General features: G+C 66.6%; 55 protein-coding genes and 1 tRNA gene (1 of these 56 running past the window's edge). 26 read left to right on the top strand and 30 right to left on the bottom strand.

The genetic code is table 11. The annotated features are described in order from the left end of the window. From aqpZ to WBB14_RS27855, 5 genes are all read right to left on the bottom strand, one after another. Positions 1-659: the 5' portion of an aquaporin Z gene (gene aqpZ / locus WBB14_RS27875; RefSeq protein WP_173147179.1), read on the bottom strand. It extends 55 nt beyond the left edge of the window; 659 of the gene's 714 nt are visible here — the first part of the coding sequence; the start codon lies at positions 657-659; its stop codon lies off the left edge, out of view. Positions 660-914: 255 nt separating this feature from the next. Further along, a complete protein-coding gene (locus WBB14_RS27870; protein WP_424242626.1) occupies positions 915-1307 on the bottom strand; it encodes a VOC family protein in 393 nt (130 codons plus the stop codon). A gap of 140 nt (positions 1308-1447) precedes the next feature. Then, the gene (locus WBB14_RS27865; protein WP_424242625.1) at positions 1448-1777 is read right to left on the bottom strand and encodes a hypothetical protein; all 330 of its coding nucleotides are present in this window, start codon (positions 1775-1777) and stop codon (positions 1448-1450) included. 42 nt (positions 1778-1819) lie between these two features. Beyond that, positions 1820-2152 (bottom strand): cupin domain-containing protein, encoded by a 333-nt coding sequence (locus tag WBB14_RS27860; RefSeq protein ID WP_424242624.1) that lies wholly within the window; start codon positions 2150-2152, stop codon positions 1820-1822. A 257-nt stretch (positions 2153-2409) separates the two neighbouring features. After that, positions 2410-2496 (bottom strand) — tRNA-Leu (locus tag WBB14_RS27855). Positions 2497-2543: 47 nt separating this feature from the next. On the opposite strand from WBB14_RS27855, the gene dapC reads away from it, so the two are divergent. The 9 genes from dapC (at position 2544) to WBB14_RS27810 (ending at position 14021) form a co-directional block, all read left to right on the top strand. Continuing rightward, entirely contained in the window at positions 2544-3740 is a 1197-nt protein-coding gene (gene dapC / locus WBB14_RS27850) for a succinyldiaminopimelate transaminase (protein ID WP_424242623.1), read from the top strand. Positions 3741-3764: 24 nt separating this feature from the next. After that, on the top strand, positions 3765-4586 hold the full coding sequence (gene dapD / locus WBB14_RS27845; RefSeq protein WP_332016195.1) for a 2,3,4,5-tetrahydropyridine-2,6-dicarboxylate N-succinyltransferase: 822 nt from the start codon (positions 3765-3767) through the stop codon (positions 4584-4586). Then, positions 4587-5726, top strand: coding sequence for a succinyl-diaminopimelate desuccinylase (dapE, locus tag WBB14_RS27840; RefSeq protein ID WP_424242622.1), 1140 nt, complete (start codon positions 4587-4589; stop codon positions 5724-5726). A 9-nt stretch (positions 5727-5735) separates the two neighbouring features. After that, entirely contained in the window at positions 5736-6632 is an 897-nt protein-coding gene (prmB, locus tag WBB14_RS27835; RefSeq protein WP_424242621.1) for a 50S ribosomal protein L3 N(5)-glutamine methyltransferase, read from the top strand. Continuing rightward, positions 6629-8563, top strand: a complete 1935-nt coding sequence (locus WBB14_RS27830; protein ID WP_424242620.1) for an ABC-F family ATP-binding cassette domain-containing protein — start codon at positions 6629-6631, stop codon at positions 8561-8563. The genes prmB and WBB14_RS27830 overlap by 4 nt, the downstream gene beginning before the upstream one ends. 123 nt (positions 8564-8686) lie before the next feature. Next, positions 8687-9175 carry an RNA polymerase sigma factor gene (locus WBB14_RS27825; RefSeq protein ID WP_424242619.1) on the top strand — a complete coding sequence of 163 codons (489 nt, stop codon included), beginning with the start codon at positions 8687-8689 and terminating at the stop codon, positions 9173-9175. 2 nt (positions 9176-9177) lie between these two features. After that, positions 9178-10101, top strand: a complete 924-nt coding sequence (locus WBB14_RS27820) for a FecR family protein (protein WP_424242618.1) — start codon at positions 9178-9180, stop codon at positions 10099-10101. Positions 10102-10218: 117 nt separating this feature from the next. Continuing rightward, positions 10219-12855 carry a TonB-dependent receptor plug domain-containing protein gene (locus WBB14_RS27815; protein ID WP_424242617.1) on the top strand — a complete coding sequence of 879 codons (2637 nt, stop codon included), beginning with the start codon at positions 10219-10221 and terminating at the stop codon, positions 12853-12855. Next, on the top strand, positions 12828-14021 hold the full coding sequence (locus WBB14_RS27810) for a cytochrome-c peroxidase (protein WP_424242616.1): 1194 nt from the start codon (positions 12828-12830) through the stop codon (positions 14019-14021). The genes WBB14_RS27815 and WBB14_RS27810 overlap by 28 nt, the downstream gene beginning before the upstream one ends. A gap of 65 nt (positions 14022-14086) precedes the next feature. Here the strand turns inward: WBB14_RS27810 and WBB14_RS27805 are convergent, their stop codons facing one another. Genes WBB14_RS27805 through WBB14_RS27795 form a run of 3 tightly spaced genes read right to left on the bottom strand, consistent with a single transcriptional unit; the run spans position 14087 to position 17897 of the window. Continuing rightward, positions 14087-14392 (bottom strand): chorismate mutase, encoded by a 306-nt coding sequence (locus WBB14_RS27805; protein WP_424242615.1) that lies wholly within the window; start codon positions 14390-14392, stop codon positions 14087-14089. A 5-nt stretch (positions 14393-14397) separates the two neighbouring features. Next, complete coding sequence (locus WBB14_RS27800; protein ID WP_424242614.1) at positions 14398-16692, bottom strand: UvrD-helicase domain-containing protein; 2295 nt, start codon at positions 16690-16692, stop codon at positions 14398-14400. Continuing rightward, a complete protein-coding gene (locus WBB14_RS27795; RefSeq protein WP_424242613.1) occupies positions 16689-17897 on the bottom strand; it encodes a DesA family fatty acid desaturase in 1209 nt (402 codons plus the stop codon). The genes WBB14_RS27800 and WBB14_RS27795 overlap by 4 nt, the downstream gene beginning before the upstream one ends. 441 nt (positions 17898-18338) lie before the next feature. On the opposite strand from WBB14_RS27795, the gene WBB14_RS27790 reads away from it, so the two are divergent. Next, positions 18339-18647: a hypothetical protein gene (locus WBB14_RS27790; RefSeq protein WP_424242612.1), complete on the top strand. Its 309-nt coding sequence runs from the start codon at positions 18339-18341 to the stop codon at positions 18645-18647. Positions 18648-18661: 14 nt separating this feature from the next. Here the strand turns inward: WBB14_RS27790 and WBB14_RS27785 are convergent, their stop codons facing one another. Then, positions 18662-20023: an RsmB/NOP family class I SAM-dependent RNA methyltransferase gene (locus WBB14_RS27785; protein ID WP_424242664.1), complete on the bottom strand. Its 1362-nt coding sequence runs from the start codon at positions 20021-20023 to the stop codon at positions 18662-18664. 1081 nt (positions 20024-21104) lie between these two features. Next, entirely contained in the window at positions 21105-21761 is a 657-nt protein-coding gene (purN, locus tag WBB14_RS27780; protein ID WP_424242663.1) for a phosphoribosylglycinamide formyltransferase, read from the bottom strand. Positions 21762-21895: 134 nt separating this feature from the next. Here purN and WBB14_RS27775 point away from each other — a divergent pair, with 134 nt between their 5' ends. The 4 genes from WBB14_RS27775 (at position 21896) to coaBC (ending at position 27618) form a co-directional block, all read left to right on the top strand. Then, complete coding sequence (locus WBB14_RS27775) at positions 21896-22861, top strand: bifunctional riboflavin kinase/FAD synthetase (RefSeq protein WP_424242611.1); 966 nt, start codon at positions 21896-21898, stop codon at positions 22859-22861. Next, entirely contained in the window at positions 22851-25712 is a 2862-nt protein-coding gene (ileS, locus tag WBB14_RS27770; RefSeq protein WP_424242610.1) for an isoleucine--tRNA ligase, read from the top strand. The genes WBB14_RS27775 and ileS overlap by 11 nt, the downstream gene beginning before the upstream one ends. A 2-nt stretch (positions 25713-25714) precedes the next feature. Next, positions 25715-26254 (top strand): signal peptidase II, encoded by a 540-nt coding sequence (lspA, locus tag WBB14_RS27765; RefSeq protein WP_424242609.1) that lies wholly within the window; start codon positions 25715-25717, stop codon positions 26252-26254. 167 nt (positions 26255-26421) lie between these two features. Next, a complete protein-coding gene (coaBC, locus tag WBB14_RS27760) occupies positions 26422-27618 on the top strand; it encodes a bifunctional phosphopantothenoylcysteine decarboxylase/phosphopantothenate--cysteine ligase CoaBC (protein ID WP_332016208.1) in 1197 nt (398 codons plus the stop codon). Between the two features lie 88 nt (positions 27619-27706). Here coaBC and WBB14_RS27755 read toward each other — a convergent pair whose 3' ends face one another. From WBB14_RS27755 to WBB14_RS27710, 10 genes are all read right to left on the bottom strand, one after another. Next, entirely contained in the window at positions 27707-28600 is an 894-nt protein-coding gene (locus tag WBB14_RS27755) for a cation diffusion facilitator family transporter (protein WP_424242608.1), read from the bottom strand. Positions 28601-28721: 121 nt separating this feature from the next. Further along, complete coding sequence (locus WBB14_RS27750) at positions 28722-29711, bottom strand: Bug family tripartite tricarboxylate transporter substrate binding protein (protein WP_424242607.1); 990 nt, start codon at positions 29709-29711, stop codon at positions 28722-28724. 119 nt (positions 29712-29830) lie between these two features. Beyond that, the gene (locus WBB14_RS27745) at positions 29831-30517 is read right to left on the bottom strand and encodes an AroM family protein (protein WP_424242606.1); all 687 of its coding nucleotides are present in this window, start codon (positions 30515-30517) and stop codon (positions 29831-29833) included. Beyond that, entirely contained in the window at positions 30514-31443 is a 930-nt protein-coding gene (locus WBB14_RS27740) for a DUF1177 domain-containing protein (RefSeq protein WP_424242605.1), read from the bottom strand. Before WBB14_RS27740 ends, WBB14_RS27745 begins: the two co-directional genes overlap by 4 nt. Further along, positions 31440-32144: a dipeptidase PepE gene (gene pepE / locus WBB14_RS27735; RefSeq protein ID WP_424242604.1), complete on the bottom strand. Its 705-nt coding sequence runs from the start codon at positions 32142-32144 to the stop codon at positions 31440-31442. Before pepE ends, WBB14_RS27740 begins: the two co-directional genes overlap by 4 nt. A 73-nt stretch (positions 32145-32217) precedes the next feature. Continuing rightward, on the bottom strand, positions 32218-32985 hold the full coding sequence (locus WBB14_RS27730; protein WP_424242603.1) for an IclR family transcriptional regulator: 768 nt from the start codon (positions 32983-32985) through the stop codon (positions 32218-32220). Positions 32986-33154: 169 nt separating this feature from the next. Further along, the gene (locus WBB14_RS27725) at positions 33155-33871 is read right to left on the bottom strand and encodes a cysteine hydrolase (RefSeq protein WP_424242602.1); all 717 of its coding nucleotides are present in this window, start codon (positions 33869-33871) and stop codon (positions 33155-33157) included. 200 nt (positions 33872-34071) lie between these two features. After that, positions 34072-34476 carry a MerR family transcriptional regulator gene (locus WBB14_RS27720; RefSeq protein WP_424242601.1) on the bottom strand — a complete coding sequence of 135 codons (405 nt, stop codon included), beginning with the start codon at positions 34474-34476 and terminating at the stop codon, positions 34072-34074. Positions 34477-34564: 88 nt separating this feature from the next. Then, the gene (locus tag WBB14_RS27715; RefSeq protein ID WP_424242600.1) at positions 34565-35812 is read right to left on the bottom strand and encodes a serine hydrolase domain-containing protein; all 1248 of its coding nucleotides are present in this window, start codon (positions 35810-35812) and stop codon (positions 34565-34567) included. A gap of 46 nt (positions 35813-35858) precedes the next feature. Then, on the bottom strand, positions 35859-36569 hold the full coding sequence (locus WBB14_RS27710; protein ID WP_424242599.1) for a GntR family transcriptional regulator: 711 nt from the start codon (positions 36567-36569) through the stop codon (positions 35859-35861). A 162-nt stretch (positions 36570-36731) separates the two neighbouring features. Here WBB14_RS27710 and WBB14_RS27705 point away from each other — a divergent pair, with 162 nt between their 5' ends. Further along, positions 36732-37727 (top strand): Bug family tripartite tricarboxylate transporter substrate binding protein, encoded by a 996-nt coding sequence (locus tag WBB14_RS27705; RefSeq protein ID WP_424242598.1) that lies wholly within the window; start codon positions 36732-36734, stop codon positions 37725-37727. A gap of 22 nt (positions 37728-37749) precedes the next feature. On the opposite strand, the gene WBB14_RS27700 is transcribed toward WBB14_RS27705, so the two are convergent. Beyond that, positions 37750-38790, bottom strand: a complete 1041-nt coding sequence (locus WBB14_RS27700; protein WP_424242597.1) for a metal-dependent hydrolase — start codon at positions 38788-38790, stop codon at positions 37750-37752. Between the two features lie 106 nt (positions 38791-38896). Between WBB14_RS27700 and WBB14_RS27695 the strand changes: the two genes are divergently transcribed. From WBB14_RS27695 to WBB14_RS27670, 6 genes are all read left to right on the top strand, one after another. Continuing rightward, the gene (locus WBB14_RS27695; protein WP_207464546.1) at positions 38897-39535 is read left to right on the top strand and encodes a DedA family protein; all 639 of its coding nucleotides are present in this window, start codon (positions 38897-38899) and stop codon (positions 39533-39535) included. A gap of 16 nt (positions 39536-39551) precedes the next feature. Next, complete coding sequence (locus WBB14_RS27690; RefSeq protein ID WP_424242596.1) at positions 39552-40076, top strand: hypothetical protein; 525 nt, start codon at positions 39552-39554, stop codon at positions 40074-40076. A gap of 46 nt (positions 40077-40122) precedes the next feature. After that, the gene (locus tag WBB14_RS27685; protein WP_424242595.1) at positions 40123-40809 is read left to right on the top strand and encodes a dUTP diphosphatase; all 687 of its coding nucleotides are present in this window, start codon (positions 40123-40125) and stop codon (positions 40807-40809) included. Positions 40810-40982: 173 nt separating this feature from the next. Next, complete coding sequence (locus WBB14_RS27680) at positions 40983-41678, top strand: 2OG-Fe(II) oxygenase (protein ID WP_424242594.1); 696 nt, start codon at positions 40983-40985, stop codon at positions 41676-41678. Between the two features lie 44 nt (positions 41679-41722). Continuing rightward, positions 41723-42433 carry a 2OG-Fe(II) oxygenase gene (locus WBB14_RS27675; protein ID WP_424242593.1) on the top strand — a complete coding sequence of 237 codons (711 nt, stop codon included), beginning with the start codon at positions 41723-41725 and terminating at the stop codon, positions 42431-42433. Positions 42434-42447: 14 nt separating this feature from the next. Next, positions 42448-43179: a 2OG-Fe(II) oxygenase gene (locus WBB14_RS27670; RefSeq protein WP_424242592.1), complete on the top strand. Its 732-nt coding sequence runs from the start codon at positions 42448-42450 to the stop codon at positions 43177-43179. A 64-nt stretch (positions 43180-43243) separates the two neighbouring features. On the opposite strand, the gene WBB14_RS27665 is transcribed toward WBB14_RS27670, so the two are convergent. Further along, positions 43244-44179, bottom strand: coding sequence for a LysR family transcriptional regulator (locus WBB14_RS27665; protein ID WP_424242591.1), 936 nt, complete (start codon positions 44177-44179; stop codon positions 43244-43246). 146 nt (positions 44180-44325) lie between these two features. Between WBB14_RS27665 and WBB14_RS27660 the strand changes: the two genes are divergently transcribed. Next, positions 44326-45315: a tripartite tricarboxylate transporter substrate binding protein gene (locus WBB14_RS27660; protein ID WP_424242590.1), complete on the top strand. Its 990-nt coding sequence runs from the start codon at positions 44326-44328 to the stop codon at positions 45313-45315. Next, entirely contained in the window at positions 45312-46406 is a 1095-nt protein-coding gene (locus WBB14_RS27655; protein ID WP_424242589.1) for a maleylacetate reductase, read from the top strand. The genes WBB14_RS27660 and WBB14_RS27655 overlap by 4 nt, the downstream gene beginning before the upstream one ends. A gap of 42 nt (positions 46407-46448) precedes the next feature. Here WBB14_RS27655 and WBB14_RS27650 read toward each other — a convergent pair whose 3' ends face one another. The 6 genes from WBB14_RS27650 to WBB14_RS27625 form a co-directional block, all read right to left on the bottom strand. Continuing rightward, the gene (locus WBB14_RS27650; RefSeq protein WP_424242588.1) at positions 46449-47561 is read right to left on the bottom strand and encodes an NADH:flavin oxidoreductase/NADH oxidase; all 1113 of its coding nucleotides are present in this window, start codon (positions 47559-47561) and stop codon (positions 46449-46451) included. A gap of 106 nt (positions 47562-47667) precedes the next feature. Beyond that, positions 47668-48438 carry an ectoine/hydroxyectoine ABC transporter ATP-binding protein EhuA gene (gene ehuA, locus WBB14_RS27645; RefSeq protein WP_424242587.1) on the bottom strand — a complete coding sequence of 257 codons (771 nt, stop codon included), beginning with the start codon at positions 48436-48438 and terminating at the stop codon, positions 47668-47670. Beyond that, entirely contained in the window at positions 48435-49106 is a 672-nt protein-coding gene (gene ehuD, locus WBB14_RS27640; protein WP_424242586.1) for an ectoine/hydroxyectoine ABC transporter permease subunit EhuD, read from the bottom strand. Before ehuD ends, ehuA begins: the two co-directional genes overlap by 4 nt. Beyond that, positions 49103-49756 (bottom strand): ectoine/hydroxyectoine ABC transporter permease subunit EhuC, encoded by a 654-nt coding sequence (gene ehuC, locus WBB14_RS27635; protein WP_332015216.1) that lies wholly within the window; start codon positions 49754-49756, stop codon positions 49103-49105. The genes ehuD and ehuC overlap by 4 nt, the downstream gene beginning before the upstream one ends. Before the next feature lie 9 nt (positions 49757-49765). Next, positions 49766-50674, bottom strand: coding sequence for an ectoine/hydroxyectoine ABC transporter substrate-binding protein EhuB (gene ehuB, locus WBB14_RS27630; protein ID WP_424242585.1), 909 nt, complete (start codon positions 50672-50674; stop codon positions 49766-49768). 176 nt (positions 50675-50850) lie between these two features. Continuing rightward, on the bottom strand, positions 50851-52005 hold the full coding sequence (locus WBB14_RS27625; RefSeq protein ID WP_424242584.1) for an ABC transporter substrate-binding protein: 1155 nt from the start codon (positions 52003-52005) through the stop codon (positions 50851-50853). 272 nt (positions 52006-52277) lie between these two features. Here WBB14_RS27625 and WBB14_RS27620 point away from each other — a divergent pair, with 272 nt between their 5' ends. After that, positions 52278-52703 (top strand): OsmC family protein, encoded by a 426-nt coding sequence (locus tag WBB14_RS27620; RefSeq protein ID WP_424242583.1) that lies wholly within the window; start codon positions 52278-52280, stop codon positions 52701-52703. 130 nt (positions 52704-52833) lie between these two features. Next, the gene (locus WBB14_RS27615; RefSeq protein ID WP_424242582.1) at positions 52834-54123 is read left to right on the top strand and encodes an Nramp family divalent metal transporter; all 1290 of its coding nucleotides are present in this window, start codon (positions 52834-52836) and stop codon (positions 54121-54123) included. A gap of 83 nt (positions 54124-54206) precedes the next feature. Here WBB14_RS27615 and WBB14_RS27610 read toward each other — a convergent pair whose 3' ends face one another. Both WBB14_RS27610 and WBB14_RS27605 read right to left on the bottom strand, forming a co-directional pair. Continuing rightward, entirely contained in the window at positions 54207-54428 is a 222-nt protein-coding gene (locus WBB14_RS27610) for an XRE family transcriptional regulator (RefSeq protein ID WP_424242581.1), read from the bottom strand. Between the two features lie 207 nt (positions 54429-54635). Next, the gene (locus tag WBB14_RS27605) at positions 54636-55238 is read right to left on the bottom strand and encodes a TetR/AcrR family transcriptional regulator (protein ID WP_424242580.1); all 603 of its coding nucleotides are present in this window, start codon (positions 55236-55238) and stop codon (positions 54636-54638) included. Positions 55239-55342: 104 nt separating this feature from the next. Between WBB14_RS27605 and WBB14_RS27600 the strand changes: the two genes are divergently transcribed. After that, positions 55343-55961: MFS transporter (locus WBB14_RS27600; protein WP_424242579.1), on the top strand; the 619-nt coding region annotated here is incomplete at its 3' end.

The following is a 55961-nucleotide window of genomic DNA, read 5'->3' as shown; positions in this document are numbered from 1 at the left end:
ATCGCCCCGACTATCGGCGCGACCCAGAACAGCCACAGCTGCTCCAGCGCCCAGCCGCCCACGAACAACGCGGGGCCGGTGGAACGGGCAGGATTGACCGAGGTGTTGGTCACCGGAATGCTGATCAGGTGGATGAGCGTCAGCGCCAGTCCGATCGGGATCGCCGCAAAACCGGCGGGCGCACGCTTGCTGGTGGCGCCCAGGATTACGAAGATGAAGCCCGCGGTCAGCACGACTTCCGTCACCAGGGCGGACACCATCGAGTACTTGCCCGGCGAATAGGCGCCGTAGCCGTTGGCTGCGAAATGGCTGCCCTTGAGATCGAAGCCCAACTTGCCGCTCGCGATGCAGGCCAGCACCGCCGCGGCCACGATCGCCCCCAGAACCTGGGCGATGACGTACGGCAGGATTTCCTTGGCGGGAAAACGTCCGCCCGCTACCAGGCCGACAGTGACGGCCGGGTTGAAATGCCCGCCGGAAATATGGCCCACCGCGAACGCCATGGTCAGCACGGTCAGGCCGAAGGCCAGCGCCACACCCGCGAAACCGATGCCCAGCTCGGGGAAACCGGCCGCCAGCACCGCCGCGCCGCAACCTCCCAATACCAGCCAGAACGTGCCAAAGAACTCCGCGCCGCAACGCTTAGAAAGCGAATACATTTCGACTCCCCGAAAAACGAAAATGCAACGGTATCGCGGGGCGGGAACGGCGACTTTAAAGCAATGTAAATCTTGACAATTCTTGAGCGCAGCCGGACGCAGACACCCCTGCCGCAATCACGGTAACGTCGCCACGCGAGCTAGGGGATCGCCTGAACCGGCTAGACGGAAAGGTGCAGGCGGGAAAGGCTCGGAAGATCCCGGCTGCGCCGGACGGCATCCGGCGCATGGCCTGCACTGCGGCAACGAATGCGCCTAGCCGTGCACGGGCGTGCAAAGCTCCACCAGCGTGCCGTCCGGACAACGCACATACGACACCACCTGCCCCCAGGGCTTGGGCACGGGCGCGCTCATTTCCGTTGCGCCGGCCGCAAGCGCGCGGGCGTGCGCGGCAGCAACGTCGTCCGTCACGAAAGCCACTTCCATGCCCAGAGGCTCGGCCGAAGCGGAAGCCGCCACATGGCCGCCATGGAAATTCGCCTCACCCAGTTCGTGCGCGGCGAACGACAGCGTGGTCTCGCCGGTTTCCAGTTCGCCGTAGGTCTGGGATTCATGCAGAAAACGCCTCGCGAATCCGAACGCCTGTTCAAAAAAGGACAGCGATGCGGCGACGTCGGGCACGTAGATGATGGTGTATCCGAATTTCATGGTTCGTCCTGGTCTTGGAAATGGGCGGCGTGACCTGGGCAGGCGTATCAAGCCTGGTCCGGGCCAATGGTCAGATTGAACCAGATTGCTGTATTTTTATCCAGTATTTTGATGAATCGCCCAGTCCCTCGCGTGCCAGCCTAGGCCGCAATTTCTTCCAGCCCGCCGCTGGACCACCGGTCGACGTCGCGGATCAGGCAGAGCAGGAATTGGGTGTAAGCCGTGTCCAGCGCCAGCAGCCACGCCGAGCTGTCGTGGCGGGCGCACGATGCGCGGATGGCGCATTCCAGCGTTTCTGCCAAACGGCTGACCGTGGCGCCAGACATACGGAAACAGATCGGCGCCTGGCAGGAATGCCGGTGGGCATGCCGCAGCGCATTGTCGCGCGCCTGCGCCGTGGCCTTCGCATTGGCAACGTCCCGCAACAGGCGGTTCAGGATTTCGCACCAGTCGGCCAGCAACTCATGCACGGCTCACCTCGCAGGGAACGCGTATGGGCAGGATCGGAGAGCTTATTCGGCGGCGTGCAGCACCGTCACCAGCACGGTGGCGTCGCGCACACCCAGCAAAGCGTGCGGCTCGTGGGCGGCCAGCGCCATGAGCTGGTCTTCGCGCAATTGGCGGATGCCATCGCGCGATGTCACGCTCACCTCGCCGGTGATGCACTGGATGGTGATTTCGCCCGCCACGGCGTGTTGCGGGAGGCCCTTGCCCGCAGGCAGCACCAATTGCAGCAATTGCATGTGCGCGGTCTTCATCAGGCTGACGCTGACGGCCTCCCCGTGCTCGCGATGCGGGGTGCGCAGATCGATGACATCCAGAAATGCAGCGTGCTTGAGCGCCATGGGAGGCTCTCCTTATCGTGCTGTTTTGGGTGCTGTGTTTGATGCGGCCGAGGCGCCGTACGAGAGGCCGTCCGCCGCGCCGCCTGCCGGCAAGCTTTCACCGAAGAGCGCGAAGATATATCAAAAATGCGCTTTCGGCACGGGAGGTTATCCCTAAGCGAGAGACCCGTGCCGGCAAAAAAAAGCCCCCCGGCACGGATGCCGAGGGGCTTTCAGGACACTGTTGGCGTTATGCCAGGTCAATACCCAAATAGGGTTGGTGCGAAGGAGGGGACTCGAACCCCTACACCTGTTACGGCGTCAGGACCTAAACCTGGTGCGTCTACCAATTTCGCCACCTTCGCTTTAAGCCAAGCCCGCTATTGTAGCTTGCTTGTTAAAATCTTGCGTCATGAATCCGCGCCTCGATGCCCTACACCCCTATCCGTTCGAAAAACTGCGCGCTTTGCTGGCTTCGGCCAGCCAGCAGCCGGACGGTCTGACGCCCATCAATCTGTCGATCGGCGAGCCCAAACACGCCGCGCCCGAACGCGTCGGACAGGCCATCCGCGACAGTCTCGCGGGGCTGTCCGTGTACCCGTCCACCAAGGGCGACCCGGCGCTGCGCCGGGCGATCTCGGAGTGGCTGGCGCGGCGCTACAGCATCCCTGCCCCCGATCCAGAAACGCAGGTACTGCCGGCGCTGGGCTCGCGCGAGGCGCTGTTCGCGTTCACGCAGACCGTCATCGACCCGTCGGCCGCCTCGGTGGTGATCTGCCCCAACCCCTTCTATCAGATCTATGAAGGCGCGGCCCTGCTGGCGGGCGCCACGCCCTACTTCGTCAACGCCGATCCGGTGCGCAATTTCGCCAGCGACTGGAACCAGGTGCCGGACGACGTCTGGAAGAAGACGCGCATGGTGTTCGTCTGCTCGCCGGGCAATCCGGCCGGCAACGTCATGTCGCTGGACGAATGGGAAACGTTGTTCGAACTGTCCGACCGCCACGGCTTCGTGATCGTCTCGGACGAGTGCTATTCCGAAATCTACCTGGACGAGGGCAACCCGCCGCTGGGCAGCCTGCAGGCGGCGCGCCGCCTGGGCCGGGACTCCTACCGCAACCTGGTGGCATTCTCCAGCCTGTCCAAGCGTTCCAACGTGCCGGGCCTGCGCTCGGGCTTTGTCGCGGGCGACGCCGCGCTGATTGGCCGCTTCCTGCTGTATCGCACGTATCATGGCAGTGCCATGAGCCCTATCGTGTCCGCGGCCAGCATCGCGGCCTGGACTGACGAGGCGCACGTGAAGGACAACCGGCGCCTGTACCGCGAGAAGTTCGACGCCGTCGTGCCCATCCTGCAGAAGGTGCTCGACGTGTCCCGCCCGCAGGCCTCGTTCTATTTGTGGGCAGCCACGCCCGGCTCGGATACGGCCTTCGTGCGCGACCTTTTTGGCCGTACTGGTGTTACCGTGCTGCCGGGCAGCTTCCTGGCGCGCGAGGCGCACGGCGTGAACCCCGGCCAGGGCCGCATCCGCATTGCTTTGGTGGCGCCTTTGGCTGACTGCGTGCAGGCAGCCGAGCGCATCGCCCATTTTGTGCATACTTCCGTTTGATCAACCTTTAAAAGCTGAGCCGCTATGACTCTCGACCTGCAGACCACCATCGAAAAAGCCTGGGACGACCGGGCCAACCTGTCGCCCGCCGACGCCAGCGCCGAAGTGCGCGAAGCGGTCGAGCGCACCATCGACGGCCTGGATCTGGGCCGCTTGCGCGTGGCCGAGAAAATCAATGACGACTGGGTCGTGCACCAGTGGATCAAGAAGGCTGTGCTGCTGTCGTTCCGCCTGAACGACAACGCCATCATGGGCCAGGCTCCGCTGCAGTTCTACGACAAGGTGCCGCTCAAGTTCTCGGAATACGGCGACAACGCCTTCAAGCAAGGCGGCTACCGCGTGGTGCCGCCGGCCGTCGCCCGCCGCGGCGCCTATCTGGCCCGCAACGTGGTGCTGATGCCCTCCTACGTGAACATCGGCGCCTACGTCGACGAAGGCACCATGGTCGACACCTGGGCCACCGTCGGCTCCTGCGCCCAGATCGGCAAGAACGTGCACCTTTCCGGCGGCGTGGGCATCGGCGGCGTGCTGGAACCCCTGCAAGCCAACCCGACCATCATCGAAGACAATTGCTTCATCGGCGCCCGCTCGGAAGTCGTGGAAGGCGTGATCGTCGAAGAGAACTCGGTGCTGGCCATGGGCGTGTTCCTGTCGCAAAGCACCAAGATCTATGACCGCGCCACCGGCAAGATCACCTATGGCCGCGTGCCCTCGGGTTCGGTCGTGGTCCCGGGCTCGCTGCCGTCGGCCGACGGCTCGCACAGCCTGGCCTGCGCGGTCATCGTCAAGCGCGTCGACGCGCAGACCCGCGCCAAGACCAGCATCAATGATCTGCTGAGGGCGTAAATGAGCACTGCCGTACTGGATCTGGTCAAGGACCTGATTGCCCGCCCTTCGGTCACGCCGGCCGATGAAGACTGCCAGGCGACGCTCGCTGCACGCCTGGAGCGCATCGGCTTTACCTGCGAAACCATCGCCCAGGGCGGAGTCACCAATCTGTGGGCGCGCCGCGGCAACGCGGCGCCGCTGACCGTGTTTGCCGGTCACACGGACGTGGTGCCTCCGGGTCCGCGCGAAAAGTGGGACAGCGACCCGTTCGTGCCCACCGAGCGCGATGGCTACCTGTACGGCCGCGGTGCGGCCGACATGAAGAGCTCGATCGCCGCCTTCGTGGTGGCGGCCGAGGAATTCGTGGCGGCCCACCCGCAGCATGGCGGCTCGATCGCCCTGCTGATCACCTCCGACGAGGAAGGCCCGTCCATCGACGGCACCGCCATCGTCTGCGACGCGCTGAAGGCGCGCGGCGAACAGATGGACTATTGCATCGTCGGCGAGCCCACCTCGGGCGACGTGCTGGGCGACACCTGCAAGAACGGCCGCCGCGGCTCGCTGTCGGGCAAGCTCACGGTCAAGGGCATCCAGGGCCACGTGGCCTACCCGCACCTGGCGCGCAACCCCGTGCACCAGTTGGCACCGGCCCTGGCCGACATCGTCAACATCGAATGGGACCAGGGCAACGAGTACTTCCCGCCCACCACGTTCCAGGTGTCCAACCTGAACTCGGGCACTGGCGCCACCAACGTGGTGCCGGGCGAGGCGGTGGCGCTGTTCAACTTCCGCTTCTCGACCGCCAGCACGCCGGAAAGCCTGCAGGCGCGGGTACACGAAGTGTTGGACCGCCATGGCCTGGAATACGCGCTGGACTGGGACCTGGGCGGCGAGCCCTTCCTGACCCCGCGCGGTTCGCTGACGGATGCGCTGGTCTCGGCCATCCGCGACGAAACCGGCGTAACGGCCGAGCTGTCCACCACGGGCGGCACGTCCGACGGCCGCTTCATCGCCAAGATCTGCCCGCAAGTCATCGAGTTCGGTCCTTGCAACGCCACGATCCACAAGGTCAACGAACGCGTCGAAGTCGCGTCGCTGGATCCGTTGAAAAACATTTATCGGCGCACGCTGGAAAACCTCCTGCTACAGCCTAAGTAAAAGCCTCACATGTATCAATCCGCCCGCCAAGAACTGCTGACCCTGCGCGACCTCATCCGTTATGGCGTGTCGCGCCTGAACGGCGCCCAGGTGGCGCTGGGGCACGGCAGCGACAACGCCTGGGACGAGGCGGTCTACCTGACGCTGCACGCCTTGCACCTGCCGCTGGACACGCTGGAGCCCTTTCTGGACGCCCGCGTGCTCAGCGAAGAGCGCAACCGCGTGCTCGAACTGATCGACCGCCGCGTGACCGAGCGCCTGCCCGCCGCCTACCTCACCAACGAGGCCTGGCTGCGCGGCCACCGCTTCTACGTGGACCAGCGCGTCATCGTGCCGCGCTCGCCCATCGCGGAACTGCTGGACCAGGGCCTCGCGCCCTGGGTGCAGGATGCGCTGGCGGTTGAAAACGTGCTGGACATGTGCACGGGCTCCGGCTGCCTGGCGATCCTGTCGGCGCTGGCCTTCCCGTACGCCCACGTGGACGCGGTCGACGTGTCGGCGGACGCGCTGGAAGTGGCGCGCCGCAACGTCGACGACTACGGCCTGGCGGACCGCCTGGACCTGCACGCAAGCAATCTGTTCGACGACCTGCCCGAACGTCAGTACGACGTGATCATCTGCAATCCGCCTTACGTCAACAGCGGCTCGATGGACGCGCTGCCCCAGGAATACCGCCACGAACCGCAGTTGGCCCTGGCCGGCGGCGACGACGGCATGGACCTGGTGCGCCGCATCCTGGAAGCGGCGCCGCGGTTCCTGACCCCGGAAGGCGTGCTGGTGCTGGAGATCGGCCACGAGCGCGACTTCTTCGAAGCCGCGTTCCCGCAATTGTCGCCCGTGTGGCTGGATACCGAAGAAGCCTCCGACCAGCTTCTGCTGCTTACCCGCGAGCAACTGAGCCTGTGATACGCGCTACTGGATTGACCCTGCGCCGCGGCACCAAGGTGCTGCTGGACGGCGCCGAATTCGTTGTGCATCCCGGTGAACGCGTGGGCATCGTGGGCAAGAACGGCGCGGGCAAGTCCTCGCTGTTCGCGCTCTTGACCGGCGCGCTGGACCTGGACGCCGGCACGCTGGCCGTGCCCGCCGGCTGGCGCATCGCCAGCGTCAAGCAGGAACTGGAAGCGGACGAACGCCCGGCGCGCGAATTCGTCATCGACGGCGACACCCACCTGCGCGAACTGCAGGCGCGCCGCGCCGAACTGACGGATGAGCAAGGCACCCAGATCGCCGAAGTGGAAGCGGCGCTGGTGGAAGCCGGCGCCTGGAGCGCGGCCTCGCGCGCCGAGCAACTGCTGGCCGGCCTGGGTTTCAAGCCGGCCGAATGGATGCAGCCGGTAGAGAGCTTTTCCGGCGGCTGGCGCATGCGTCTGGCCCTGGCCCGCGCGCTGATGGCCCCGTCCGAATTGCTGCTGCTGGACGAGCCCACCAACCACCTGGATCTGGACGCCATGCTGTGGCTGGAGAAATGGCTGGCCGCCTACCCCGGCACCGTCATGCTGATCTCCCACGACACCGAGTTCCTGGACGCGGTGGCCAAGTCCATTTTGCATTTCGACCACGCCAAGCTGGTGCGCTACCGCGGCGGCTATGGCGACTTCCTGACGCAGCGCGCCGAGCGCTTGCGCCAGACCAATATCGCCTACGAACGCCAGACCCGCGAGGCGGCCCGGCTGCAAGGCTTCATCGACCGCTTCAAGGCCAAGGCGTCCAAGGCCAAGCAGGCGCAAAGCCGCGTCAAGGCGCTGGCCCGCATGCAGGTGCTGGCGCCCTTGCACGCCGAAGCGGGCATTGACATCCGCATCCCCTCGCCCGATCAGGTGCCGGATCCGCTCCTGACCCTGGAACACCTGTCGGCTGGCTATACGGATGCCGACGGCAACGCCGTGCCGATCCTGCGCGACGTGACGCTGATGGTGCGCGCCGGCAGCCGCGTCGGCGTGCTGGGCGCCAACGGCGCCGGCAAGAGCACGCTGATCAAGACCCTGGCCGAGGAACTGCCGGTGCAGGCGGGCGAACGACGCGCGTCGCGCGGCTTGGCGATCGGCTATTTCCATCAGCACCAGCTGGACATGCTGGACGTGGACAGCACGCCCATCGCCCATCTGGCGCGCCTGGCCCCCGACGCCCGCGAACAGGAGCTGCGCAACTACCTGGGCGGCTTCGGCTTTTCGGGCGATACGGTAACCAGCAAGGTCGGCCCCATGTCCGGCGGCGAGAAAGCGCGCCTGGCGCTGTCCCTGATCGTTTGGCAAAAGCCCAACCTGCTGCTGCTGGACGAACCCAGCAACCACCTGGACGTGGAAACGCGCGAGGCCCTGGCCGCCGCGCTGGCGGACTTCGGCGGCAGCATGCTGCTGGTCTCGCACGACCGCCATCTGCTGCGCACCACCGTGGACAGCTTCTGGATCGTGGCCGATGGCGCGGTGTGCGAGTTCGACGGCGACCTGGAAGACTACCGGGACTGGCTCGCCGCCCGCAACGCCGGCGAACGCGCGGAAGCCGCGCGCGAAAACGCCGAAGGCAATGAACCGGTGGTGGACCGCAAGGCCCAGCGCCGCGCCGAGGCCGAGCAACGCCAACGCCTGTCCGCCCTGCGCAAACCGCTGGAATCCAAGCTCGCCAAAGTCGAGGCCGAAATGGAGAAGCTGCGCGCCAAGCTGCACGCGCTGGACGCCATCATCGCCGACCCGGACCTGTACTCGGACGCGCGCCGCGCCGAGCGCCAGAAGGTCATGGCCGAACACGGCGAACACGGCAAGCGCATGGACGAGCTGGAAGAGCAGTGGCTGGAAATCCAGGGTTCCCTGGAAGAAATCGAACAGTCCGAGGCCTGACGGCCCGCGGCGGGCGCCCTGCCCGCCGCCGCTTCCTTCGACCTGGATCGTCTGGTAATAGCAATCGTTATCATTTATACTCTGCCGCGAATTTGACTCTATCTGGCGCCCGGCGCCGGCGACATGTCTTCGCTCACGGATGTATTTCTCCGCCATTACCGAGAGGTGCTGGGTTTCCTCTCTTTGCGCACCGGCTCGCGCGACGTCGCGCAGGACTGCGCGCAGGACACCTGGATCAAGCTGGCGGAATTCAAGGACAGGACGCGCCCTGACAACGACCGCGCCTACGTATTCCGCGTGGCCGCCAATATCGCCACCGACTGGCACCGACGCCGCAGCCGCGAACTGGCGGCCACCGCCGATTACGCGGCCTCGCGGCCTCCCCAGCACGAACCCGACACCCTGGATGTCGCCGTCGCGCGGCAGATGCTGCGCCGGCTGGAAGCCGCCCTGCTTGCCCAACCCCCCCGCAGCCTGGACGTGTTCGTACTGCACCGACACGAAGGCCTGAGCTATCGCGCCATCGCCGAACGTTTCGCGATCTCGGTCAGCGCCGTGGAGAAGCACATGATGCGCATCCTGCTGGCCTGCGACCAGGCGCTGGCGTCCTGACCATGGCTTCCCCCCGTCCCCGAAGCGCCCAGGAAGAAGCGTCGCGCTGGGTCGTGCGCCACAGCGGCCAGGGCATGGACGCCCAGGCCCAGGCCGAGTTCGAAGCCTGGTACCGCGCGGACGCCAGCCATGCCGACGCCTATGAGCGGCTGGCGCGCCTGTGGCGGCGGATGGGCGAAATCGAACGCGGCAAGCTGGCGCCGCGGCGCACACGCAAGCGTGCCGCGGTAGCGGCGTTGGCGCTGCTGGCAACAGCCGGGCCGGCCTGGCTACTGCTGCGCACGGTCCATCCCGGCGCTGATTACACGACCAGCGCCGAAGTGCGCCGCGTGGTCCTGCCCGACGGCTCCAGCGCCACGCTGGATGCGGATTCGGCCATCGCCATCGATTTCGCGCCGGGCAAGCGCGAGGTCCGGCTCCTGGCCGGACGGGCGTTGTTCACGGCCGCAGCGCGCGCTCCCGACGGCGCGGATTTCACGGTAGTGACGCCAGACGCCTCCGCCGCCGCGCTGGGTACCCGCTATTCCGTCGCGCGCGAAGCCGATGGCACGCACGTGAAGGTCTACGAACATCGCGTGGCGGTCCAGTGCCTGACCTGCCAGGATGGGCAGAGCCTGGCGCTGGACGCGGGCCAGGGAGCTGCGGTGTCGGCAACAGGCATCCTCCGCCTCGCCGCCGCTCCACCAGAACCGGCGCCGGATTGGAGCCAGGGGCTGCTGGCATTCAACAACGTCGCCTTGCCCGAAGCCGCGGCTCGGCTCTCCCGCTATGGCGGCAAGCACATCCTGGTGCTAGGCGAGGCAGCACGGGGTTTGCGTGTGTCGGGTACCGCCAGCATCGGCGATTCCAAGCGCGCGCTGGTGCTGCTGCTGGCGCAGGCCAAGGTCGGCATCACCGAACTGCCCGGCCTGCTGATCGTGCGCTAAAGCTCATGACCAATCAGTAAATGAGAATCGATATAAATTATTCATGAGCAATCCGGTGAGGTAAGCCACGCCTGGACACGTCCTACGGCTGATATCAACACCCGCCTGGACGCATTCATGCTGTTTCACCCCACCAACCGCCGGCGCGCCCGCCGGTCTGGCGCTTCGGCGGCGCTGCTCATCGCCGCCTTGATCGCGGTCTCACCGAGCGTCGCCCAGCCCGCCGCGCCCGCCGCCTACGACCTGCCGGCGCAACCGCTGGGTGAGGCGCTGCTGGCGCTGGGCCGGCAAGCCGGCCTGGAGATTTCTTTTCCGCCGGCGGCGGTGGCGGGCAAGACCTCGCCCCCGCTACAGGGAGAATATTCGCCGCTGCTCGCGCTGAACCACCTGCTGGCCGGGTCCGGGCTGGCGCTGCGCGCGGATGGCCCGGACCGCTACATCGTCTACGTGGACAAGACCAATCAGTTTTCCGCCCTGCGCCTGGACGCCGTGCGGGTCTACGGCGAACAGGTCGGCGAGCGCATCTATACCCGCGAGGACATCGCCGAGACGCCCAGCTCCAACCGCGACCTCAGCACGCTGGTGGCGACGCATCCGGCGGTGCGCACCAACCCTGGCGCCGCCGGCTCGCAGAACCGCGGCTCGCTCAATGTGGAGGACATTTCATTCCACGGCTCCAGCCCCTACCAGAACCTGTTCCAGCTCGACGGCATGGAAGCGACCAACCGCGTGGATCCGGCCAGCAAGAACCTGAACCTGCAAGTCGGCAATGTGCCCAGCAATCCGCAGTCGTACTTTGTCGACACCAGTTTGCTGGAGGAAGTGCGCGTGCACGACAGCTTCGTGCCGGTGGAGTATGGCCGCTTCACGGGCGGGGTCGTGGATGCGAGATTGCGCCGGTTCTCGGGCGAAAACCGGCTCAACCTCGATTACCGCTGGAACACCTCCAAGATGACGCGGCAGGAAGTGGCCGAGGGAGATCAGAACAGCTGGGCGCAGGGCAAGCCGGGCTATTCGCCGGAATGGAAGAAGCGCTTCTATTCGGCGGTCGGCGACCTTGCCTTCAATGAAAAATCAGGCGCCGTGCTGGCCATGTCGCGGCGCGAATCGGACATCACGCGCTGGAACATGGGCGTGGATGGCAAGGGACAGCCGGCTCCGGGCCAGGACGCCTACAGCGACCGCATCGACAACTTCCTGGGCAAGTTCAGTGTGCGCGCCAGCGCCGATACCACGGCCGACCTGACGCTGAAATACAGCGACCGCAGCGAAACCCTGGCCAGCGACCTGTTCCGGCACACCCGTTGGGACAACAACCACGGGGCCCGCGGCATCGGCGCGAACGTGGATCACTACTTCCAGGGCGGACGGCTTGCGCTGCAGGCTGGCTGGGACCGTACGCTGAGCAATCGCGAGTCCATAGGCGATGAGCTCGTGACCTTCCGCCCCTACCGGCTGCCGCTGTACACGGCGGGCGGCTTCGGCAAGGAACAGACGCGGCAGGACACCTGGACGCTGAAGAGCCGGGTCGATCTGGATCCCGTGCGCACGGGCGTGTTTACGCACATTCCGTACGCAGGCGTCGAGTTGAATCAAGTACAGGCGAACTTCGAGCGGTTCCAGGAAAGCCACTCCTACCAGCGCGCCTACAGCCGCGACGGCAGCTATCGGGATTTCAGCAAGGTGCGCTACCTGCCCGGCACCGTGGACGTGAACTACAACATGGCCAGTCTGTACCTGTCGGACCGCATCGAATGGGAGCGGCTGGCGTTGGATGCCGGCCTGCGCTACGACCGCGAGACTTTCCTCGGCAACAACAACGTTTCGCCGCGCACGCGGCTGGACTGGGATGTACTCGGTTCGGGCGACACCCTGCTCAGCGCCGGCTGGTCGCGCTACTACGGCTCCAGCGTACTGGTAACGGCGCTAGAAGAAGAACGAAGCCGCCTGCGGCGTCAGGTGCTGGACAAGGACGGCCTCCCCGTGGCCGACGGCAGCAAGGAGTACTACGTTCAGTACAAGGGCTTGCGCATGCCGTATGACGACGAATGGGCGGTCTCGCTGCGCCAGCGCATGGCGGGCATGGAAGGCGTGCTGAGCTATGTGCGGCGCAATGGCCGCGACCAGTGGACCAAGACCGGCAACGACAAGGACGGCTACCGCTACACCAACGAAGGCCTGTCCACCACCGACGGCGTGAGCCTGTCGGTGCGCACGCTGGAGCCCTGGCGCCTGGGCGAAACGCGCTGGAATATGCAGGCGTCCTGGAGCTGGCAGAAGCGCAAGACCAACGCCGACCTGGTCGAAGGCTATAACGGCGATGCGCGGGATCCTGACGAATATGTGATCTACAACGGCTCGCGCACGCGCGCCATCGACCTGCCGCCGTCCACCTTCTACCAGCCGCAAGTCGCCACCCTCAGCCTGCTCGGCGCATGGCCGCGCGCGGGCCTGACCTGGAGCAACATGGTGAACTGGCGCAGCAAGCGCGACGCCACCATCTACGTGGGACTGGGCCCCCGGCCCGACTACCTGGACCGGTTCGTCTCCGGCGAGGTTCCGTCCTATTGGACCTGGGACACCAAGCTCGCCTGGAATCCCACCTTCGCGCGCAGCCTGGAATTCACGGTCGAAGTCCTGAACGTGCTGGACCGCAAGCCCGCCGTGACGGCCAGCAACCCGAACCTCAAGACCAACCGCAGTACCTATCAGACGGGACGGGAGCTATGGCTGCAAGTCGGTTACCGCTTCTGATCCTGGGCGTCGCGCTGGCGCTGGCAGCGCCTCTGGCTCGCGGGCACGGCGGCCCGAGCCAGACGCCAGCCGCCGGTCCGTCCGGCTGCCATGGGCCAGCGGGCTGGGACGCCGCTTGCCTGCGGCCGCACTACTCGGGATCGCCCGAGTCTTGGCCCGCGCCTTCCATCGATCCCGGCCTGGCCTGGCGCGAATGGGAAGCCGTGCCGCCAGCCGCCAGTCCGCCTCTGAGCTGGACCGCCGCCAATCCGGGCCAGCAGGAGTTGGCCGCCGATGTAGCGCGTCCGGCGGTCGTGGCCCTGGGACAAATGCTGTTCTTCGATACCCGGTTGTCGCGCAAGGGACAGGTATCCTGTGCTTCCTGTCACCTGCCGCAGCGCGCCTTCACGGATGGGCTCGCGCTGGCCGTTGGCGAAGACAAGCTGATGGGCAGGCGGCGCTCAACCCCGCTGTATGCGGCTCCATTCGCGCCACGACTGTTCTGGGACGGACGCGCCGCCAGCCTCAAGGAACAGGTGCTGGGCCCCATCCATGATCCCCGGGAGATGAACCATGACGCCAGCGGCGTCGTGGCGCGGCTGCTGGCGGCTGATCCTTATCCGGCGCAGTTCTTGCTGGCGTTCGGCGCAGCCGCCGCGCCGCAGCCGCCGGTGGACGCGGACCGCTTGGCGCGCGCGTTGGCGGCCTACGTCGCCACGCTGCGTCCCGAGCCGACACGCTTTGACGAATTCCTGGAGGGCCGTGCCAAGGCGCTGGACGATACCGAATTGATCGGCATGCATCTGTTCCGCACCCAGGCGCGATGCATGAATTGCCACAGCGGCCCGATGCTGACCGACCATCGGTTCCACAATATCGGCCTGTCGTTCTATGGCCGCCGCAATCAGGATCTGGGCCGCTACGAAGCCACCCGCGATCCCGCCGACCTGGGCAAGTTCCGCACGCCCAGCCTGCGCAATGTGTCGCGGGCCGGGCCGTGGATGCACAACGGCTTGTTCGCGGACCTGAAGGGACTGCTGCGGATGTACAACGCCGGCATGGGCCGCGAACCGGCGCCCGCCGATCCGCCCGATCCTTATGCGCCGCGCAAGTCCGAGCACATCCGGCCGCTGGAACTGAGCGCGGACGAGATCGACGCCTTGCTGGCGTTCATGCGGGTCTTGTAGGGGGAAGGGAAAGGCGGCGCCCGGGAGCTTGCAGATGCAGGCTACCATGCGCCGCCGGCCTGGCATTACGAGTACGGACGCTCGCGCAGGCGGGTATGGTGGTCGACCACGGTGTCGATCACTTCACGCAGTATGGTTTCGCCAAGAGCGGGCGGCACGCCCGCCTCTTGCGCCAGGCGGCGGATGCGCTCGACCTGCTGTTCCTCGCGTTCGGGATCCACCAGGTCCATGCCCAGGTCGCGCTTGAGCTCGCCTATCATGTCCGTGCAACGGAACCGCACGCCCAGCAACAGCATGATCTGCTGATCGATTTCATCGACCTCGGCGCGCAGCGACGCCAACTCGGCTTTGGGAGAATCGTTGTTGGCCATGTGTCTCAACCCTGAACAATATCGAGTTTGGCGATGCCCAGCGCCAAGGTCTTGGCGCCCACGTCGCGGAACTGGATTTCAGCCTGGGCGTCCTGCCCTGCGCCGCTCAAGCCTATGATCGTGCCCTCGCCGAACCGCGCGTGATGCACGCCCTGACCTACACGATACTGCTTGTCGCCCACCGTGACGCCAGTGGTGACGCTGCGCGCTTGACGCGGCGCAATGGTATTGGTGGCCTTGCGTCCGAAAGCGTCGCCGCGATTGCCGCCGCCCCAGCCCGCGCCCGTGCTGCCGACCTGGGCCAAACCGGCCTTGGGCGACAGCCACTTCAAGTGCTGTTCCGGAATTTCATCCAGGAAGCGGGAACGCATCGCGTAGCGCGTCTGGCCATGCAGCATCCGGCTTTGCGCCAGGCTGATGTACAGGCGCTGCCGCGCGCGCGTGATGGCCACGTACATGAGGCGGCGCTCTTCCTCCAACCCGGAAGCTTCCAGGACGCTGTTCTCGTGCGGGAACAGCCCCTCTTCCAGGCCAGTGATGAACACGGCGTCGAACTCCAGGCCCTTGGCCGCATGCACGGTCATGAGCTGCACGGCGTCCTGGCCCTGCTGGGCCTGGTTGTCGCCGGCTTCCAGCGCCGCATGCGACAGGAACGCCGCCAGCGGGGTCAGGCCGTCGGAGGCCACGATGGGCGCATCCACCACGCCCGCATTGAGCGTGGATGTCGTGTCCTGTTCGGGCACCACGCCGGCGGGCATGCCGTCGTAGTTTTCCTCGGACGCGAACACGGCCGCGGCGGTGATCAGTTCGTTCAGGTTTTCCAGCCGTTCCGCGCCTTCGCGTTCGGCCTTGTAGTGCGCGTTCAGGCCGCTGGTCTCGAGCATGTGCTCGACCATTTCCGGCAATGGCAGATCGCGCGTCTCTTCGATCAGGCGATGGATCAACTGCGCGAACTGCGCCAGGTTGGAGCCGCCCTTGCCGGGCACCAGCGCCACGGCCGCATACAGGCTGGTGTCATGCGTGCGCGCTGCGTCGCCCAATTGCTCCAGCGTGCGCGCGCCGATGCCGCGCGTGGGGAAGTTGACGACCCGCATCCACGAGGTGTCGTCGTGCGGGTTGGCCATCAGGCGCAGGTAGGCCAGCGCGTGCTTGATTTCCTGGCGCTCGAAAAAGCGCAGGCCGCCATACACCTTGTAGGGAATGCCAGCGGAAAAGATGGCGTGTTCCAGCACGCGTGACTGCGCGTTGCTGCGGTAGAGCACGGCGATTTCGCGGCGCAGGCTGCCTTCGCGGATCAGGGAGCGGATCTCATCCACGATCCACTGCGCTTCCATGCCATCGGACGGCTGCTCGATGACGCGCACCGGCTCGCCCTCGCCCTGTTCGGTCCAGAGGTTCTTGCCCAACCGGCCGGTGTTGTGGCCGATCAGCGCGTTGGCCGAGTCCAGGATGTGGCCAAAGGAACGGTAATTCTGCTCCAGGCGGATCACGGTCCCACGCGCGTAATCGCGCTCGAAGTCGGCCATGTTGCCGACGTTGGCGCCGCGGAACGCGTAGATGGATTGGTCGTCGTCTCCCACCGCGAAGATCGCAGCGCCGCCGCCGGCCAACAGGCGCAGCCACTTGTACTGCAGCGTGTTGGTGTCCTGGAACTCGTCGACCAGGATGTGGCGGAAGCGGCGCTGGTAGTGCTCGCGCACGGGCGCGTTGCGCGACAGCAGTTCGTAGGCGCGCAGCAGCAGCTCGGCGAAGTCCACCACGCCCTCGCGCAGGCACTGGGCCTCGTAGAGCTGGTAGATCTCGATCAGGCGGCGGCGATGAGCGTCGTAGGCTTCGACGTCGGCCGGGCGCAAGCCCTCTTCCTTGGAGCCGTTGATGAAGCGCTGCACATCGCGGGGAGGATACTTCTCGTCGTCGACGCCATTGGCCTTCATCAGCCGCTTGATCGCCGCCAGTTGGTCGGTGACGTCCAGGATCTGGAAGCTTTGCGGCAGGCCGGCGTCGCGGTGATGCGCGCGCAGCATGCGGTTGCACAGGCCGTGGAAGGTGCCGATCCACAGGCCGCGCGTATCGATCGGCAGGATGGCCGACATGCGCGCGAGCATCTCGCGCGCCGCCTTGTTGGTGAACGTGACCGCCAGAAGCCCAAAAGGCGAGGCCTGGCCGGTTTGAATCAGCCAGGCCATGCGGGTGGTGAGCACCCGGGTCTTGCCGCTGCCCGCCCCGGCCAGGACCAGGGCGTGCTGCGGTTCTAACGTTACTGCGGCGCGTTGTTCAGGGTTGAGCTTCTCTAGCATCATGCCGCGTAGCGGCGCAGACGTTGAGCGAATTGCTCGAGCCCGGCGATGCCGCTTTGCTGGGCGCGCTGGCACCAGGCCTGCAGGTCATGAAGGAGCTGTTCGCTGCTGGCGCTGGAGCTTTCCCAGATGCGGCCGAGTTCGCGGCGCATCTGCACCAGCGTGGCCAGCGACTTGTTCTGGGCGATGGCCTGATCCACGGCGGCGAGCTGTTCCGGTTGGAGGATGTCCTCGTTGCGGTGGATGGCGCGGCGCACGCTATGCAGCTTGGTCCAGTCGCATTCGGCGCTGTTCTTGTTGCGCGAATCCTTCAGCTTGGCCATTTCTTCGCGGGCAGCGCTCTTGATCACGTCCGCATAGCGGGCCATGACTTCGTAGCGGTGCGTGATCACGCCTTGCAGGGTGCGCAGGTCGATGCCGGTCTTGGAATCGTCCAGCTTGAGCTTGGGCGCAACCTTCTTGATCTTGGCCAGGCCAAAGAACTTCAGGATGTTGATGTAGCACCAGCCGATGTCGAACTCGTACCACTTGGCCGAGAACTTGGCCGATGTGCCGTGGGCGTGGTGGTTGTTGTGCAGCTCTTCGCCGCCAATCACGATGCCCCAGGGGAACACGTTGGTGCTGGTGTCCGGGCTGTTGTAGTTGCGGTAGCCCCAGTAGTGGCCGATGCCGTTGACGACGCCGGCGGCCCAGAAGGGAATCCAGGCCATCTGCACCGCCCACACCGTGACGCCGATGGCGCCGAACAGGGCGACGTCGATGGCGAGCATGCTCAGCACGCCCCACAGGCTGTGCTTGCTGTAGACGTTGCGCTCGAGCCAGTCGTCAGGCGTGCCGTGGCCGAACTTGGCCATGGTTTCCTTGTTGTTCGATTCTTCGCGGTACAGTTCCGCGCCGCGGAACAGCACCTTCCAGATGCCGAACAGGATGGGCGAATGGGGATCGCCTTCCTTTTCGCACTTGGCGTGGTGCTTGCGGTGAATGGCCACCCATTCCTTGGTGACCATGCCGGTCGTCATCCAGAGCCAGAAGCGGAAGAAGTGCATGACGGCCGGATGCAGATCCAGACCACGGTGCGCTTGGCTGCGATGGAGGAAAACCGTGACCGCCACAATCGTGATGTGCGTCACAACCAGAGTGAACACGACGACCTGCCACCAGGTAGCTTGGGTCAGACCGCCGGCAATGAAGGAAAGGATGTAATCCATAAAGCTGTTAGGAGCCTCGCTAGAGAAGTGCCTGGAGTTTAGCTTACCTTGACCGACTTATGACAAGGTAGTTTCAAAATAGTTTTTGAGCGAAATCAAGGACTAAGCCTCGGTTTTTCAGGGCAAAAAACCACTCTCGCCGCCAGAAACGAAGGTTGCGAGGCCGAGCCTTGCGGCACGCGGCGCTAGGGCCGTCCTCCCCAGGGAACGTGGGGGCATACGCGAAGGCGCAAGGTTTTGGCTGGATTTCGCCGTTAAAGTTCCTGTCAGCAAGGCGTCTGGCCTTGAAGCGGACTTGCGGCAGGTGCACACTGCGGGTGCTTTGCTGACCCAACTGTCTCTTTTGCCCCACTGATGTTGCTGAAAAAAATACGTCCCCATTTAATTTACGCCCTGGCCGCGCTGGGAACGGCGCTGCCCTCCTCCGTTCCCGCACAGACGATGAAGTCGGGCGACGTCGCCGTATTGGCCTCGTACTACGAGATCCGAGGATCGGACTGCCTGGCGCTGCGCGCGCCGCGGGTATCGCTGACCATGATGCCGCGCCTGGGCAAGGCCAACATCATGCAGACGCGCGGCCAGTCCAGCGATTCCGGCCGCTGCGCGTATCAGACCGTGCCGGTGTCCCAGGTGGTCTACCAAGCGGACCAGGCGGGCAGTGACGCCCTGGCCTGGGAGGTGAAGTACCAGAACAAAGCCCTGGGCACGAGGCGCTACAGCGCCACGGTGGTGGTGACGCCGGGTCCCTGACCCGGCGCGCCCGTTCAGGCCGGCTGATCCTGCGGACCGGCCGCGGCTTCCTCGGCCGGCGTTTCTGCCGATGCTTCTGCCGGCGTTTCAGCAGAAACATCGTCGGCATTCGCCGCCTCGGCGTCCTCGGTCCCGATTGCCGCGCCCTTCTTCCTGCGTTCGAACACCGCCGCGAAGAAACCGTCGGTGCCATGTACGTCGGGACGCAACTGCACGTACGGCCCTTCCAGCTTCAGGGTTTCGCAGCGGGCAGCCAGGATCTCGGCGGCGTCCAGGCGTTCGAAATCGGGGTGGCTGGCCAGGAAGCGCTCCGCCTGCACCTCATTTTCCTCGGCCAGCAGGCTGCAGGTGGCATAAACCAGGCGGCCGCCAGGGGCCACGCAGCGCGCCGCGCTATTGAGTATGCGTTCCTGGAGCTGGCCCAGTTCGGCCAGCGCCTCGGGGTGCTGGCGCCATTTCAGGTCAGGGTTGCGGCGCAGGGTGCCGATGCCGCTGCACGGCGCGTCGACCAGCACGCGCTGGGCCTTGCCGGCCAGGCGTTTCACGCGAGCGTCGTTTTCGCTGTCGATGACCACCGGCACCACGTTCGACAGGCCGCTGCGGGCGAAACGCGGCTTGGCGCGCGCCAGGCGGGCCGCCGACACGTCGAACGCGTACAGGCGGCCGGTGGAGCGCATCAGCGCGCCCAGCAACAGCGTCTTGCCGCCGGCGCCGGCGCAGAAGTCGATGATCATTTCGCCGCGGCGCGGCGCCACCAGCAGGGCCAGCAGTTGGCTGCCCTCGTCCTGGACTTCGATGCTGCCGTTCTCGAACTGCGGCCAGCGATTGATGGCCGGGCGGCCTTCCATGCGGATGCCCCAGGGCGAATACGGCATCGCGACGGGCTCGTAGCGGCCGGCGCCCTGCTGCAATTCAGCCAGCATGGCGTCGCGCTCGACCTTCAGCGGATTGACGCGCAGGTCCAGGCTGGCCTGGCGGTTCAGCGCCTCGATCAGGGTTTCGGGACTGTCCATCGCGCCCAGGCGCTCGTCCAGCCAGTCCGGGATGCTGCCGCGCACAGCGCGCGGCAGCGTCGCCAGGTCGATCTGCGACACGCGCTGCAGCCATTCGGCTTCGGCGGCGTCCATGCCGTCAGCCAGCGCTTCGGCGCCCAGCGTCGCGGCCAGGCCCAAGATGGCCAGGCGACGCGAAGCGGGACCGACACCGCTTTCGCCGAACTGGCGGTAGCGGCGCAGATGGCGCAGCACGTCGTAGACAGCCTCAGCGACTTCGGAACGGTCGCGCGCGCCCAGATTGGGGTGGTGACGCAGCCAGTGCGACAGGGCCGCGTCAGCCGGATAAGTCCACTGCAGGATTTCACCCAGGACGCGCTGCACCTGGTCGATGCGGATGGCCGCATGCGATTGGCGCGGGCGGTTGAATTGGGGCTTCTGCGGCGCACGGTCCTGGCCGCCATGGCCGCCATCCCCGCCGCGCGGGCCTGCGTATTGGCCGCGCTCGCTGCCACGATCGTCGCCTCGCGGGGAACCGTAGGAAGCGCGCTCGCCGCGGTTTTCACCGCGCGGAGCATCATAGGACGGACGCGGACCTGGACGGCCTTCGCGGCGTTCCGAACCATAGGAAGCGCGCTCGCCGCCACGGTTTTCACCGCGCGGGGCGTCATAGGACGGACGCGGACCCGGACGGCCTTCGTGGCGTTCCGAACCATAGGAGGCGCGCTCGCCGCCACGGCCTTCGCCACGCGGGGCGTCATAGGACGGACGCGGACCTGGACGGCCTTCGCGGCGTTCCGAACCGTAGGACGCGCGCTCGCCGCCGCGGTTTTCACCGCGCGGAGCGTCATAGGACGGACGCGGGCCCGGACGGCCTTCCCGGCGTTCCGAACCATAGGAGGCGCGCTCGCCGCCTCGGTTTTCACCGCGCGGGGCGTCATAGGACTGACGCGGGCCCGGACGGCCTTCGCGGCGTTCCGAACCGTAGGACGCGCGCTCGCCGCCTCGGTTTTCACCGCGCGGGGCGTCATAGGACGGACGCGGGCCCGGACGGCCTTCGCGGCGTTCCGAACCATAGGACGCGCGCTCGCCGCCACGGTTTTCACCGCGCGGGGCGTCATAGGACGGACGCGGGCCCGGACGGCCTTCGCGGCGTTCCGAACCGTAGGACGCGCGCTCGCCGCCTCGGCCCTCGCCACGCGGGGCGTCATAGGACGGACGCGGACCCGGGCGGCCACTGGAGCGCTCGTCGCGGCTGCCGCCGGAGCGGTCTTCACGGGCGCTATCGCGCGCGACCGGCGTGCGCGCCTCACCCTTGGGGCGCGAGAAGAAGGACCGACCGTCGCGGCCTTCGGAGGCCGACCTGCCGGCGCCTGCCGGACGGGAACGCGGAGATTGGGGTTTGCTCATGGTGTATTCCAATGGGGCGGAGGGTTTCCGCCCGAAAAATGCGATTCGGGGCCGTTCAAGCGGCCGGCGACCAGGCGAACAGGCGGTCGGGATCGCCCTGCACGTTGACGCGGTGGTCACTGGTCAGGGTAACCCGGCCTTCGGCCAGCCAGCGTACCGCTGCCGGAAAAGCGCGGTGCTCGACGGCCAGCACGCGCTCGGCCAGGGCTTCAGGCGTGTCGCCCGCCAGGACCGGCACGCAGCCCTGGGCGATGATGGGGCCATGGTCCAGCACCGGCGTGACGAAGTGCACGGTGCAGCCATGCACGCGCACCCCGGTCGCCAGCGCCTGGGCATGCGTGTGCAGCCCCGGGAAAGCCGGCAGCAGCGAGGGATGGATGTTCACCAGCCGGCCGGCATAGTGGTTGACGAAGCCCGGGGTCAGCACGCGCATGAAGCCCGCGAGGATGACGTAATCGGGTTCGTAGCGGTCGATTTCAGCGGCCAGCGCGGCATCGAAGGCTTCGCGGCTGGCGTAGTCCTTGTGGTACAGCGCACCGGTGGGGATGCCCTGGTGGGCCGCCCATTCCAGGCCTGCGGCGTCGGGCTTGCTGGCAATGACGGCGGCGACTTCGGCTGGCCAGCCCTCATTGCGGCAGGCTTCGGCCAATGCCTGCATGTTGCTGCCGCGTCCCGAGATCAGGATGACGATGCGGCGCTTGGTGGTAGATATTTCCGGCAAGATAAGGAATTCCAAGGGAAATCGGGCCCGTCCGCCCTCCAGAATCCCGCGTGCGGCAACAGCCTGGACGCGCGTCAGGAGGAAACAGGAACAAACCCGGAATCCAAAATTGTAAACTCTCGCTCGTGAAACCATCGCTGCGCATCTACCGATCCCTGCCCCCGCCCGACCGGCGCGCCCCTTGCGCGCTGACGATCGGCAATTTCGACGGCGTCCACCGCGGACACCAGGCCATGCTGGCGCGCGTCTGCCAGGTCGCGCGCGACCGCAACCTGACGCCCTCCGTGATGACCTTCGAGCCGCATCCGCGGGAGTATTTCGCCACCCTGAATCAACGCCCGGAACTGGCGCCCACCCGCATTTCGGGTTTGCGCGACAAGCTGGCCGCGCTGGCGCGCTACGGTATCTCCCAGGTCGTGGTGGAACGCTTCAACGCTCGCCTGGCTGAAATGTCGGCCAACGCCTTCATCGAACAACTGCTGGTCCAGGGCCTGCACGCCAAGTGGCTGCTGGTGGGCGAGGATTTCCGCTTCGGCCACAAGCGCAGCGGCGACATCGACCTGCTGCGCGAGGCCGGCCTGCGCCATGGCTTCGAGGTGCAGACACTGGCGGACGTGACCGACCAGCAAGGCCACCGGATCTCCAGTTCCGAGGTGCGCACCGCGTTGGCGGTGGGCGATCTGGAACGCGCCCGCCACCTGCTGGGCCACCCGTACCACATCAGCGGCCACGTGATCCACGGCCAGAAGCTGGGTCGCACGCTGGGCTTCCCGACCATGAACCTGCGGGTGGCCGAGCGCTGCGCCGCGCGCTCCGGCATCTACGTGGTGCAGGTCTACGGCCTGGCCGACCGCCCGCTGCCGGCGGTTGCCAGCCTGGGCGTGCGTCCCACAGTCGAAGACCGCGGCCGCGTGCTGCTGGAGTCGCACCTGCTCGACGATACCGTCGACGCTTACGGTAAACTCGTACGCGTCGAATTCCTGCAAAAGCTGCGGGACGAAGAAAAATTTCCTGACCTCCCTTCCCTGACTGCCGCCATCGCCGAAGACGCGCGAAACGCGCGCGCCTATTTTGCCGTTCATGGACTATAAAAAGACCCTCAACCTGCCCGATACCTCCTTCCCCATGCGGGGCGACCTCGCCAAGCGCGAGCCCGCCTGGATTTCGCAGTGGGAGGAAAACCACGTCTACCAGGCGATCCGCGCGGCCAGCCGCGGCCGGCCGCGCTTCGTGCTGCACGACGGCCCGCCCTACGCCAACGGCGACATACACATCGGCCACGCGGTCAACAAGATCCTGAAGGACATCATCGTCAAGAGCCGCAACATGGCCGGCTATGACGCGCACTACGTGCCGGGCTGGGACTGTCACGGCATGCCGATTGAAATCCAGATCGAAAAGAAGTACGGCAAGCACCTGCCCGTGGCCGAAGTGCAGTCCAAGGCCCGCGCCTACGCGCTCGAGCAGATCGACCGCCAGCGCAAGGACTTCAAGCGCCTGGGCGTGCTAGGCGAGTGGGATCGTCCCTACATGACGATGAACTTCAGCAATGAAGCCGACGAAATCCGCGCGCTGGGCCGCATCCTGGACAAGGGCTATGTGTTCCGCGGCCTGAAGCCCGTGAACTGGTGCTTCGACTGCGGCTCGGCCCTGGCCGAAGCCGAGGTCGAATACGCCGACCGCGTCGACCCGGCGGTGGACGTGGCCTTCCCGTTCGCCGAACACGCCAAGCTGGCCAGCGCCTTCGGCCTGGAATCGGTCGACGACGGCGCCATCGTCATCTGGACCACCACGCCCTGGACCATCCCGTCCAACCAGGCGCTGAACCTGCACCCCGAAATCGAATACGCGCTGGTGCGCGTGACGCCGGTTCCCAAGTTCGGCCCCCTGCTGCTGATCGCCAAGGAACGCGTCGAAGCCTGCCTGAAAGCCTGGAACCTGGAAGGCGAAGTGATCGCCACCGCCCCGGGCGCGGCGCTGTCGGGCATCGAATTCCGCCATCCGCTGGCGCAGTTCAACGCCGCCTACGACCGCAAGTCGCCCGCCTACCTGGGCGACTACGTGACGGCCGACTCCGGCACCGGCGTGGTGCACTCAGCGCCGGCCTACGGCATCGAGGACTTCGTGTCGTGCAAAGAACACGGCATGAAGGACACCGACTTCATCAGCCCGGTCATGGGCGACGGCAAGTATGTGGACAGCCTGGCGCTGTTCGGCGGCCTGTCCATCTGGGACGCCAACCCCAAGATCGTCGAGGCGCTGCAGGAAGCCGGCGCCCTGATGCACGTGGAAAAGCACAAGCACAGCTACATGCACTGCTGGCGCCACAAGACCCCGATCATCTACCGCGCCACCAGCCAATGGTTCGCCGGCATGGACGTGGCCCCCAAGGACGGCGGCCCGACCCTGCGCGAATCGGCCCTGGCCGGTATTGACGCCACGGCCTTCTATCCGGCCTGGGGCCGCGCCCGCCTGCACGCCATGATCGCCAACCGTCCGGACTGGACCCTGTCGCGCCAGCGCCAGTGGGGCACGCCGATGGCCTTCTTCGTGCACAAGCAAACCGGCGAACTGCATCCGCGCACCCCGGAGTTGCTGGAACAGGTGGCGCAGCGCGTCGAGCAGGGCGGCATCGAAGCCTGGCAGACGCTGGATCCGCGCGAACTGCTGGGCGACGAAGCCGACCAGTACGAAAAGAACCGCGACACGCTGGACGTGTGGTTCGACTCGGGCAGCACCCACGCCACGGTGCTGGGCGGCAAGGACGGCGACTTCGCCGGTTCGCATGGCGCTGAACTCGCCTGGCCCGCCGACCTGTACCTGGAAGGCTCGGACCAGCACCGCGGCTGGTTCCATTCGTCCCTCCTGACCGGCTGCATGCTTTACGGCCAGCCGCCCTACAAGGCGCTGCTGACGCACGGCTTCGTGGTGGATGGCCAGGGCCGCAAGATGAGCAAGTCGGTGGGCAACGTGATCGCCCCGCAAAAGGTGTCCGATTCGCTGGGCGCGGAAATCCTGCGCCTGTGGGTGGCCTCCACCGATTACTCGGGCGAACTGTCCATCTCGGACGAGATCCTCAAGCGCGTGGTCGAAGGCTATCGCCGCATCCGCAACACGCTGCGCTTCCTGCTGGCCAATCTGGCCGACTTCGACGCCGTGACGCAGGCCGTGCCCTACGGCGAACTCTTCGAGATCGACCGCTACGCGCTGGCCATGACGGCGCAGATGCAGGCGGAAGTCCAGGCCAACTACGAGCGCTACGACTTCCACCCGGCGGTCTCGCGCCTGCAGACGTTCTGCTCGGAAGACCTGGGCGCGTTCTACCTGGACATCCTGAAGGACCGCCTGTACACCTCGGCCGTGGATAGCCGCGCGCGCCGCTCGGCCCAGACGGCCCTGCTGGACATCACGCAGACGCTGCTCAAGCTGATGGCGCCGATCCTGTCCTTCACGGCCGAAGAAGCCTGGAAGGAACTGGTCAACTCGGCCCTGAAGAACCAGGCCGACGCCGCCCGCACCACCATCTTCACCGAGGTCTACCACGCCCTGCCGCCGTTCGCGGACGCGGACGCCTTGTCGGCCAAGTGGGCCCGCCTGCGCGCCATCCGCGCCGAAGTCCAGCGCAAGCTGGAAGAAGTGCGCACGGCCGGCGACATCGGTTCCTCGCTGCAAGCCGAGGTGGACCTGTACGCCAACGGCGCCGACCAGGAACTGCTGGCCAGCCTGGGCGACGACCTGCGCTTCGTGCTGATCGTGTCGCGCGCCACCGTGCACGCGGGCGAGGGCGAAACCCGCATCGAGGTCACGCCGTCGGCGCACAAGAAGTGCGAGCGCTGCTGGCACTGGCGCCTGGACGTGGGCCAGGACGCCGACCACCCCGAGATCTGCGGCCGCTGCGTCTCCAATCTGTTCGGCTCGGGCGAAGCCCGCGACAAGGCTTGAGCATGGCCCGCCCCTCCGCCCCCGGAGTGACCGGCGCCGCTGCCCCCGCCCGCGCCGCGCCGGCGCGCGTGGGTGGGTGGCTGGCCCTGGCGCTCGCCATCATCGTGCTGGACCAGCTGACCAAGGTCTACTTCAACACCTCGTTCCAGTATGGCGAGCGTGTCAACGTGCTGCCGGTCTTCGACTTCACGCTGATGTACAACCGCGGCGCCGCGTTCAGCTTCCTGGCTTCCGAGGAAGGCTGGCAGCGCTGGTTGTTCACCGGCCTGGGCTGCGTGGCGGCGGTGGTCATCACCATCATCCTGCGCCGCACCCACGGCCAGCCGCGCTTCAGCCTGGCGCTGACCCTGATCCTGGGCGGCGCCATCGGCAACGTCATCGACCGCGTCGTCTATGGCCACGTGGTGGATTTCCTGCTGTTCTACTGGGACGACTCCTACTTTCCCGCCTTCAACCTGGCGGACGTGGGCATCACCTGCGGCGCGATCCTGCTGGTGCTCGACGAGCTGCTGCGCGGCCGCAAGGCCAAGACCCAGGCCTGAAAACGGCCCGGCCGGGGCGCCGCCATGCCCCGGCTCCCCCCTCTTTCCCACGGTTTTTGTCCTGCTTGATGCCCCCTGAACGCATCGCGAACGGCGCAATGCCGCAATGCAGAATAAAATCACTGTCCGTTCCTCGTTTACACGGCGCTGAACCCGCCGCCTCCCTCATGCTCGACCTCGCCCGCAAACGCATCGTCCTCGGCCTGACCGGCGGCATCGCCTGCTACAAGATCGCCGAACTCGTGCGGCGCATGACCGAACAAGGCGCCACCGTCGACGTGGTGATGACCGAGGCGGCCACGCATTTCATCACCCCGGTCACCATGCAAGCCCTGTCGGGCCGCCCGGTGTTTGTGGACGCGTGGGACGCCCGCGTGCCCAACAACATGGCGCACATCGACCTGACGCGCGGCGCGGACGCGGTGCTGATCGCGCCCGCCAGCGCCGACTTCATGGCCAAGCTGGCCCACGGCATGGCCGACGACCTGCTGTCCACGCTATGCCTGGCGCGCGCCTGTCCCTTGCTGGTCGCGCCCGCCATGAACCGCGAGATGTGGGCCAACCCGGCCACGCAACGCAACGTCGAGCAATTGCGCGCCGACGGCATCAGCGTGCTGGGCCCCTCTGCTGGCGAACAGGCCTGCGGCGAAACCGGCGACGGCCGCATGCTGGAAGCGCATGAACTGCTGACCGACCTGATCGCCTTCTTCCAGCCCAAGCTGCTGGCCGGCCGCCACGTGCTGCTGACCGCCGGCCCCACTTCCGAACCCGTGGATCCAGTGCGCGTGCTGAGCAACCGCTCCTCGGGCAAGACCGGCTATGCGCTGGCGCGCGCCGCGCGCGAGGCCGGCGCCCGCGTCACGCTGATCACCGGCGCCACCTTCCTGCAGGTGCCGCGCGGCGTCACCGCGCTGTCGGTCACCACCGCGCGCCAGATGCACGACGCCGTGATGGCCAGCGCGGCCGACGCGGACATCTTCATCGCCGTGGCCGCCGTTGCGGACTGGCGCGTCAAGAACGTCAGCAACCAGAAGCTGAAGAAGACCAGCGAAGGCGGCGGCGCACCCGTGATGGAATTCGAGCCCAATCCGGACATCCTGGCCGAAGTCGCCAAGCTGCCCAATGGCCCCTGGTGCGTGGGCTTCGCCGCCGAAACCGAAAAGCTGGCCGAGCATGCCGAAGCCAAGCGCACGCGCAAGGGCATCCCGCTGCTGGTGGGCAACCTGGCGCACAAGGTCATGGACGCGGACACCACCGAACTGGTGCTGTTCGACGAACAAGGCACCCACCCCCTGCCCGCCGGCGACAAGCTGGACGCGGCGCGGCGCCTGATCGCGGAGATCGCCGCTCGGCTGCCCGAATAAGAAAACCAGGCCCCGCGGCCTGGCCTGGCTGCTGATGAACCCCTGTCTTCGGACAGGGGTTTTTCTTTGCTGACGAGATTGGCCGGGCTCAGTGGATGTGTTCCTCGGCCGAGCGGTCATCACGCTCCACCTGCAGCGTCGTATGGTGCAGGTCGAAATCAGCCTGCAAACGCGCTTCGATGGCGCGGCGCACCTGTTCGCCGTCCGCTCCGGCCGCCAGCACCACGTGGCCGGTCAGCATCGGATTGCTCTGCGTCACCGCCCACAGATGGATGTCGTGGATGGCGGCCACGCCGGCCGTGCCGGCGATGGCGTCGCGTACCGCCTGCAGGCTCATGCCCGGCGGCACGCCTTCGAGCAGGATGTTCACGCATTCGCGCAGCAGCGTCCAGGTGCGGGGGAACACCATGAAGCCTATGCCCACCGCCAGCGCGGAATCCACCCAGCGCCAGCCCGTGAACCAGATGAGCACGGCGCCGACGATCACGCCTATCGAGCCCAGCATGTCGGCCCATACCTCCAGGTAGGCGCCCTTCACGTTCAGGCTCTGGTCCTTGGCGCTTGCCAGCAGGCGCATGGCGATCAGGTTGACGATCAGCCCTACCACCGCCACGGCCAGCATCCCCAAGGACTGGATGTCCTGCGGCGCCGACAGGCGCTGATAGGCCTCGTACAGGATGTAGAAGGCGACGCCCAGCAGCACCAGCGCGTTGACCGCCGCCGCCAGGATCTCGAAGCGGGCGTAGCCGTAGGTGCGCATCAGGTCGGCCGCCTTGCGGCCCGCGCGTATCGCCACCAGCGCCAGCAACAGGGCCATGGCGTCGGTCAGCATGTGCATGGCATCGGAAATCAATGCCAGGCTGCCTGTGATCATCCCGCCCGCGATCTCCACCAGCATGAAACTGCCGGTCAGCGCAAGGGCGATCCAGAGGCGGGATTCGGGCAAGGCGCGCACGTCGCCGTGCTGATGGTTGTCGCTCATGGCTATCCTAGTCGTGGCCAGGCCTCATGAAAAAGCCTGAAGCCGCTTCAGGGTCAAGCAGGATGCCTCACTCCATGAAAAAACCCTCCGCCTTGGCGGAGGGTTTTGGGGGCAAGCCGGCTTACTGTTCCAGGCTGATGTTGGCCGCCTTGACGATGTCGGCCCATTGCTGGCGGTCCTTCTCCAGGAATTGGCTGAACTGCTCAGGCGTCATGCCGGTGACCGGCTCCGAACCCAGGCCCGCCATCTTCTCGACCAGTGCGGGCTGCTTCAGCACGTCCTGCATGGCGGCGTAGTAGGCGGCCAGCACGTCGGCGGGCAGGCCGGCGGGCGCGAACACGCCTTGCCAAGTCGGCATGTCGAAGCCCTTCAGGCCCTGCTCGTCCAGCGTCGGCACATTGGGCAGTTGCGGCGAGCGCTTGAGCGAAGCCACGGCGATGGCCTTGACCTTGCCTTGCGAGGCCAGCGGCGCGGCGGTGGAGATGTTGTCCATCGTCATGGCGATGTGGCCGCCCAGCAGGTCGGTGATGACGGGCGCGGCGCCGCGGTAGGCGGCGTGCGGCACCTTCACGCCCAGCTTGTACAGCATGGTCTCGGCGATCAGGTGGTTGGAAATGCCCACGCCGGCGGTGCCGTAGGTGGCGGTCGGCGTCTTCTGGAAATATTCCTTCAGCTCGGCCAGGTTGTTGGCGGGCACGTCCTTGTTGACGATGACCACGTTGGGCTGCACCGCGGCCAACGTGATGGGCGTGAAATCCGTCGGTTTGTAGTTGGTGCCCTTGGGATTCAGGACATGGGTGATGGCCATGGAACCGGCGGCGGCGATGCCGATGGTGTAGCCGTCGGCCGGCGACTGGGCCAGGCGGTAGGCCATGATGTTGCCGCCGGCGCCGGCCAGGTTTTCGACCACGACCGGTTGGCCCAGGCGCTGCGACAGCGGCTCGGCCAGGAGGCGTGCCAGGGTATCGGCGGAACCGCCGGGCGCGAAGCCCACCAAGAGGCGCACCGGCTTGGTGGGCTTCCAGGCGTCGGCGGCAAAGGCCGGCGCGGCCGTCAGGGTTGTGACGGCGAACAATGCGCCAGCGGCGCGATGCAGAGTACGGCTGAACATGAAAAACACTCCCAACGATTGATTGACGAAGCCCGCTTCGTCTCCTCTCGCCGCTCGTCCGCCCCGGCCTTGCCGCGCATCGCTGTGCGCGGCAAGGCCGCAGGACGGTACCCGCGGCGTTATTCCAGTATTTGCGCCAGCGTCTGCGCCACCATGCGGTTGGACAGCAGCACCGGCCGGCCCGAGGCTTGCGCCACTGCCTGGCGCATGCGCTCGGCGTAGCCCATGCAATGCATGACGATCAGGTCGCAGGACGCGAGTTCGCGGCCCGCCCGCTCGAAGTTGCGCGCGGCCTGCGCCGCGTCGGCTTCGTAGGGCGAGGCATGCACGACCACGGTCTCGCAGGACAGCGGCACGACCATGTGGAAGGCGTCGACCTGCGCCTCCAGCGGCACCACCAGCCCCACCTTGCGGCAATGCTCGGCCAGGCCGGCGACCAGATGGTCCACCACCTGCTGCGGCTCGACCACCAGCGTGCGCATCGGCGCGATCGCGGTGCCGGTGCACAGCGGCACCAGCACGTCGTAGCCTGCGGCATCGGCCTGGCGCATGACCTCGGCCAGCCGCGCCTCGGCGGCCGCCGCGTCCAGTTCAATCTGCGAGCCGTCGCGCATGCGGGTGGCAAAGCGGTACTCGCCCGGCTTGGGCGCCAGCGCGGCCAGTCCCGCGGCGTCCAGGCCGTCGAGCGCGCCGAACTCGTCGATGCGCACCTGCGCGCCCAGGAGCGGCGCCATCTCGGGCACCACGTCGCTGCGCGGCGACTGGCCGATGGTGAAGAACGCCACGCGGCGCGGCTGCGCGCTCATGCCGCGCCCGCGTCTACGCGGCCCACGGTCTGCAGATGCGCCATCGAACCGTAGCGGCTTTGCAGCGCGGCCCATTCGGCTTCGTCCACGAAGCTCATCGCGCCTTGTCCGTAGAGCTTGGCGATCTCGATGCAGAAGCGCATGGCGACGTCGGCGTCCACCGCGTTGGTGACGCCCGTGGCGCAACCCGGCACGGTGGTCTGCGCGGTCAGCGCCACGCCCACCACCGGCGCGCCGGTAACGATCGTGGGCTGCATCAGCGAGTTCACGTGCCACAGGCCGTTTTCGTAGGGCGTGATGTCCTGCGTGGTCAGCGGCAAGGTCAGCGGCAGTTCGCCGCTGACCCAGCCCATGACATCCAGCATGGTTTCGGGGATGCGCAGCAGATAGCCCTGGCGCGCGACCGGCGTCAGCGCCACGCCGCGCTGGTTGACCAGGCGGTTGCCGCGAGTGGTGTCGACGGACAGGATCGCGTCCATGCGCGGGTCGACCTCATGCGACATCATCTCGCGCATGGGGAACGGCGAACGCATCATCGGCACCGGATGGTGCGGCCGCGTGCCGGCGCGCGGGCAGATGTGGGTGCGGATGCGCACCGTGCCCGGCAGGACGTCGCCCTGGCGCGCCATGGCCATCAGCTTGAAGGCCGCGGCGATGGCGACCACCGCGCCGTCGCTGTCGGACACCAGGCCAGTGACCGCGGGACGCGCGCCGATGCCGCCCAGGCGGCCGACGATGCCCAGCTGCGGCGCAGCGTCATCGAGACCGGGAATCACGATGGACAGGAATTCGGTGGCGGCGCCGTCGCGCTCCAGCCGGGTCACTTCGACCTCGCAGTTGCCGGCCGCGCGCAGTTGTTCAGCCACGGCCTCGCCCGTGATGTGGGCGGAGGACAGCAGTTCAATGGTGTCGATGACGTGCTTCATGCCGGGATCTCCACGGGACCCGGACGGAACACGCGCGGCTCTTCGCGGCCGATGAACAGCGGCGCATCATGCGGACCGATCAGGTCGACCTGGCCATCGCGCACGCGCAGCGCGGAGCCTTCCGGCAGGCCCAGCACAGGCATCTGCGGATTCAGCGCGCAGAATTCCGCCAGGCGCTGGGCGCGGGTTTCGCCGCGGTGTCCAGGGGGATGGGCGTTGGTGTAGTGCGGATTGATCTGGAACGACAGCAGGCCCAGGGCGTCGAAGCCTTCCGGATCGGTGATCGGCATATCGTTGGTGGTACAGATGCTGGGGCAAGTCAGATTGGACCCGGCGCTCCAGCCCAGATACGCCGCGCCCTGGCGCACGCGGCGCGCCACGGCGTCGAGCAGTCCCAGGCGGCGCAGCTGGCCCAGCAGGTTGAAGGTGTTGCCGCCGCCCACGATGATGACCGCGGCGCCTTCCAGCGCCGCTGCGGGATCCTCGGCGCGATGCAGGCCCTGGATATTCAGGCCGGTATCCGCCAGCGCCGACGCCACCAGCGCGGTGTAGTCGTCCCAGTCGCGCGTAACGCCGGCGTACGGCACGAAGACGGCCGGCGCGCCTGGCGGCAAGGAGGCGATCAGTTCGCGGATGTCGGGCAGCGCGTGGACCAGATAGCCGGCATCGCTGCTGGAATTGCTGAGGAGCAGTAGGTTCATGTGGAAGATTTCCGTAAGGGGATTTTCTGGATGTCCGCCGGCGCGGACGCATCTGTTGTGGGCCTGAATGCGTTCAAGCCAGCCAATAGGGATCGTTCAGTTCGCGCCCCAGCGCCCCCACCTGCCGCAGCACGGACTCGCGCAAGCGCGCGACGCGGGCGGCATCGGCCTGGAAGGAAACAAAGGACAGGCACAGGCCGCGCAGTTCGCCGGTGGCGGGGTCGCGCACGGCGGCAGCCACCGCGCCTATGCCGGGCATGGCCTGGTCGATGGCCACGCCACAACGGTCCGTGCGGGTCTGCGCCACCAGGCGGGCCAGGTCGCCGACCGTGGCGGGACAGTCGCGGCCTTCGGTGGGCAGCGGCCGGTCGGCATCGGCGCCGTACAGCGCCTGGAACTCAGGTTCGCTCAGGCGCGACAGCAGCGCCCGGCCCATGGCGGTGCCCGAGGCGGCGCGGCGCGAGCCGGGCGGCGACAGCACCTGCACCGGGTGCGAGCCGTTCAGGCGCTGCAGCACGACGGTTTCATGTTGGTTCAGGGTGGAGAGATAGGCGGTCAGGCCGCTGTCGTCGGACAGCCGGGCCAGCACCGCACGGCAAGCGTCGTCCAGCGGCGTGGCCGCCATGCCGGCGCGCACGGCCTGGGCCAGCATGGTCCCGGCGCGGTAGCGGCGCGTGAGGGCGTCTTGATCGAGCAGGCCGTAGTGCTGCATCTGGTTGAGCAGACGCGATGCGCTGCTCTTGGGCATGGACAGGCGCGCCGCCACTTCAGTGAAGCTCAGTTCCGACGCCCCTTCCGCATATAGCCCCAGCACGCGCTGGACGCCATCGAGAATACTCATTTTTGTTCCACAAAACGGAACTTGTGTTCCTATAAGTTGAACAAGAATAATGCAGGGCCTGGATGGCGGTCAATACGAGCGGACCCGCAAGATGAAAAGCCGCCGGCAAGCCCCCTCTCCAAGGAACCTGTCGGCGGCGCCACGGCACCCGGCGCCAAAGCCGCCGGCACTAGCCCGACGCCTGGAGTTGCCGCAGCAATTCTGGTGTTGTCACGCTGTGACCGAAGTGATGCACCACCTGCTCAAGAACATGGGACTGCTGTTGCGCGGTAAATGCGGGCGCCGCATCGGCGACCACGGTGACTTCGTACCCCAGGTCGTGCGCCTGGCGCAGCGTCGATTCGACGCAAACGTGCAAGGCAAATCCCAGGAGGTACAGGTGATTGATGTCGTTGTTGCGCAGGTAGGGGTCGAGGTTCGAGTTGGTGATCACGCTGGCGCCGGACCGGCCCGCCACGATGAACTCGCCTTTCCGGGGGGTGAAGGGTTCGGGAAAGCGCACCCGCGCCTCATCGCGCCAAGTGCCTGCGGCGGGAATCGCGCCCTTCAAACCGGATTTCCCGCGCCCCCGGCCAAACAGCAGGTAGTCGGGGTCGCTCGTCAGCGTCAGCCCCGCGTGCACGATGTTGGCATTGGCGGCGCGCGCGCGCTCGAGGATCTTCGCGCCATTGCTGACGGCGTTGTCGAACAGCGGGCGATCCTGCATCAGCCGGTTGAGCGGTCCGGCCGGATCCAGCCATTCGTCCTGGAACTCGATGAAGACGAAAGCGCTGCGCGCCAGGCCGGGCTTGCCGCTGGCGGCAGGCGTTGCGGCTTGGGCCCAGGCGCCGGAAGCCAGCGTCACCGCGGCCACGCCGGTGGATTTGAGCAGCTCTCTCTTGTTCACAGGACACCTCCCGCGGCGGGCCTTGCCGCCAGGCTGGAGCAGTTGGGGCGCCGGATGAACCGGGATGGAACTCCAGTGGAAACACTCTTGTGGATCATGCTTTCCTCACAGGCTTGCGGTTGAACAGGATTCAAATATGAACCTGACGTTAGGTGTAGATTAAGGGCAAAATTTTTTAAGGACGATTTCCGGCGCGCAAGCTACTTGCGCTTGTCCCGCGCCTCGGCGATGAGTCCCTCCATGCGGACGATGTTGGCTTGCAGATCCTTCTCGAAAGACCGCAGTTCACCGAGCCGTTCACGCGTACTCTGCAACTGGGCCTGCAATATCTTCAGCACCTGCTCCTTGCCTTTGATGCCCGACGCATCCTGGAAGTAAAGATCGATGACCTGGGCGATTTCATCCAGGCTCAGGCCGAGCTTCTTCAGGGCGGCAATTTTCTCCAGGCGCTGCACCGCCTCGCCGTTGTAGTAACGGTAGCCGGCGCCTTCCCGCTCAACCGGCCGCAACAAGCCCAGGCGTTCGTAGTAGTGAATCGTGCGATGGCTGGCGCCCGTGCGCTGCGCCAGCTCGCCTATCTGCAAAAGAGCCGTCGTGACCGACATGAATGAAACCTGACGTTGAGTGTAGATTTATTCTACACACGCGGAATCGGACAGGCAATCATGCAGCCCCTTGCGCCGGACCGGCGATTCACATCCCCCTGTTCCAGGACGCGATCGGCGTGCTGGCATAGTCGGGCGTGTCGCAATCGACGCCCACGGCTTCGTAGAGCTGCTTGATCAGCAGTCCGGCGCGCGGGCCGTTGTCCTTGCGCGCATGCATGCGATTGGTGGCATAGCTGAAACTGATCCTGTTTTCCGGGTCCGCGAAGCCTATGGAACCACCTACGCCGTGATGCCCGAACGAGCCTGGATTGGGTCCCTGGAAGCAGATGGGCGGCGAGTTCCGCAGCACACCGCTGGCCTGGTGATACGGGCGTTGCATGACCACTTCCGTCAGCTGGTGTTGTTCCGCCGACATGCTGCGTATGGTCTCGGACGCGAGAATCCGCTTGCCGTCCAGGACGCCATCATTGGCCAGCATGGCGAAAAAGCGGGCCATCGCGCGCGCGTTGCCATGGCCGTTGGCGGAACAGATCTCGGCAGTGCGCCATTCGCGCGAGTTGAAATCCTCGCCTTCCTTCAGTTGATGCCAGGCCCGGCCTTGCCAGCCGTCCGGATCCTTGGCCGCTTCGTCAAGAATCGTTCCGCCCAGCACCATGCAGAACTCGGCGCATCGCTCCAGTTCCGCTTCGGGCACGCCGACGAAATAGTCGATCCCCAGCGGTTTCGCGAAATGCTCGGCGAAGTAGCCGCCCATGGTCCGGCCCGTCGCCCTGCGGATGATCTCCGCCAACAGATAACCCTGGCTAAGAATGTGATAGCCCGCCTGGGTCCCCGGCTCCCACAGCGGCTTCATGGCGGCCAGCGCGCCGCTCATGCGCGCATGATCGTAGGCGGCGCCCTTCGGCAGCCGGGGTTCCACCACGGGCAGGCCGCTGCGGTGGTCCAGAATCCACTGGATCGGGATATGGGCCTTGCCATTCGCCGCGAACGCGGGCCAGTAGTCGGCGACGGGACGCGCCACGTCCAGCGCCCCCTGCTCCATCGCATGGAAGATGCAAGCGGCGCTGACGGCTTTGTTCACGCTCATCATGCAAACGATGGTGTCGCGTTCCCACGGTGTTTGCCTGGCCCTGTCGCTGAAACCGCCCCAGAGATCCGCCACGACCTGGCCGCCCACGGTGGCGCAGACATTCGCGCCGAGTTCCAAGCCATGGGCGAAGTGTTCCTGGAACTGCGAGGCCAGCTTCTCGAAACCCGGCGCGACGCTGCCGCGGATTTCATACCTGATGCCGTCGCGGTTCGCATGCAGGTGGATGGGGTCTGGTTGGTTCACGCAATGTCTCCCGTGGTTGAGTGATCCCGCTGCCGCCGACCCGAAGTCAGCCGGCTTGTTGTTCTGTGGATGCGGCTTCCATGGCCTTCATGACTTCCAACGCGGCCGAGGCGGCGTTGGTGACGTGCTGAATGGTGATGGCCTGGGCGCCGGCGCCGTCCCGGCGCCTGACGCGTTCGATCAAGGCGCGCAGCTCGCTCAAGCTGGCGCTGGCCCTGGACGGCTGCTTGAGCGAGAACACGCGCAACTGGTTGACCCGCACATGGATGGACTTCAGCGCCTGCGCTACGACTTCGTTGTCGGCGCCTTCCAGCAGGGTTTGATAGAAACGCCCCTTGGCTTCGATGAAGCGCTCCGGCGAAAAATCGGCATACACCTGACCGATTCCTTCGATGGCCGACGCCAACTGCTCTATCTGCGCATCCGAGGCGCGCTCGGCAAACAAGCGCGCGGCCAAGCCTTCCATGACGGCGCGGACCTCATAGATGCTCTGCGCCTGCTTGCAGCTGATGCGCGCAACGATGGGCCCCTTGTTGGGGATGTTCTCTATCAGGCCGTCGCTTTCCAGTTCGCGCAGGGCTTCCCGGACCGACGTCCGGCTGACCCCCAGCAGTTCACACAGCTCGCGCTCCACCAGACGCTCGCCCGGGAGAAAGCGCCCCTGGATGATGGCGTCCGTAATGTTCTGGGCGACCAGGCGGCGCGTGGGGGAGGCCTCGCTGACGACTCGCATGTTGGAAAAGGCAGGTGAATTCATGGCGTTGCCGGCTACATGGTGAAAGAAAGAGCATTCTAGCAGGCCCAATCATTTTGTCCTATCAACATCTTATATTCTTGTCATACAAGACGACAAGCTGATAGCATTATTACTCAAGCTCAGCGGGGACGCCACGGCTTGCACAACCATAAGGAGACAACAATGCTGTACTTGACCCAAGCCAGGGCGTGGGCGGCTGCCGCCATTGCCTGCGGGGCATTCGGAATCGGCGCGCCTGCCCACGCGCAACAGGCCGCGAAGTACCCCGACAAGCCGGTGCGCGTGATCGTGACCTGGCCGGCCGGCGGCGCGGTGGACGTGGGCACCCGCGCCGTCATGAATGCGCTCTCGGCCAGCACCGGGCAAGCATTCATCGTGGAAAACCGGCCTGGAGCCAACGGCTCCATCGGAACGGAAGCCGGCGCCCGCGCCAAGCCGGACGGCTACACCATCGTCGTCGGCAACACCGACACCTTTGCGATCAGTCCCTATGTCTATCCAAATCTGAAGTACGACCCGGTCAAGGACTTCGAGCCGATCGCTCCCCTGGGGACGCTGCCACTGGCCCTTACGCTCAGGTCGGCGTTCAACGGCAATACGGCCGCGGATGTCGTCCGCCTGGCCAAGGCGCAGCCCGGCAAGCTCACCTACGGCTCCTGGGGCGTCGGCAGCCTGGGGCACGTGGGCCTGGCGCTGTTCGAGCAGGCCGCGGACATCGAAATGCTCCATGTTCCCTACCAGGGCGGCGCGCCCGCGACCGCGGCGATCATGGGCAATCAGATCGATATGCTGGTCACCCAGGTGCCTTTGGCGGAAAGCCAGCAGCAAGCGGGCAAGGTCAAGATCCTGGGCGTGACCTCAGCCAAGCGGAGCAGCCTTTTTCCTGATATTCCCACGATTGCGGAACAGGGGTACCCCTCCTATGTGGCGGAGCAGTGGGTCGGTTTCTTCTTTCCTCGCGGCACATCGGAGCAGTTCGTGCAGGCGATGGGGAAAGAGATCAACGCCTATCTCCAAACCGAGAAGGGCCAGACCCAATTGCGGGAGATAGGCTACGACGCCACCGGTGGCTCGGCCGCGGACCTGCAAGGCATCGTGGCCCGCGACAACCAGCGGTGGAGCGCGATCGTCAAGGAAAAAGGGATACGGAACCAGTAGCCGCCGGCCGGAAGCTACCAGCCTATCGCGTCGACAACTCCGACCACTGCGCCAGCGGCAAGGGCGGCTGCGCGTGCAGGATGCGGGCGAGCACCAGCTTCAGCTCGCCCCAACCGCCGCGCTCGCTGGGCCAGCTGGAAGGCGTCACCGCCCGCCAATTGCCGTCCGCCGCGCGTTCAGCCATCTTGAAGCGGAAGGTGTAATGCCCCGCCATGCCCATGCGCAGGTCCGTCACCACCAGCGCGTTGCCGATGACGTCGTAGCGCAGCCAGTCGTCCGTGAACCAGCGCAGGCGCTGGTGCAGCGGCGCGTCCGCCAGCGCCTGCGCCACGTCCAGGTTGAGCGGCTGGCGCAGCCATTCCGGCGGTTCCCGGTCGAACAGGCTGCTGACCGATTCGTAGTAATGGCCGTCGGGCGTCTTGGCGATGATGCGCCACACCAGCGTGTTGAAAGGCATGGGCACGGCGCGCAATTCGCTGACGGCGATGCCCTGCCCCTGCATCGCTGCGCGCACGCGATCCTCCGCCGCGATACGGCCGGCCAGCCCAAACCCCAAATAGGCCGTGCTGAACACCAGTGCCGCGGCCAGCAACCTGCGTGCCGTACGCGTCATGCCGAAGCCGATGGCGAACAGCACCGCCAGCAGCAACGGCACGGTATAGACCGGATCGATGATGAACACGGCGGCCCAGCTTTCAGGAATGAGTGCCAGCGGCCAGAATAGCTGCGTGCCGTAGACCGTGAAGGCGTCCAGCACGGGATGGGTCACCAGCACCAGCCACAAGGTCAGGAACAGCCGGCGCCCGCTGTACGGCGCCTGCGGCCAGTATTTGCGGATCAGCCAGGCCAGGAAGGCCGCCAGGCCGGTCAGGACGAACACCGAATGCGAGAAGCCGCGATGGTAGGTCATGAGCGACACCGGGTCCGGGTAGCTCATCAGGACATCCAGATCCGGCACCGTGGCCAGCGCGGCGCCGTAGATCAGCGCCCGCCTGCCCTGTACCCGCCCCAGCAGGGCCCCCTGTATGCCCGCGCCCAGCACCGCCTGCGTAACCGAATCCATAACTCTCCAACAATTAGCTTCATCCAGACGGACTATACGGCGCACCGCCAATTCCGCAGGCGTTAACATACCCGATTGCGTTCAGCTAAATTTCAACTTTGTATCTATGGACCAATACGTCGACCAGATCGCCTTGTTCATCGAGGCCAACCAGGCCTGGGCGGGCCCTATCACCTTCCTGCTCACCCTGGGCGAATCGATGGTGCTGCTGGGCCTGTTCATCCCGGCCACGGCCCTGATGCTGCTGACCGGCGGCCTGATTGGCGCCGGCACCCTGAACCCCTGGAGCATCATCGCCTGGGGCATCGCCGGCGCCATCGTGGGCGACGCCCTGTCCTACTGGCTGGGCCGCTGGGCCGGCCCCGGCGTACTGCGCCGCTGGCCGCTGAAGCAACAGCGCAGCGGCGTGGCGCGCGCCCGCCTGTTCTTCTACCGCTACGGCTTCGCCTCCGTGCTGATTGGCCGCTTCCTGGGCCCCATCCGCTCCACCATCCCCACCGTCGCCGGCGTGATGGGCATGGGGCACAGCCGCTTCCAGCTGGCCAACGTCACGTCCGCCATCCTCTGGATGCCGTTGATGCTGGCGCCGGGCTACATTACGGCGCGCAGCCTGGGCACGGCGGACAATGCGCAACAGATTGCCATGATGATCGGCGCGGGACTCTCGGTGCTGCTAGGATGCGGGCTGTTGATAGCCATGCTGCGCAAGCGCCGGGTCCCGGCGCGCCAACGCCGCGGCAACTGAACCGGAGAGAGGGGCCATGGCCATAGATGGGGAGCCCAGGGATGGCGACTTCGCGCGCTATATCGAGAACCTGACGCGTACCGGCGGCGTAACGCCCGGCCAGGTTCCGGACAAGCGCTCAGGCTCCCGGCCGGCGGCTTCCCCCGTGCCGCCGCCACCCGCGCCTGCCACCCGCTCCGACAACCTGTCCAGCGCGCCCTGGGGCAATTCCGCCCCGCCGCCCCAACAGCCCTGGCAGGCTCCCACGGTTCCGGGGCAGGAGGACGCCGCCACGGTGTCGATGGCCCGCCACGCCACGCAGCGCAAGATCGGCATCATCCTGACCGTGGGCGGCATCCTGGCGGGCTGGGCTGCGGTGCGCATCATCTTCGGCGCCTTGCGCGGCCCCGGCTTCGACCTGGACGAAGCCATGCCGGCCGTCTTCCTGGCGTTCTTCGCCGTCATGCTGTTCAAGGCAGGCCGCAGCGCGCGCAATCCGCGCAACAAGGCGGCCCTGCCCTCGCTCAAGCGTTCGTCGTACCGCAAGGATGGCAACGCCTGAGCCCGCGGGCAATGGTGCTAACATTTCCGCCGCTGTCGAAAGACCCATGAACCACGGAGTGAAAGTGAATAACGTTGTCGGATTGAACCAGGCCCAGGCGGCCACGATGCTGAAGCTGCAGGGCCACTTGAACAGCATGATCAATCCGGATTGGGTCAACGGCGGAGCCCGCTTCCTGCGCGCCGCCTTCGTCGAATCCGCCGAAGCGCTGGAACACTACGGCTGGAAGTGGTGGAAAAAGCAGACCATCGACCTGCCGCAGGTGCAGATGGAGCTGGTGGACATCCTGCACTTCTATCTGTCGCACACCATCGTGCAAGCCCGCGGCGACATCGCCGCCGCCGCCGGCGCGCTGGTCGCCGACCTGTCCGGCCCGGCCTCGGTCTCGCTGGACGGCAAGGCCCATGCGCTGGATCAGCTGAACGTGCCCGAGCTGCTGGAATTGATCGGCGGCCTGGCCGTGTGCGGCCGCGCCAGCTTCAAGGTGCTGGAACAGACCATGACGTCCTGCGAGATGAGCTGGAACGACGCCTACACGCAATACGTGTCCAAGAACGTGCTGAACATCTTCCGCCAGCAGCATGGCTACAAGGAAGGCACCTACATCAAGATCTGGAACGGCGAGGAAGACAACGTGGTGCTGGCCCGCCTGCTGTCGCAGCTGGATCCTGCGCGCGAGGACTTCGCCGATACGCTGCACCGCGAGCTGGAACAGGCCTACTCGCGCCTGTAAGCCGCGACGGTTTGCGCCCGCCCGAAGAACGCCGCATCCGCGGCGTTTTTTCTTTTGGACAATCGAAGCGCAACAAACGGAGTTTCAAGAAATCGCTGGGTTTCTATACTGGGCTTGCCTGTAATCACCGGGAGGGCCAGGCATGCGCGCTGCGGTAAGCGAGGGACGGGAACATGAAAGAAGCCGGCGACTATGACTGGGATAACGTGGAGCACGCGCTTGCTGCCCACGGCAACGCCGTCCTGCCCGCGCTATTGCCCCCCGCGCAATGCCGCGCGCTCGCCGCCCTGTACCCGGACGAAGCGCGCTTCCGGTCGCGCATCGTCATGGCGCGCCATGGATTCGGACGTGGCGAGTACCAGTACTTCGCGTATCCCTTGCCGCCGCTGCTCGATCAACTGCGCCATGCGCTCTATGCCCGGCTCGCGCCGATAACCAACCGCTGGAATCAGCAGCTGCGCACGGATACGCAGTACCCGCCCGAGCTGGACGCCTTCCTGCAACGCTGCCACCGGGCGGGCCAGGCCCGCCCCACGCCGCTGATGCTTCAGTATGGCGAAGGCGACTACAACTGCCTGCACCAGGATCTCTATGGCGAACATGTGTTTCCGCTGCAGGTCGCCATCCTGCTATCGGAGCCCGGCAAGGATTTCACTGGTGGCGAATTCGTCATGACGGAACTTGGGGCTGAAGGCCAGCGCGCCGATGTCGTGGCGCTGAACCAGGGCGACGCGGTGGTGTTCACCGTCAATCAACGACCCGCGGCGGGCGCGCGCGGCCCGCGCAAGGTCGCCATGCGGCATGGCGTGAGCCGCGTGCACAGCGGCCGGCGCCACACCGTGGGCCTCATCTTCCATGACGCAACATGACGGCACGCTCGCTTCCACACCAACCGGACCCTGATGAGAACCTTATGCATGACAGCGCCTTCGAGACGCGCCTGGAGCGCCTGGATTGGGCGGACATCGGATCACAGCTCGATGCGGAAGGCTATGCCGTGCTGCCCGGATTGCTGGACACCGAGCTGGCACACAGCCTGGCGCGGCAGATCGACACGCCGCAAGCCAGGCGGGTAAGCCTGGAATCCAGCGGCCTGGGGCGCGGCGACCTCTACCACTTCGACGCCGCCATGCCGGCGCCGCTGGAGCAGTGGCGCGCGGCGCTGTACCGCCGGCTGGCCGGCCTAGCCAATCGCTGGAACGAACTCATGGGCGCCAACCCACGCTATCCCGCCGAGCTGGCGGAATTCCTGGCGCGCAACCGGAGCGCCGGCCAGACCAGGGCGCTCTCCCACTTGAACCGGCTCGGCGTCGAAGACTACGTAGCGCTGCATCAGCGCAACGACGGCGAGCAGGTCTTCCCCATGCAGGTAGTCGCGCTGCTGGCCGAGCCAGGCGACGGCTTCCTAGGCGGTGAATTCGTGATGACGGAGCAGCGTCCGCGCATGCAATCGCGCCCGCTGGTGGCGCCGCTCAAGTTCGGCGACGCCGCCATCATCGCCACGGCGGAACGCCCCTTCCAGGGCTCCAAGGGCTACTACCGCGTCAATCTCAAGCATGCCGTCAGCCGTGTGCGCGAGGGCGAGCGCGTCGGCCTGGAACTGTTTTTTCACGATGCACCGTAATGCCGACCAGCGCCATGCCCACATCGACCCTGCAACGCGAGCCGCATGAAACCCGGATTGCCGCGGCGGACTGGCCTGCCGCCGAAGACGCTCTCGGACGCGACGGCTACGCCGTGCTACCCGCGCTGCTGACGTCCGCCCAGTGCAAGGAACTCGCGGGCAGCTACACCGACGAAGCGCGCTTTCGCAGCCGCATCGTGATGGAGCGCTATGCGTTCGGCCGGGGCGAGTACAAGTACTTCGGCTATCCGCTGCCCGACGCGGTCGAAGGCTTGCGGCAGTCGCTCTATCCTCGCCTGGCGCCGATCGCCAACCGCTGGCATGCCGCCATGCGGATCAAGGAGCGTTTTCCGGCGACCCACGACGAGTTCCGCGACATCTGCCATGCGGCGGGCCAACGGCGGCCCACGCCGCTGCTGCTGCGGTATCGGGCGAACGATTACTGCTGCCTGCACCAGGACCTGTACGGCGATCACGTCTTTCCGTTCCAGGTCATCTTCCTGCTGGACCAGCCCGGGCGCGACTTCGAGGGCGGCGAACTGCTGTTGGCCGAGAGCAATCCCAAGCAGGCCGGCCGGGCCGACGTGGTGCCGCTGCGGCAAGGCGATGCCGTGGTGCTTGCGGTCAACCACAGGCCGGTGCGTTCGGGGCGCGGCTATTACCGCGCCCATCTGCGGCACGGTGTGAGCCGGCTGCGCAAGGGCGAGCGGCACACGCTGGGCATCATCTTTCACGACGCCAAATAAAGCGCCGCGCCAGCGGGACCACTCGGCCGCCGCCGACGACGGCGCAGGCCGGCAGCCAGGATCCTCAGGCCGCGCGCGCAGTTTCGATGGCTGTATCCCACACGGAAGGCGAACCGATCTGCCGCCGCAACTGCTCGGTGAAAGCGCGGATGCGCGCATTGGCGCGCGGCATGGCGCGCAGCAGATAAATACCGCTTTCCGGCGGCGGGCTGGCGTCCTGCAGCGTCATCTGCACCAGGCGGCCGGCGCCGATGTCCGCGCCCGCGGACCAGTTGGGCATGAGCGCGATGCCCAACCCTTCCAGCGCCGCGAACCGGCGCGCGTCGCAGTCGTCGCATTCCAGGACGAATCTGGCGTCCTGCGCCCACTGGCCATCGCCCAGTTCACGCCAGCCGCGCACGCTGGTGCTGTGGCGCCGGTCGATGAGGCGATGGCGCGACAGGTCCGCCAGCGTGCGCGGCACGCCATGGCGCTCCAGATATGAGGGAGCGGCGCAGATCAGGTAGCGATGGCTGCCGATGCGCTGCCCGATCAGACTGCTGTCGGGCTGCTGCCCCACCCGCACCACCACGTCCATGCGTTCGACCACCGGATCCACCACGCGCTCGGTCAGTTCCAGTTCCACCTGCAATTGCGGATGGCGCTCGCCCAGCTGTTGCAGCATGGGCACCACGTAGCGCCGCGCGAACGCGGGCAGGCAGCTGACGCGCAGCAGGCCCTGCACGGTCTGCTCCAGTGAAATGACTTCGGAGCGCGCCTCGGTCATGTCGTGCAGGATCTTCACGGCGCGCTCGTAGAGCACCTCGCCGGCCTCGGTGGGCATCAGCGCGCGGGTGGAACGCACGAACAGCGGTACCTTGAGCTCGGACTCCAGCGCGCCGATCTGCCGCGCCACGGACGAGGCCACCATGCCGCGGCGGCGGGCCACCTCGGAAAAGCTCTGCGCGCGGGCGACGTCGACGAAGATGGACAGGCTTTCGGCGAATTTGACGGTTTTCATTTGTGCGTGTGGCGCAAAAGGCTTTGGCGTGTGACGCCAGCTTTCCTGGGGAATTTGCCAATTACGATACCGTGCATGGCTGCACTTTGGCAATTTTGACAAAGATAGACGGCCAGATACAACGACGATAAGCCCAGGAGACCCGCATGCCCCCGATCACCGCCCCCCACCGTTCTCCCCGTGTCCTGCTGGCCAGCGCCGCCCTCGCCGCAGGCGCCTGGGCCGCCGCCCTGCCCGCGCTGGCCGATTCCTACCCCAGCAAGCCGGTGACGGTGGTGGTGCCCTTTGCCGCGGGCGGCACCGTGGACCGGGTGGCGCGCCAGGTGCAGCAGGCGCTGCAGGACAAGCTGGGCCAGACGGTCGTCATCGACAACCGTGGCGGCGCCGGCGGCACCATAGGCACGGCGCTGGTCGCCAAGTCCGCCCCCGACGGCTACACCGTGGAAATGGTGTTTGATTCCTACGCCACCGAGCAGCACATCTATCCCAAGCTGCCCTATGACACGGCGCGCGACCTGACCGGCGTGTCGTACATGGTGCGTTCGCCCATGGTGCTGGCGGTGACGGCCAGCGGTCCCTACCAAACGCTGGCCGATTACGTGGCGGCCGGCAAGAAGGGCAGCGTGTCCTACGCCTCGGTCGGCGCGGGCAGCTCCAACCACCTGGCGGCCGAGATGTTCCACCAGGCCGCGGGCACCAGCGGCATCCATACGCCCTACCGCGGCGGCGGCCCGGCCGTGTCGGATCTGATGGGCGGACACGTGGAATCCATTATCGCCAGCCTGCCGCTGGTGCTGCCCCATATCCAGAGCGGCAAGCTGCGCGCGCTGGCGGTGACCGCGCCCAAGCGCGTCGCCGCCTTGCCGGACGTGCCCGCCATCGCCGAAAGCTATCCGGGCTTCGAGATCTATTCCTGGGTGGGCATGGTGGCGCCGGCGCAGACGCCGGCGGCAACGCTGAACAAGCTGGCCGACGCCGCCATCGCGGCGCTGCGCGATCCGGCCGTGGCCGGACGCATCACCGAATCCGGATTCGAGGTGGTGGCCGGCGGCCGCGACGACATGAACCGGCTGGTGCAGGCCGAATCCCAGCGCTGGGGCCAGCTCATCAAGAGCCGCGGAATCGTTGCACAATGACCGATATGCTGACCGGGAACGCCATGCAATCCTTCATCTACGCCAGCCGCGCCCAGCGCGTGGTTTTCGGGCCGGGCAGCCTGGGCGGCCTGGCGGCCGAACTTGATACGCTGGGGCTGCGGCGCGCGCTGGTGCTTTGCACGCCGCCGCAGCGCGCGCAGGCCGAACGGGTCGCGGCGCTGCTGGGCGAGGCGCGCGTGGCCGGGATCTTCGACCAGGCCGTGATGCACGTGCCCATGGATATCGCGCGCCAGGCGCGGGAGGCGGCGCGTGAACTGGGCGCCGATTGCGCGGTGGCCGTGGGCGGCGGCTCCACCATCGGCCTGGGCAAGGCCATCGCGCTGGACTCCGGCCTCCCGGTCATCGCGGTGCCCACCACTTATGCGGGATCCGAAATGACGCCGATCTACGGCATCACCGAGGCCGGCATGAAGAAAACCGGCAAGGATGACCGCGTCCTGCCACGCAGCGTGGTGTACGACCCGGAACTGAGCCTGTCCCTGCCCGTACCGATGAGCGTGACCAGCGGCATCAACGCCATCGCCCATGCGGCCGAAGGCCTGTATGCGCGCGACGGCAATCCCATCATGGACCTGATGGCGCAGGAAGGCATACGCGCGCTGGCGCGGGCGCTGCCCGCCATCCACGCCGGGGCCGTCGGCGCCGGCCTGCTGCAGGCGCGCAGCGACGCGCTCTACGGCGCCTGGTTGTGCGGTACGGTGCTGGGCAGCGTGGGCATGGCGCTGCATCACAAGCTCTGCCATACGCTGGGCGGCAGCTTCAACCTGCCGCACGCCGAAGTCCATACCGTGGTGCTGCCCCACGCCCTGGCCTACAACGCCGCGGCCGCGCCGCAAGCCATGGAACGCATCGCGGCGGCGCTGGGCGCGCCGGCTGCGGCGGCTGGCGTGTACGACCTGGCCCGCTCGCTGGGCGCGCCCACCGCGCTGCGCGATATCGGCATGCGCGAGCAAGACCTGGACCGCGCCTGCGACATCGCCTTGCAGACGCCCTACCCCAATCCCCGCCCGCTGGAACGCGAGGCCCTGCGGACCCTGCTGCAAAACGCCTACGACGGCACGCGGCCCTGAGACGGGGTTCAGGCAGGCCGCGGATTTGCCTGCCGGTTTCGCCTAGCGCTGGCCGAAGCGGGTTTCGCCGAACAGCGCCTTCTGATCCCGCGGCTGCGAGCGCCAGTATTGGCGCGGCGCGCTGACCTGGCCGCCCAATTGCGCCGCGGCGTGCCAGGGCCAGCGCGGGTCATACAGCATGCCGCGCGCCAGCGCGACCATGTCCGCCTGACCGTTCTCCAGGATGTCTTCCGCTTGTTGCGCCTCGGTGATCAGGCCCACCGTGATGGTGGGCAAGCCCACCTTGCGCTTGATCTCTTCGGCGAACGGCACCTGATAGTTCGGCCCCACGGGAATCTTCTGCTGCGACGAAACGCCGCCGCTGGAAACGTCGATGAACTCGCAGCCACGCTCCTTCAGGACCTGCGCGAACGCGAGTGTCTGTTCTAGATCCCAGCCGCCCTCGACCCAATCGGTGGCGGACACGCGCACGCCCAGCGCCACGGACGGCGGCGTAGCCTCGCGCAGCGCCTGGAAGACTTCCAGGGGAAAACGCATGCGGTTCGCCAGCGAACCGCCGTAGGCGTCATCGCGCCGGTTCGACACTGGCGACAGGAACTGGTGCAGCAGATAGCCGTGCGCGGCGTGCAGCTCGATCGCGTCGAAGCCCAGCCGGACCGCCCGTTTGGCGCTGGCCACGAAAGCGTCGCGAATGCGCGCCAGGCCCGCCGCGTCCAGCGCATGGGGCGCGGGTTCGGACGCGTTGTGCGGCAGCGCCGAGGGCGCCCAGCCCTGCCAGCCGCCGGCTTCGGGCGGCACCAATTGGCCGCCGTTCCAGGGCGCTTCGCTGGAAGCCTTGCGGCCCGCGTGGCCGAGCTGCATGCCCAGCTTGATGGGCGCATAGCGGCGGATGGCGGCCACGACGCGGCCGATGGCGGCCTCGGTTTCATCGGACCACAGGCCCAGGTCTCCTGGCGTGATGCGTCCGTCGGGCTCCACCGCCGTGGCTTCCACGAACAGCAGCGCGGCGCCGGACAAGGCCAGGTGGCCCAGATGGATCATGTGCCAATCGGTGGCCAGGCCTTCCTCTGCCGAGTACTCGCACATGGGCGCGATGACGATGCGGTTGGCCAGTTCCAGCTGGCCGATGGACGTGGGACTGAAAAGCAGGGACATGCTGAAGCCTCCGGGGCGTGGGATGCCAAAGCATAGCGCCCCAACCCGGCTGGCGGCCTGAATGCCACAGCCGCGGCCGGCGTCAAGCGCGCCCGCAGGCGCTGCGCTACTGCCCTTCGATCACCGAATCCAGGAACTGGCGCGTACGCGCCTCCTGGGGCTGGCTGAACAGCACCGAAGATTCGGCGTCCTCGACGATGTTGCCCTCGTCGAAGAACAAGGTCCGGTCCGAGCTGCGTTCGGCGAATTTCATCTGGTGGGTCACGATGATCATCGTCATGCTGCGCCGGGCCGACAGGTCGCGCAGGATCTGCAGGATGCCGCCCACCAGTTCCGGGTCCAGCGCCGAGGTCACCTCGTCGAACAGCATGATGTCGGGGCACATCGCCAGCGCGCGCGCGATGCCCACGCGCTGCTTCTGCCCGCCCGACAACTGCGCCGGATAGACGTCGAGCTTGTCGCCCAGGCCGACCATTTCCAGGTATTCCACGGCGCGTTCGCGCGCCTGGGCGCGCGGCATGCCCAGCACATGCAGCGGCGCCTCCATGGCATTGGCCAGCGCCGTCATGTGCGGGAACAGGTTGAAGTGCTGGAACACCATGCCGATCTTGCCGCGCACCTTGCGCAGGTGCTCCGAATTGGACCCGGCGGGGCGGCCCTGGGCGTCGGTCCACATGGGCACGCCGTCGATCTCGATGTCACCGCTGGTGGGATGGTCCAACGTCATCAGCACGCGCAGCAGGGTGGACTTGCCCGAACCCGAAGGGCCGATCACGGCCACGGTCTGGCCGGACGGTATCTCCAGGTTGATGCCGCGCAGCACCTCCAGATCTCCGTACTGCTTGCGCAGGTTCTTGATGCTTACGCTGGCGCTCATCGCTTTCCTCCATATCGTTGCAAGCGGGCTTCCAGGCCGCGCACGCCCCAAGCCGCCACCAGGCTCAGCGCCAGGAACAGCAGACCCACCAGGGTCAGGGGCTCGGTGTAGCGGAACGTGGCCGAGCCGATCATCTTGCTCTGCTGCAACAGTTCCACCACGGTGATCGCCGACAGCAGCGGCGTGTCCTTGAACATCGCCACCAGGTAGTTGCCCAGCGCCGGCACCACGGGTGGAATCGCCTGCGGGAGCACCACGCCCACCGCCGTGCGCCAGCGCGACATGTTCAGCGCGGTGGCGGCCTCCCATTGGCCGCGCGGCACCGCCTCGATGCCGGCGCGGTAGACCTCGGCGCAATAGGTCGCGTAGTGCAGGCCCAGCGCCGCGATGCCGGTAGCCAGCGGCGACAACCGCAAGCCGCTCAGGGGCAGGACGTAGAACAGGAAGTACATCTGCACCAGCAAGGGCGTGCTGCGCACGAACTCGATCACGAAGGCCGTGGGCAGCGACACGATGCGCAGGCGCGAACGCCGCAGCAGCGCCAGCGCCAGGCCGAGCGTGACGGCCACCAGCATGCCCAGCAAGGTGGCCTGGATCGTGATGAGCAGCGCGGAGCCCAGCGTGGGCAGGATTTCCAGGGCGAATGACCAATCGAATACCGGCTTCATCGCACGCGCACCTTGCGTTCCAGCAGACGCACGCCGGCCGTGATCAGCAGGGCCACGGCGAAGTACATCAGCAGCATCAGGGTGAAGATCTCGGTGGTGCGCAAAGTCTCGCTGCGCAGCAGCTGGCCGCGGAAGGTCAGGTCGGTGATGGTGACGAGAGACACCAGCGCAGTGTTCTTCAACAGCTCGATCAGCAGATTGCCGGCCGGCGGCAGCATCGCCGGCACGGCCTGCGGCACCACGATGCGGCGCATGATCTGTCCGCGGGTCAGGTTCAGCGCAATGCCGGCTTCGCGCTGGCCCGGCGGCACCGCGCGGATCGCGCCGCGCACCACTTCGGCGCCATAGGCGCCTGCGTTCAGCGCCAGCACCACGATGCCCACCAGCATGGCGGGCAGTTGCACGCCAAAGAGCGGCAGCACGAAATAGAACCAGAACAGCTGCACCAGGGCCGAGGTGCCACGGAATACCTCGACATAGACCGCCGCGATCCAGCGCACCGGCCGCAGCGACGACAGGCGCCCGATGCCCGCGGCCAGCGCCAGCGGCACGGCCAGCACCACCGCGCCGGCCATGATCTCAAGCGTGACCGCCAGCCCTTGCAGCAGCGGCGGCACGAGTTCGGTGAAATGCTCGGATAGCAAGCGCATGCGCCCCCCTTACTGGCCGGCGCACAGCTTGGCAGCCGTGACTCCCTTGGGCAGCTCCTGCGGGGTGAAGCCGAAAGGCGCAACCAGCTTCTGGTGCTCTTCGGTGCCGATGAACTTGGCCAGTTCGGCATTGAAGGCGTCGGCAAAGGCCCGGTCGTCGGAACGGAAGGCATAGGCGCCGTAGCCGCGCACGTCCTTGCCATCGATGACGGGATCCTTGAACGGATCGGCCTTTTCCAGGCCGCTGGCGGCGTTGGTCTTGCCCATCAGGTCGTTGACCGTGAGCGCCGTGGCCGCGTAGGCGTCGGCGCGCCCGGCCTGCACGCCGGACAGCGCGCTGACCGCGTCCGGAAACACCACCACCTGGGCGGGCGGCACCTGGATCTTGGAGGCATACTCCGCTTCGATCGCGCCCACCACCACGCCCAGCTTGGCGTCGGGATTCTTCACCACGTCTTCATAGCTGTGCAGGTTCTTGGGATTGCCCTGCTTGACCAGGAAGGACTGGCCGACGCCATAGGTGGGGTCGGAGAACGCCACTTGCTGGCAGCGTTCGGGCGTGACGTACATGCCGGCCGCGATGATGTCGAAACGCTTGGCCTGCAAGCCCGGAATGAGGGAGCCGAACTCGGTCAACACGCCCTCCACTTCATTGATGCCCATGCGCTTGAGCACCACCCGCGCGATCTCCACGGACTCGCCCGTAACCTTGGCTTCCTTGCTGTCCATGAAGGCGAAAGGCGCTTCATTGGCGTAGCCGATGCGTATCTTGCCGGCTGCCTTGGCGGTTTCCAGGGTGGAAGTGGCGGCGGGCGCGCTCGCGGCCGGCGCAGCCTTGTCGGATCCCGAGTCGGAACATGCCGCCAGCACCCCCAGGCTCAAGGCGGCCAGCAAACGTCTGGATCGGATCAGGCTCATGGAAGTTTCTCCTGTATTTATTTCGAGATATATGGATTCACTAAAAATAATACGCTATTAAATGATTTCTATACGAATGATATGTCCGGAAAAAAGCAGGCCGCAGCCTGCTGTTCGATCCGTCACCCTATGGGGCGTCAGGATAAGTTACGAATGGTAGACGTCTATGTCCCCACTTATTCCGCGTAGGAAAACCGGCCATTCCTGACGATGCCCATGACCCGGGCGCGCTCGTCGAAGCCTTGGTGGTTGTCCTTGGAAATGTTCAGCACGCCATTGGGCACGACCAGGTCGCGCGTGTTTTCCAGGGCGTCGCGCAGCGCCGCGCGGAATTCGGGCGTGCCGGGCTTGGCGCCGGTTTTGAGCGCCCGCGCCACCGCCGAGTCCAGCAGCATCCAGGCGCCATAGGCGTCGCCCGCGAACTGGGTCAGCGTGTTGGCGCCGTAGCGGGCTTCGTACTTGTCGGCAAAGGCCACCGCCACCTTCTTGACCGGGTTGTCGTCCGGCAGCTCGCGCGCCACCACGCCGGGGCCGGTGGGGAACAAGGTCCCTTCCACGTCCGCGCCGCCGACCTGGAGGAACTCCAGCGTGCCGATGCCGTGCGTCTGATAGATGGCGCCGGTGTAGCCGCGTTCCAGCAGCGTCTTCTGCGGCAAGGCGGAAGGCGTGCCGGCGCCGGCGATCAGCACGGCATCGGGCTTGGCCGCGATGACCTTCAGCACCTGTCCGACCACCGACGCGTCGGTGCGCTGGAAACGCTCCTGCGCCACGATCTTCAGGTCGGTCCCGGCGGCGGCGGTGAACTCCTTCCACCAGCTGTCGCCGTAGGAATCCGCGAAGCCGATGAAGGCCACGTTCGTCAGGCCCTTCTTCTTCATGTCCGCGACCAGCGCGGTGGCCATCAGCGAATCGTTCTGCGGCATCTTGAAGGCCCAGGCGCGCTTCGGATCCGACAGCGGCTCGACGATGACGCTGGACGCGGCCAGCGCGATCATGGGCGTGCCAGTCTCGGCCAGCACGTCCAGGCCCGCCAGCGCCGCTGCCGTGGTGTTGGGGCCGACGATGGCGTCGACCTTGTCTTCCGAGGTCAGCTTGCGCATGTTCTTCACCGCCCGGCTGACGTCGGTGCCGTCGTCCAGCACCACGTAGCGGGCCGGCTCGCCGCCCAGCGTGGCGGGCCACAGGCGGATCGCGTTATTGGTCTGGATGCCGATGGCGGCGGCCGGGCCGGTGGTGGACACGTCCACGCCGATGACGATTTCGGCCTGGGCGGACAAGGCGGGGACGGCCAGCGCGACGGCGCAGGCGTAGCGGACGAGATGAAGAGACATGACAGCGGTTCTCGGCAAGGTTGAAGCAGATGCCTATATTTTGCCTTATGGTCACGCGCCCCTTTGCGACGCGCATCAAGAAGACGGAGCGCCAGGCCTGCGGTTACATCGACTTGCCGTTGCGCGCAGACGCTTTCCGCGCCTGAGGTCCGCGCCCGCCGTATCATCGGTCATGCCAACCCAGGCAATGCGCTCCGCCCCAGCCGGCGGCTCGCGCCCTCCCACACCGGCCGCTGCTCGCGACGGGCGCGGCCCTTCCACAGGAGTCACGCATGAAGAAAACCGCAACCGCCCACTGGTCCGGCGACCTGAAGACCGGCAAGGGCACGATCTCCACGCAAAGCGGCGCGCTCAAGCAACAGGCCTACGGCTTCAACACCCGCTTCGGCGATACCCCGGGCACCAACCCCGAAGAGTTGCTGGGCGCGGCCCACGCCGGCTGCTTCACCATGGCCCTGTCCAACATCCTGGCGGAAGCAGGCATGGTCGCGCAAAGCCTGGACACCAAGGCCGAGGTCACGCTGGACAAGGTGGACGACGGCTTCTCGATCACGGCCGTCCACTTGACCGTGGAAGCCGTCATACCCGGCGCCAGCGCCCAGGCCTTCGAGGACGCCGCCCGCAAGGCCGAGAAAGGCTGCCCGGTGTCCAAGGTGCTGAACGCCAAGATCTCCATGGATGCGAAGCTCAAGTCCTGATCCCCGTGGCGGCCCGTGGCCCGTCCGTCGAGGGCGGCGCCATTGGGCCGGCCTATCCCCTGCTTGCCCAAAATCAATTTGACGGTCCGCCCCTCTAAGAGGATGATGAGAATCATTCTCAGGAGCGAGCATGAGCCATTTCATCTACGCGATATCCGGCGGCAGGACTGCGCTGGCGCAGGACGTGCAGGTGTCGGCCGGACTACGCCGCATCGCCGGCCCCGGCATCCTGGTGGCCGTGGGCTATATCGATCCGGGCAACTGGGCCACCGACATCGCCGGTGGCAGCGGCTTCGGCTATGGCCTGCTGTTGGTGGTGATCACCTCGGCCCTGCTGGCGCTGGGCTTCCAGATCCTGGTGTCACGCCTGGCGCTGGCCACAGGCGAAGACCTGGCCACGCTGACAGCCCGCCACCTGTCCCCGCGCCTGGCCAGGACGGCCTGGCTGGCCGGCGAGGCGGCGATCCTGGCGACCGCCCTGGCTGAACTCATCGGCGGCGCGATCGCGCTGCGCCTGCTCTTCGGACTGCCGCTGATCGCGGGCGTGGCGGTCACCGGCGTCGGCACCTTCGCCGTGCTGGCGCTGACGCGCGGCAACGCCGAGCGGCACGAACGCTTCATCGCCCTGCTGCTGTCGGTGGTCGCGATGTCCTTCGTGTTCCTGCTATTCAAGGCCAATCCGGCCTGGACGGAAGTGGCGCACGGCGTCACCCAGACTGGCCGGGCGCTGCGCGACCCGCAGGGTTTCCTGATCGCGCTGGGCATACTTGGCGCCACCCTGATGCCGCACAACCTGTACCTGCATTCCGGCTCGCTGGCCCAGCGCGCGCGCCAACTGCCGTCCAACGCGCGCGACCTGGCCATGCGCGTGGCGCGCAACGACACCATCGTGTCGCTGGGCCTGGCCATGCTGATCAACGCCGCCATCATGATCGTCGCCGCCGCCTCGCTGTCGGGCTCGGGACTGATCGTCTCCAGCCTGGACGACGCGCATGCCGTGATCGGCCAGACGCTGGGCGTAGGCGCGGCCATCGTCTTCGCGGTGGCGCTTTACGCCGCGGGACAAAGCTCCACCATCACCGGCGTGCTGGCTGGGCGCATTCTTTCCCAGGGCTTCCAGGTCCGCAGCGGCTGGTCCGACCGGCGCCGCGCCCTGGCGACACGGCTGGTGGCGGGCGCAGCGGCGGTCGGCCTGCTGGCATTCACCGGCGGCCAGGATCCGGACGGCCTGCTGGTGTTGAGCCAGGTCATCCTGAGCCTGGCGCTGCCGTTTGCGCTGGGGCCTCTGGTGCTGCTGGCCTGCCGCAAGAGCCTGATGGGCCAGTACGTATTGCGGGGCGCCTGGGCCTGGGCGGCGATTGCGGCCACGGTCGGCATCCTGCTGCTGGACGGTTATCTGGTGGCGGACATGCTGGTCTGAAGCCGAAGCCGCAATGCGGCGCGATCGGCAGGCATAAAAAACGCCAGCGGACGCTGGCGTTTTTCTTCTGCCCGCTATGGGGCTCAGTGGTAGGCGGAGACCACGGGGTGCTGGCGGCGGCCGGCGTCCATGTCGTGCAACACCTCGCCCACGGCGCCGCCGAAGGCGGCCAGGCGCACTTTCAGGCGCAGCCAGCGCGAGCCGGAGGTATGGCCGGACAGGCTTTCCGCGATGATGGCGTCATGGATCAGGGTACGTTCCAGCTCATCCGACATGCGGGCATTCTTCAGCGCGGTATCGCTCATGGTTCTCTCCTTGAGAAAGCGATGTGGAACAACACGAGTCCATCTTAGACCTGTGCTTGCTGCATCGCAATAAATTTCTCAAGCATTTTTTTGTGCGTTGCGCAATGGGGACAAACACCAAAAATGGTGCACATGTGCACTGCTGCCTGCACCTTTCTTGTGCCATCCTCCCTTTAACCAGACGCGATTGCCCGCAGGCCCGCCGTATCAGGCCTTTTCGAGATGCGCCTGAATCAGCATGTCCGCCATCTGCGCAACCCGGCCGGCGGGTCCGCCTTCACCGAAAAGCTGGCTGGAGACGAAGGCGCCCTCGAACAGCAGCAACAGGCCATCGCCCAGCGCATCTGGGTCGGCTGCCCCCATTTCCGCCGCCATGGCGGCCAGGCGCCGGCGCAGCTCCGCCTTGTGCTCCACCGCCACGGCGCGCGCAGGATGGCCGGCTTCGGGATACTCGACCGCGGCGTTCGTCAGGCCGCAGCCTCGGTATCCGCTTTGCACCGCGCGCGTAGCCAGGCCGGTCAGGTAGGCCAGAACCTGGGCGCGAGGGTCGCCCGGGTGCGCTTCGCAAGCCGCGTCAAAACGCGCCCAGAACTCGGCGTCGTAATCGCGCAGATATGTCGCCGCCAACTCGTCCTTGGAGGAAAAGTTGCGGTACAGGCTGGGCTTGGTCACGCCCGCCTCGCTAACGATGGCGTCCACACCCACCGCCCGGATGCCATCCCGATAGAACATTTCCCGCGCGGTCTTGCGGATGCGATCGGCCGCCAGCGGCGGCTTGGCTGGCCGGTCGGCGGAGGTCTTGCTGGCCATGGATGGGCTCCTTTTCCGGATGACGGATGCGACGAAAAATCGCTTGACTATGTTACTGACCGGTACGTACTATTCGCAAACCCCAATACGTACCGGTCAGTAACATGAGTATAGCCCAGCCTCCCATCCCTTTCCGGCGCGCCGGCCAGAAGTACGCTTTTGTCGTCGTCGCGGTGATTTTCCTGGCCCTGCTGGTTTCCGCCGGCCTACGTTCCTCGCCCAGCGTGCTGCTGGTGCCGCTGGAAGAGACCTTTGGCTGGAGCCGCAGCACTATCTCCCTGGCTGCGGCGGTCGGCATCTTCCTGTATGGCATGGTCGGACCGTTCGCCGCCGCGGCGATGGAGCGTTTCGGCTTGCGGCGGGTGCTGATCGGCGCCCTCCTCGTAATGGCGGCGTCCAGCGCCGCCAGCGCCTTCATGACTGAGTCCTGGCATTTGCTGCTGACCTGGGGCGTGTTCTCGGGCCTGGGTTCGGGCGCGGTGGCGGTGGTGCTGGGCGCCACCGTGGTCAACCGCTGGTTCACCAAGCACCGCGGCGTGATGATGGGCCTGTTGACCGCCAGCTCCGCCACCGGCACGCTGGTGTTCCTGCCGGTGCTGGCGGCGCTGGCCTCGTCGGGCGACTGGACCCGCGTGGTCTGGACCGTGGCGGCCGCGGCGGCGGCGCTGGTGCCGCTGGCCTGGTGGCTGGTGCCTGACCGTCCGTCCAGCGTCGGGCTGGTGC

Source organism: Achromobacter sp. (genome assembly GCF_049647645.1).
Taxonomy (GTDB): Bacteria; Pseudomonadota; Gammaproteobacteria; order Burkholderiales; family Burkholderiaceae_B; genus Achromobacter.
The sequence above is the reverse complement of the archived record's forward strand: the minus strand, read 5'-3'. Positions and strand labels throughout refer to the sequence as shown.

Bases quoted from the DNA above. Each gene is read 5' to 3' on its own strand.
- WBB14_RS27705 (WP_424242598.1), top strand. From the start codon at position 36,732: ATGCTGTACTTGACCCAAGCCAGGGCGTGGGCGGCTGCCGCCATTGCC.
- dapE (WP_424242622.1), top strand. From the start codon at position 4,587: ATGAGCACTGCCGTACTGGATCTGGTCAAGGACCTGATTGCCCGCCCT.
- WBB14_RS27800 (WP_424242614.1), bottom strand. From the start codon at position 16,692: ATGATGCTAGAGAAGCTCAACCCTGAACAACGCGCCGCAGTAACGTTA.
- WBB14_RS27810 (WP_424242616.1), top strand. From the start codon at position 12,828: ATGGCTGCAAGTCGGTTACCGCTTCTGATCCTGGGCGTCGCGCTGGCG.
- WBB14_RS27870 (WP_424242626.1), bottom strand. From the start codon at position 1,307: ATGAAATTCGGATACACCATCATCTACGTGCCCGACGTCGCCGCATCG.
- WBB14_RS27755 (WP_424242608.1), bottom strand. From the start codon at position 28,600: ATGAGCGACAACCATCAGCACGGCGACGTGCGCGCCTTGCCCGAATCC.
- WBB14_RS27695 (WP_207464546.1), top strand. From the start codon at position 38,897: ATGGACCAATACGTCGACCAGATCGCCTTGTTCATCGAGGCCAACCAG.
- WBB14_RS27710 (WP_424242599.1), bottom strand. From the start codon at position 36,569: ATGAATTCACCTGCCTTTTCCAACATGCGAGTCGTCAGCGAGGCCTCC.
- WBB14_RS27740 (WP_424242605.1), bottom strand. From the start codon at position 31,443: ATGAAGCACGTCATCGACACCATTGAACTGCTGTCCTCCGCCCACATC.
- WBB14_RS27670 (WP_424242592.1), top strand. From the start codon at position 42,448: ATGCCCACATCGACCCTGCAACGCGAGCCGCATGAAACCCGGATTGCC.
- WBB14_RS27805 (WP_424242615.1), bottom strand. From the start codon at position 14,392: ATGGCCAACAACGATTCTCCCAAAGCCGAGTTGGCGTCGCTGCGCGCC.
- WBB14_RS27610 (WP_424242581.1), bottom strand. From the start codon at position 54,428: ATGAGCGATACCGCGCTGAAGAATGCCCGCATGTCGGATGAGCTGGAA.
- WBB14_RS27655 (WP_424242589.1), top strand. From the start codon at position 45,312: ATGACCGATATGCTGACCGGGAACGCCATGCAATCCTTCATCTACGCC.
- WBB14_RS27605 (WP_424242580.1), bottom strand. From the start codon at position 55,238: ATGGCCAGCAAGACCTCCGCCGACCGGCCAGCCAAGCCGCCGCTGGCG.
- WBB14_RS27820 (WP_424242618.1), top strand. From the start codon at position 9,178: ATGGCTTCCCCCCGTCCCCGAAGCGCCCAGGAAGAAGCGTCGCGCTGG.
- ehuA (WP_424242587.1), bottom strand. From the start codon at position 48,438: ATGAGCGCCAGCGTAAGCATCAAGAACCTGCGCAAGCAGTACGGAGAT.
- WBB14_RS27860 (WP_424242624.1), bottom strand. From the start codon at position 2,152: ATGGCGCTCAAGCACGCTGCATTTCTGGATGTCATCGATCTGCGCACC.
- coaBC (WP_332016208.1), top strand. From the start codon at position 26,422: ATGCTCGACCTCGCCCGCAAACGCATCGTCCTCGGCCTGACCGGCGGC.
- WBB14_RS27745 (WP_424242606.1), bottom strand. From the start codon at position 30,517: ATGAGCGCGCAGCCGCGCCGCGTGGCGTTCTTCACCATCGGCCAGTCG.
- WBB14_RS27720 (WP_424242601.1), bottom strand. From the start codon at position 34,476: ATGTCGGTCACGACGGCTCTTTTGCAGATAGGCGAGCTGGCGCAGCGC.
- WBB14_RS27665 (WP_424242591.1), bottom strand. From the start codon at position 44,179: ATGAAAACCGTCAAATTCGCCGAAAGCCTGTCCATCTTCGTCGACGTC.
- WBB14_RS27700 (WP_424242597.1), bottom strand. From the start codon at position 38,790: ATGGATTCGGTTACGCAGGCGGTGCTGGGCGCGGGCATACAGGGGGCC.
- prmB (WP_424242621.1), top strand. From the start codon at position 5,736: ATGTATCAATCCGCCCGCCAAGAACTGCTGACCCTGCGCGACCTCATC.
- WBB14_RS27680 (WP_424242594.1), top strand. From the start codon at position 40,983: ATGAAAGAAGCCGGCGACTATGACTGGGATAACGTGGAGCACGCGCTT.
- WBB14_RS27650 (WP_424242588.1), bottom strand. From the start codon at position 47,561: ATGTCCCTGCTTTTCAGTCCCACGTCCATCGGCCAGCTGGAACTGGCC.
- WBB14_RS27625 (WP_424242584.1), bottom strand. From the start codon at position 52,005: ATGTCTCTTCATCTCGTCCGCTACGCCTGCGCCGTCGCGCTGGCCGTC.
- WBB14_RS27690 (WP_424242596.1), top strand. From the start codon at position 39,552: ATGGCCATAGATGGGGAGCCCAGGGATGGCGACTTCGCGCGCTATATC.
- ehuB (WP_424242585.1), bottom strand. From the start codon at position 50,674: ATGAGCCTGATCCGATCCAGACGTTTGCTGGCCGCCTTGAGCCTGGGG.
- WBB14_RS27825 (WP_424242619.1), top strand. From the start codon at position 8,687: ATGTCTTCGCTCACGGATGTATTTCTCCGCCATTACCGAGAGGTGCTG.
- ehuC (WP_332015216.1), bottom strand. From the start codon at position 49,756: ATGCGCTTGCTATCCGAGCATTTCACCGAACTCGTGCCGCCGCTGCTG.
- WBB14_RS27660 (WP_424242590.1), top strand. From the start codon at position 44,326: ATGCCCCCGATCACCGCCCCCCACCGTTCTCCCCGTGTCCTGCTGGCC.
- ehuD (WP_424242586.1), bottom strand. From the start codon at position 49,106: ATGAAGCCGGTATTCGATTGGTCATTCGCCCTGGAAATCCTGCCCACG.
- dapC (WP_424242623.1), top strand. From the start codon at position 2,544: ATGAATCCGCGCCTCGATGCCCTACACCCCTATCCGTTCGAAAAACTG.
- WBB14_RS27620 (WP_424242583.1), top strand. From the start codon at position 52,278: ATGAAGAAAACCGCAACCGCCCACTGGTCCGGCGACCTGAAGACCGGC.
- WBB14_RS27685 (WP_424242595.1), top strand. From the start codon at position 40,123: ATGAACCACGGAGTGAAAGTGAATAACGTTGTCGGATTGAACCAGGCC.
- WBB14_RS27815 (WP_424242617.1), top strand. From the start codon at position 10,219: ATGCTGTTTCACCCCACCAACCGCCGGCGCGCCCGCCGGTCTGGCGCT.
- pepE (WP_424242604.1), bottom strand. From the start codon at position 32,144: ATGAACCTACTGCTCCTCAGCAATTCCAGCAGCGATGCCGGCTATCTG.
- WBB14_RS27795 (WP_424242613.1), bottom strand. From the start codon at position 17,897: ATGGATTACATCCTTTCCTTCATTGCCGGCGGTCTGACCCAAGCTACC.
- lspA (WP_424242609.1), top strand. From the start codon at position 25,715: ATGGCCCGCCCCTCCGCCCCCGGAGTGACCGGCGCCGCTGCCCCCGCC.
- dapD (WP_332016195.1), top strand. From the start codon at position 3,765: ATGACTCTCGACCTGCAGACCACCATCGAAAAAGCCTGGGACGACCGG.
- WBB14_RS27790 (WP_424242612.1), top strand. From the start codon at position 18,339: ATGAAGTCGGGCGACGTCGCCGTATTGGCCTCGTACTACGAGATCCGA.
- WBB14_RS27750 (WP_424242607.1), bottom strand. From the start codon at position 29,711: ATGTTCAGCCGTACTCTGCATCGCGCCGCTGGCGCATTGTTCGCCGTC.
- WBB14_RS27730 (WP_424242603.1), bottom strand. From the start codon at position 32,985: ATGAGTATTCTCGATGGCGTCCAGCGCGTGCTGGGGCTATATGCGGAA.
- ileS (WP_424242610.1), top strand. From the start codon at position 22,851: ATGGACTATAAAAAGACCCTCAACCTGCCCGATACCTCCTTCCCCATG.
- WBB14_RS27615 (WP_424242582.1), top strand. From the start codon at position 52,834: ATGAGCCATTTCATCTACGCGATATCCGGCGGCAGGACTGCGCTGGCG.
- WBB14_RS27675 (WP_424242593.1), top strand. From the start codon at position 41,723: ATGCATGACAGCGCCTTCGAGACGCGCCTGGAGCGCCTGGATTGGGCG.